Genomic DNA, 57671 nt, shown 5'->3' with positions numbered 1-57671 from the left:
GGCCTGAAACGCTTACTTGCGCTTCATCGACAGGAAGAACTCGTCGTTGGTCTTGGTCTGCTTGAGCTTGTCGACCAGGAACTCAATGGCGGCGATTTCGTCCATCGGGTGCAGCAACTTGCGCAGGATCCACATGCGCTGCAGCTCGTCGTCGGCAGTCAGCAGCTCTTCGCGGCGGGTACCGGAGCGGTTGATGTTGATGGCCGGGAACACGCGCTTCTCGGCGATGCGGCGGTCCAGAGGCAGCTCCATGTTGCCGGTGCCCTTGAACTCTTCGTAGATCACTTCGTCCATCTTCGAGCCGGTTTCGACCAGCGCCGTAGCGATGATGGTCAGCGAACCGCCTTCCTCGATGTTACGCGCGGCGCCGAAGAAGCGCTTCGGCTTCTCCAGGGCGTGGGCGTCGACACCACCGGTCAGTACCTTGCCGGAGCTCGGGATCACGGTGTTGTAGGCACGCGCCAGACGGGTGATGGAGTCCAGCAGGATGACCACATCCTTCTTGTGCTCGACCAGGCGCTTGGCCTTCTCGATTACCATTTCGGCAACCTGCACGTGGCGGGTTGGCGGCTCGTCGAAGGTGGAGGCAACCACTTCGCCGCGCACGGTGCGCTGCATTTCGGTCACTTCTTCCGGGCGCTCGTCGATCAGCAGGACGATCAAGTGGCACTCGGGGTTGTTACGGGTGATGTTGGCCGCGATGTTCTGCAGCATGATCGTCTTGCCCGCTTTCGGCGGAGCAACGATCAGGCCACGCTGACCTTTGCCGATCGGGGCGCACAGGTCGATGACGCGCCCGGTCAGGTCTTCGGTGGAGCCGTTACCGGCTTCCATCTTCAGGCGCTTGTTCGGGAACAGCGGCGTCAGGTTTTCGAACAGGATCTTGTTCTTCGCGTTTTCCGGGCGGTCGAAGTTGATGGTGTCGACCTTCAGCAGGGCGAAGTAACGCTCCCCTTCCTTCGGCGGGCGGATCTTGCCGACGATGGTGTCGCCGGTACGCAGGTTGAAGCGGCGGATCTGGCTGGGCGAGACGTAGATATCGTCAGGGCCGGCCAGGTAGGACGCATCAGCCGAACGCAGGAAACCGAAACCATCCTGGAGAATCTCCAGCACGCCGTCACCCGAGATCTCTTCGCCGCTTTTCGCGTGCTTCTTCAGCAGGGCGAAAATCACGTCCTGTTTGCGCGAACGGGCCATGTTTTCGATGCCCATCTGTTCGGCCATTTCCAAAAGATCGGTAATCGGCTTTTGCTTGAGTTCAGTCAGGTTCATAAGGGGAATGACGTAATCATGTAAGAAGGGAGAATTAAGCTTCTGGCTTAATGAGGCCGCGCCGCTAGATGGCGACAAGATCGCGTACTGATTCGAATTAGGGATGCTTCGGCGACGGCGTGTAGAGGGCACTGGAGAAGCAGTGCGAGGCCGAATGTAACACTTGCTTTTTTCTGCGTCTAGTGGTTTTGCCCTGCCATTTTCAGCTGCAACACACCTGTCTGTAGGAGCGGCCTTGTGCTGCGAAGAGGCCATCAGCCGCAGCGACAACGTCAGCCTTACCGGCCCTTTCGCAGCACAAGGCTGCTCCTACATGGGCAAGACTGCCTTTGCAGAGGCAAAAAAAACCCCGCATCTGCGGGGCTTTTTTTACATCACAGGTGGGCGTCGAGGAACGCGGCCAGCTGCGATTTGGACAGGGCGCCGACCTTGGTGGCTTCGACGTTGCCGTTCTTGAACAGCATAAGCGTCGGGATACCACGCACGCCGTGCTTGGCCGGGGTTTCCTGGTTCTCGTCGATGTTCAGCTTGGCGACGGTCAGCTTGCCCTCGTAGGTGGTAGCGATGTCGTCCAGAACCGGAGCGATCATCTTGCATGGGCCGCACCATTCAGCCCAGTAGTCGACCAGCACCGGGCCTTGAGCCTGCAGTACGTCGGCTTCGAAGCTGGCGTCGGTGACGTGTTTGATTTTGTCGCTCATGGAAATCTCCAAGGTCGTAAGCAATAAAAAACGTTGCCCATCATAGCCGCACCCGTCTCCTACAGGAAGCCGCGGACGATTGAGTGTAACTATAGTTGTGCAAGACGCCACGAATCGAAACTGTCATACAAACGTCATAGCATCGAATGGCACATTGCCTTGCATCAAGGCCAGCTCAACGGCTGTGTACCACGCGTTGGCGACAGCCTGCTATCGTGGCACGATTGCCGGGTTAACGACCGAGAACAACCAGATCATGCCGCATACCATCGCGAAGAACCTGTCCCTGATCGCCGCCATCGACCTTGGCTCCAACAGCTTCCACATGGTCGTGGCCAAGGCCCACCATACCGAAATCCGCATTCTCGAGCGGCTCGGCGAGAAGGTTCAGCTGGCCGCCGGCATCGACGAAGAACGCATGCTCAGTGAAGAGGCAATGGAACGAGGCCTGGATTGCCTCAAGCGCTTTTCCCAACTGATCAACGGCATGCCGGCAGGCTCCGTGCGCATCGTCGGTACCAACGCCTTGCGCGAAGCGCGCAACCGCAACGAATTCATCCAGCGCGCCGAAGCCATCCTTGGCCACCCGGTCGAGGTGATCTCCGGCCGTGAAGAAGCGCGCCTGATCTACCTGGGCGTGTCGCACACCCTGGCCGATACCCCCGGCAAGCGCCTGGTGGCCGATATCGGTGGCGGCAGTACCGAGTTCATCATCGGCCAGCGCTTCGAGCCGCTGCTGCGCGAAAGCCTTCAGATGGGCTGTGTAAGCTTCACCCAGCGCTACTTCCGCGACGGCAAAATAACCCCGGCCCGCTACGCCCAGGCCTACACCGCCGCGCGCCTGGAGCTGATGAGCATCGAGAATGCCCTGCACCGCCTGACCTGGGACGAGGCCATCGGCTCGTCCGGTACCATTCGTGCCATCGGCGCCGCCATCAAGGCAGGCGGCCTGGGCAATGGCGAGGTCAACGCCGAAGGGCTGGCCTGGGTCAAGCGCAAGCTGTTCAAGCTGGGAGAGGTCGACAAGATCGACTTCGAAGGCGTCAAGCCGGACCGCCGCACCATCTTCCCGGCGGGCCTGGCGATTCTCGAAGCGATCTTCGATGCCCTGGAACTGCAGCGCATGGACCACTGCGACGGCGCCCTGCGCGAAGGCGTACTGTTCGACCTGCTGGGCCGCCACCACCACGAAGATGTGCGCGAACGCACCCTGAACTCGCTGATGGAGCGCTACCACGTGGATCAGGGCCAGGCTGCACGCGTCGAGCGCAAGGCATTGCACGCCTTCGACCAGGTGGCCGACGCGTGGGACCTCAAAGACGGGAACTGGCGCGATCTACTGGGCTGGGCGGCGAAAGTGCACGAAATCGGCCTGGATATCGCCCACTACCATTACCACAAGCACGGCGCCTACCTGATCGAGCACTCCGACCTGTCGGGCTTCTCCCGCGAGGACCAGCAGATGATGGCCTTGCTGGTACGCGGCCATCGCCGCAACATCCCAAAGGACAAGATCGCCGAACTGGGCGAGGAAGGAGTCAAGCTGCTGCGCCTGTGCGTGCTGCTGCGCTTCGCCATCCTGTTCCACCACATCCGTGGCAATCAGCAGATGCCGAAGGTCGAGCTCAAGGCTGCCGACAGCAGCCTCGATGTCGCCTTCCCGGAGGGCTGGCTGGAACAGAACCAGCTGACCCAGGCCGACTTCGCCAACGAGGCGGAGTGGCTGGCCCGGGTCGGCTTCGTCCTCAGCGTACGTTGAGGACCGGGTTGCTCAGGCGCTCCAGCAGGGTCGCCTGGGCACTGCGCGGGTTCTGGTTGCCGGTCGGCGTGCTGCGCACATAGCGCCCGTCCGGCTGCAGGGTCCAGGCGTGGGTGTTATCGGTCAGGTAGCCTTCCAGCTCCTTCTTCACCCGCAGCAACAGCTTCTTGCCTTCCACCGGGAAGCAGGTTTCGACGCGCTTGTCGAGGTTGCGCTCCATCCAGTCGGCACTGGACAGGTAGATCTGCTCTTCGCCGCCATTGAGGAAGTAGAACACCCGCGTGTGCTCGAGGAAGCGGCCGATGATCGAGCGCACCTGAATGTTGTGCGAAACCCCCGGAATGCCTGGGCGCAGGCAGCACATGCCACGCACCACCAGGTCGATCTTCACGCCCGACTGGCTGGCCTTGTACAGCGCCTTGATGACCTTCGCATCGGTCAGCGAGTTGAACTTGGCGATGATATGCGCCGGCTTGCCTTCGAGGGCAAACTGGGTTTCCCGCGCGATCATGTCGAGCATGCCCTTCTTCAGGGTGAACGGCGCATGCAGCAGCTTCTTCATGCGCAGGGTCTTGCCCATGCCGATCAACTGGCTGAACAGCTTGCCGACGTCCTCGGTGAGGGCGTCGTCGGAGGTCAGCAGGCTGTAGTCGGTGTACAGGCGGGCGTTGCCGGCGTGGTAGTTACCAGTGCCCAGGTGCGCATAACGCACGATCTCGCCCTGCTCGCGGCGCAGGATCAGCATCATCTTGGCGTGGGTCTTGAAGCCGACCACGCCGTAGATCACCACCGCACCGGCCGCTTGCAGGCGGCTGGCCATCTGCAGGTTGGACTCTTCGTCGAAGCGCGCCCGCAACTCGATCACCGCAGTGACCTCCTTGCCGTTACGCGCCGCGTCCACCAGCGCATCGACGATTTCCGAGTTGGCCCCGGAACGGTACAGGGTCTGGCGCACGGCAAGCACGTGCGGGTCCTTGGCGGCCTGGCGCAGCAGGTCGATCACCGGGGTGAAGGACTCGAACGGGTGCATCAGCAGGATATCCTGCTTGCCGATCACGCTGAATATGTTGTCGGCGTTCTGCAGCAGCTTGGGGATCGCCGGGGTGAACGGCGTGTACTGCAGCTCGGGGTGGCTGTCCAGGCCGGTGATGCTGAACAGGCGGGTAAGGTTGACCGGGCCGTTGACCTGGTAAAGCTCGCTTTCGCTGAGGCTGAACTGTTTGAGCAAGTAGTCCGACAGGTGTTTCGGGCAGGTGTCGGCCACCTCCAGGCGAACGGCGTCACCGTAGCGGCGCGAGAACAGCTCGCCGCGCAGGGCGCGGGCCAAGTCATCGACCTCTTCGGAGTCCAGCGCCAAGTCGGCGTTACGGGTCAGGCGGAACTGGTAGCAGCCCTTCACCTTCATGCCCTGGAACAGGTCGTCGGCGTGCGCGTGGATCATCGACGACAGGAACACATAGTTGGCGCCCGGCCCACCCACCTCTTCCGGCACCCGGATGACCCGCGGCAGCAGGCGCGGGGCCGGGATGATCGCCAGGCCCGAATCGCGGCCGAAGGCGTCGACACCCTCGAGCTCGACGATGAAGTTGAGACTCTTGTTCACCAGCAGCGGGAACGGGTGGGTCGGGTCGAGGCCGATCGGGGTGATGATCGGGGCGATTTCGTCGCGGAAGTAGCGGCGCACCCAGGTCTTGAGCTTGGGCGTCCAGTAACGCCGGCGGATGAAGCGGATATGGTGCTTTTCCAGCTCGGGCAGCAGCACGTCGTTGAGGATCGCGTACTGGCGCTCCACTTCGCTGTGCACCAGGTCGCTGATACGCGCCAGCGCCTGGTGCGGCTGCAGGCCGTCGGCACCGGCCTGTTCACGGGCAAAGTTAATCTGCTTCTTCAGGCCGGCGACGCGGATCTCGAAGAATTCGTCGAGGTTGCTAGAGAAGATCAACAGGAACTTGAGGCGTTCGAGCAGCGGGTAGTTCTCGTCCAGCGCCTGCTCCAGCACACGGATATTGAACTGCAGCTGCGAGAGTTCGCGATGAATGTACAGGCTGCTGTCGTCCAGGCCTGGGATGACGATCGCCGGGGCCGGCGCAGGGGCCGGGGCCGCAGTCTCTGCCACCGGTTCGGCAGGCAGGGGCGCTGGCGGCAGGTCTGGCGGGGTCTGCACCATCTCTTCGGGGAGTTCCTGAGCATCCTTGATCGCGACAGGGGTTAGCACTTCATTATTCATCTGGCGTTCCTGAGGACGTTAACGCCCTATCATCTATTGAGCGGCAAGATAAGCGCCCATTATGACGCCTGTGTTACACGCCAGGGCAAGCCGTGGCGCGTGGCTTCTGGCATTCTCCAAGCAGGAATTGTTCATGTCGAGACACATCTGGACACTTTCACGAACGCGCGCGAAGGGGTAGGCTTCGCGTTCATTTCGCCAGCACCTCAGAAAATGCTTCAACAATTCCTGCAGGATTTCGGCTACTTCGCCCTTTTTCTAGGCACCTTCTTCGAAGGCGAGACCATCCTGGTGCTTGCAGGATTCCTTGCGTTCCGCGGTTACATGGACATCAACCTGGTGTGTCTGGTGGCATTTTTCGGCAGCTATGCCGGCGACCAGCTGTGGTACTTCATGGGCCGCCGCCACGGGCGCAGGATCCTGGCGCGCAAGCCACGCTGGCAGGCGATGGGTGACCGGGCGCTGGACCACATCCGTCGCCACCCCGACATCTGGGTACTGAGTTTCCGCTTCGTCTATGGCTTGCGCACGGTCATGCCGGTGGCCATTGGCCTGTCCGGCTACCCGCCACGCCGCTACCTGCTGCTGAATGGTCTTGGCGCTGCCATCTGGGCAGTGGCCCTGGGCGCGGCCGCGTATCACTTCGGCGCCATCCTCGAAGGCCTGCTGGGCAACGTGAAGCGCTACGAGCTATGGGTGCTCGGTGGCCTGTTGGCGCTGGGCGGCCTGTTGTGGCTGCGCCGGCGCTTCCGCACGTTGCGCGCGGAGCGCAAGGCGGCGGGCAAAGCCCAGGCCCCAGAGGCTGAGCAGGCTGTAAGCCACGAGGAACAACCAGGTCGGCGGCACGACCACCGCTAGGCCCAGTGCGCCCGCCAGGTACAGCGCCGGCGCATTCGCCAGCAACCGTACCAACTCCAGGCGCATGGCCCATGGTCGGTTCTCCAGCAGCGCGCCAAGTACGAACAAGCCAAACGCCATCAGCGCCCAGCCAAGTACCAGGGCGGCGGTTGGCACGCGCTCGGCCACCTCCATCAGATAGCTGCCTAGCGCCACGTAACCCACGAATTGCGCCGCCACATAGGCCTGCTGCGCACGGCCCAAGGCAACCTCGAACTTGCGAAACAACGCCAGGTCCTGCTTGGCCTGCGGGTAGCGTGCGGCCACATCGGCCGGGCGCCAGCCGGTGGGCATGAACCAGATGCGCAGCTTGTCCCACAGGCTGTCGGCGCGCCGGGCGTCGTGCCAGAGCTGGGCATAGAACTGCAGGTTGGCCCACAGCGGGTTCCAGCTGGCCAGCGGCGTGGTCACCCCGAACACCACCGGCTCGGCTGGGTCCTCCTCTTTGAAGGTGCCGAACAGACGATCCCAGAGAATGAACACGCCGCCGTAATTTCGATCCAAGTAAGCAGGATTTTGCGCATGGTGGACGCGATGGTTGGATGGCGTGATCAACACCCACTCAAGCCAGCCCAGCTTGGGAATGTGCCGGGTATGCACCCAGAACTGGTACAGCAGGTTGAGCGATGCCACCGTGATGAACACCAGCGGCGGCACACCGAGCAACGCCAGCGGCAGGTAGAACAGCCACGAGAAGATGAACCCACTGCTGGTCTGGCGCAGCGCCGTGGTGAGGTTGTACTCCTCGCTCTGATGATGTACCGAATGCGCAGCCCACAGCACGTTGCGCTCGTGGCCAAGACGATGCAGCCAGTAGTAGCAGAAGTCGTACAGGACAAAGGCCAGCAACCACACCCACCAGGCCTGCGGCGGCAGGCGCAGCAACGCCATGTGTTCGAACGCCAGGGCATAGGTCACCAGCCCCACCCCTTTGGTCAGCAACCCGGTACTGGTCGACAGCGCACCGGTGCTGAGGCTGTTGATCGAGTCGGCGAGGGTGAAGTTGCGCTGGCCACGCACACGGTCGGCCAGCAGTTCGACGGCGATCAGCACGAAGAAGAACGGCACGGCCAGCAGGATCAGGTCCATGGGTACGACCTCAGACGTTATCCGCCAAGATTAGGCCGCGCTTGCAGGAATCCCTATGGCTACATCTGCCAAACTAGAGGACATTTAGCGCCTCGACACTGGAGTAAAAAGCATGACAAAAAAAGTAGCGGTGATTCTTTCCGGCTGTGGCGTTTATGACGGCGCCGAAATCCACGAAAGCGTGATCACCCTGCTGCGCCTCGACCAGCGTGGTGCGCAGGTGCAGTGCTTCGCGCCGAACATTGCGCAGATGCATGTGATCAACCACCTGACCGGCGAGGAAATGCCCGAATCGCGCAATGTGCTGGTGGAGTCGGCGCGCATTGCCCGCGGCGAGGTCAAGGACATCCGCGAGGCCAAGGCCGAAGACTTCGATGCGCTGATCGTGCCGGGCGGTTTCGGGGCGGCGAAGAACCTGTCCAACTTTGCCGTGGAAGGCGCCAACTGCACCGTTAACCCGGATGTGCTGGCCCTGGCCGAAGCCTTTGCCGACGCCTGCAAGCCGGTCGGCCTGATCTGCATCTCGCCGGCGCTGGCGGCGAAGATCTACGGGCCAGGCGTGGTCTGCACCATCGGTACCGACGCTGGCACTGCGGCGGCCGTGCAGAAGATGGGTGGCACTCATGAAGAATGCGATGTGCACGATATTGTCGAGGACACCCAGCGCAAGCTGGTGACCACCCCGGCGTACATGGAGGCCAAGTCGATCAGTGAAGCGGCTGGCGGGATCTACAAGCTGGTGGATCGGGTGCTGGAGCTGACGCACGAGTAACTGGTGCAAGATTCAGAATCTGACGCGGTCCCTGTGGGAGCGGCCTTGTGTCGCGAAAGGGCCGCAGCGCGGCCCCGGCAATTTATGCGGCGAAGCTGAAATCCTGGGGCCGCTTCGCGGCCCTTTCGCGACACAAGGCCGCTCCCACACGTCGTGTCCATCCTGCCAGCCGGGTCGCTTCAGGGTTTGGACAACCGGGCGATGATCCGGTCCAGCGCATTGGCAAACGCCTGCTTCTCGCGCTCGCCATAAGGCGCCTGCCCTCCCCCCACCTGGCCCTGCTCGCGCAACTCGGTAAACAAGTTGCGCGCCGCCAGCCGGTCACCCATGTTGCGTTCGTCGAACTCGCGCCCGCGGGGGTCCAGCGCCGCCACGCCCTTTTTCACCAGGCGGTCGGCCAGCGGCACGTCACTGCAGATCACCAACTCACCAGGCACGGCGTGCTCCACCAGGTAATCATCGGCCGCGTCCATGCCGCTGGGCACCACGATCAGGCGCACGATCGCGAACGCCGGCTTGGCCACAGCCTGGCCCGCCACCATCACTACCTCGAACTTGCGCTTGAGGGCGAACTTGACGATCAGATCCTTGGCCGCCTTGGGGCAGGCGTCGGCATCGATCCACACACGCATCGGAAAACCTCGCAATCAGCTGGAGGCCCCCATCATGCCTCAAGCGCTACGAAAGCTGCAGCCCGCCGCCCTCGCGCGCTGGGAAAATGGCGCCAATATTTCAATTGCCGCTTATCCGACCCAGCCACTCAGGCTACACTCGCCACAGCCCCGCTGGCCTGCCCGAGTGCGCAATGAACCACCCCCACGAAATCCGCCCCGACCTGGACGAAGGCATCGACCGCAAGGTCCTGGCGACATTGCGTGCGCGCTTCCTGCGGCTCAACCAGGGCCGGCTGCAGCGGGCCCTGGAGGGCCTGTCGACGCGCCAGCAACAGGTGCTGACACTGCTGCCGCTGCTGTTTCATGTGAACCACCCGCTGCTGCCAGGCTATGTCTCCGGCAGCACCCCTGCCGGCGTATCGGGCTACGAGCCAGGCGCCGATCTTGTAGTCGAGGCACAGCGTCTTGCCCGCTCGTTCACCTACAAGGCCCGTCATGGCAATCCGCCGCGGCCGATCCACGGCCTGTTCCTGATGGGCAGCCTGGGCTCACTGGCCCAAGCCGAGCAAAGCGACATGGACCTGTGGGTTTGCCACGCCCCGGGCATGGCCGATGAGCTGCTGGACGAACTGCGCCGCAAATGCCAGCTGCTTGAGGCATGGGCGGAAAGCCTGGGTGCCGAGGCGCACTTCTTCCTGATCGACACGCAAGGTTTCGCCCAAGGCCAGCGCGAAGGCCAGCTCGGCTCCGACGATTGCGGCACCACCCAGCACTATCTGCTGCTGGACGAGTTCTACCGCACCACTATCTGGCTGGCCGGGCGCACGCCACTGTGGTGGCTGGTGCCGGTCTACCAGGAACACGATTACCACACCTATACCCAGACCCTGCTGTCCAAGCGTTTCATCCGCAGCCAGGACGCCCTCGATCTCGGCAACCTGGCGCACATCCCGCCCGGCGAGTTCGTCGGCGCCGGCTTGTGGCAGCTGTTCAAAGGCATCGACTCGCCCTACAAGTCGCTGCTCAAGCTGCTGCTGACCGAGGCCTATGCCAGCGAGCACCCCACCGTTCGCTGCCTGAGCCTGGACTACAAGCAGGCAGTGTTCGCCAACCAGCTAGACCTCGACGAGCTGGACCCCTACGTGATGGTGTACCGGCGCATCGAGCGCTACCTGCTGCAGCGTGGCGAACACGCGCGCCTGGAGCTGGTGCGGCGCAGCCTGTACCTGAAGGTGAACAAGAAACTCAGCGACCCGACCCGGGCCAATGGCTGGCAACGCCGGCTGTTGCAGCGCCTGGCCGACGAATGGGGTTGGGACGAGCGCCAGCTGGCCCTGCTGGACAGTCGCAATCAATGGAAGGTGCAGCAGGTTGCCATCGAGCGCCGTGAACTGGTGGCCGAACTGAACCATAGCTACCGATTTCTCAGCCAGTTCGCTCGCACCCAGAACGCCAGCAGCCGCGCCGACCAACGCGATCTCAATGTGCTGGGCCGGCGCCTTTACGCCGCCTTCGAGCGCCGCGCCGGCAAGGTCGAAGTCATCAACCCCGGTATCGCCCCGGACCTGGCCGAAGGCACCCTGACCCTGGTACAAGCGCCTAATCGCAAGGAGCCCGGCAGCCATCACTGGGAGCTGTACACCGGCAACCTGAGCCCCCATGAGGTGGACCACTTCAGCCCGCTCAAACGCTGCCGCGAGGTGCTCGAGTTGCTGACCTGGGCTTATCGCAACGGAGTGATCGACAGCAGCACGCGCCTGGCGCTGCACCCGGGTGTCAGCGACCTCAGCGAATTCGAGCTATTCAACCTGATCGGCTGCCTGCAGCAGAGCATTCCCCTGCCCTTGCCGACCGTCAGCGAGGTGCGCTTGTTGCAGCCGAGCGTTGCCGACGAGGTGCTGTTGCTGGTCAACGTCGCCATCGACCCGCTGCGCCACCACCGCGACCTGAACATCCTGATGACCACCGAGCGCACCGACTCTTTGAGCTACGCAGGCGTGCGCGAAAACCTGGTCCTGACCCTGGACCAGGTCATCCTCAACAGCTGGAACGAAGTACTGGTCCAGCACTATGACGGCGAGCACGCACTGGTGCGCTGCCTGCGCGACTTTCTCAACAGCCCCGTGCCGCGCGGACACCGGCCGAAGGTGCGGGTGCGTTGCTTCTGCCAGAGCCGCGCCCAGGCCATAGGCCAACGCGTGGAGGAAATATTCGACACCGTACAACTGCTGCTGGACCAGGGCCTGAACCACCGCTACCTGCTTCAGGTGGCCCAGCACACCCATGTGCTGGAGCTGATGGCCGGGCATGTCGGCCTCACTACCTTGGCCGAGCACGAGGCACTGCTGGACCACCTGGGCGAAGAGCGTAGCGCCTACAGCCCGCTGTACCTGGATGCCAACGCCCTGCAGGACCACGACCTGCACCTGGTGCTGGAGCAGGGCCGGCCGGCCTGCATCCAGGTGTTCTACCGCCTGCAGGGTGGCTGGGCCGAGTTGTACGTGCTGGATGAATACAATGCCCTGTGGCAGCAACGCCTGCCGCTGCACGACGAAGCTCACTTGCTGTTGCCGCTGCAGCGTTTTCTGCGCTCGGTGGTGATGCGCCGTGATGCCCGGCTACCGCTGGACACCCAGCGCGCGGCTTCACTGGACATCCACTACGCGCAACTGTTGCCTTCCGGGCCAGGCAAGGCGCGCAGCATCGAGCCGCGCCAGGCGCCGGTCGAGGGTAGCGACCAGCCTTACTATGAGGTGCAGGCGATCATCCAGGCCGGGGTGGCAGGCGCGGCGCACGTGACGCTGTATTGCGACCAGCAGGAGTTTTCCGAACTGGAGCATGGTGAGCAGTTGTATGCGGTGGTGGCCCGGCAGATCATCGGGCAGCGACGTGGTGCAGGGCAGTACCGCTGCTACATCACGGACCTGGATTTGTCCGAGTTGCTGGATGACCAGCTGGGGTCGACGCAGCTGTACCTGCGCTACAAGCGGGAGCTGGAGCAGGCTTTGAACGAGGGGTTGGAGCAGGTTTTGGCGCAAGAAGCTTGAATTGCCGGGGGCGCGTTGCGCCCCTTTCGCGACACAAGGCCGCTCCTACAGGGGAATGCGTCATCCTGTCGGAGCGGCCTTGTGTCGCGATGGGCCGCAAAGCGGCCCCCCTGGCCCTTACAGGTCGAAATCGCCCGCCGCTTCCGGCTGGTATTCCACTTCCAGCAGCTTCAGCTTGAGGGTCTTGCCCCCAGGGGCCGGCCAGTCGATCTGCGCGCCCACCGACAACCCCAGCAAGGCGCAACCGATCGGCGCCAGGATCGAGACCTTACCTTCCGGCCCGGCATCCTTCGGGTATACCAGGGTCAGGTGGTAGTCCTTGCCGCTGGCTTCCTCACGGCAGTGCACGCGCGAGTTCATGGTCACCACGCCAGCCGGGACTTCCTCGTGACCGACCACCTGCTCGGCGCGGTCCAGCTCGCCCTGCAGGGCGAGCACACCCGGCGTACTCTCGTCGAGGCTGTCGATCAGACGCTCCAGACGTTGTACGTCCAATCGGGTGAGGATGAGGGAAGGCTTGGTGCTCATGATCCAGTCAGACTCCTTTGAACAGGCGGTTTTCATCGTGCAGATAAAGCAAAACCCCGCCCAAGGGCGGGGTTTGTGAAGGCTTTGGCGTCACCGACGCAGAACCCGACGTTACCACAGCCGGGTAAATACTCAAGCCCCTGCGATCAGTGTGCCTTAGCCTGGTCGCGCAGGGCCTGGGCCTCGCGGCAAATCTGCCGGCGCCGTTCGTCATCGGCCGAACGCCATTCACGGATATGCTCGACATGCCGGTGGCAACCTGTGCACACCCGCTGTTCGTCCAGCCGGCAAACGCTGATGCACGGCGACGGCACGGCGGGGCTGACGTTGCTGTAGAGCGGTTTGGGCGGCCGGGCCTGGGTACTGCTCATGTCAGATCTCGTCGAAGTCCAGCTTCTCGCCGGCCCGCTCCCAGACGATGCGCTCGAGCATTTCGCCCAGCAGCTCCTCGCTCTTCTCGCACACCCACTTGCCGCTTTCTTCGTCGTAGTCGAAGTGGAAACCGCCGGAACGGTCGGCCAGCCACAGCTGGCGCAGCGGCTCCTGGCGGCTGAAAATCAGCGTGCTGCCATTGTCGAACTTGATGGTCAGGACACCAGCGGAGTTCTCCATGTCCAGGTCCAGGCCGCTCTCGTCGAACAGGTCTTCCAGGGCCTGTTGGGTCGCGTCGACCAGATCATGGAAACGCGCTTCACTCAAACTCATTGCAGGAACCTCGAAATTGGCTGCGTTACAGGCAAGCCCGGCAAGATACGGGCGCTTGCCGCCGAATGCAAAGGTTTAGCCGCTACCTTCACTGGCATGAACTCAAAGCCAGCGCAGTACCTGTGGGAGCGGGCATGCCCGCGAATCAGGCGCCGCGGTGTGTGGCACCGGCTTTGCCGGTGTTCGCGGGCACGCCCGCTCCCACAGGTACTGCGAAAGGGCCCTTGCAGGCGGTAAGAATAGCCCGCCCGGCGGGCCGGCCCTTGCATAGGCAAGCCGTCGGTCGCTCGGTATACTCGGGCGCAATACTGCATATTTCTAAGGATTTCACCCATGAAGCGCCTGATTTCCTCCCTCGCGGCGCTGGTCGCTGTTGCCTGCCTCGTTTCGGCCTGCGGCCAGAAAGGCCCGCTGTATCTGCCAGAAGACGGCGATAACGGCAAAGCGCACAAGTCGCACCAGCACCAGTTAAAAGCCAAGCCGGCCCCGGTACAAGAGCAGCAGCCGGAGCTCGAGCCCGAGCAGTCGCCAGCGCAGTAAGGAAACCAGATGAACGCTTTCAACTACCGCGACGGCGAGCTGTTCGCGGAAGGCGTGGGCCTGTCGGCCATCGCCGAACGCTACGGCACCCCTACCTACGTGTATTCGCGCGCCCACATCGAGGCCCAGTACCGTAGCTACGCCGATGCACTGCAAGGCACCGAGCACCTGGTATGTTTCGCGGTCAAGGCCAACTCCAACCTTGGCGTGCTGAACGTGCTGGCACGCCTGGGCGCAGGCTTTGACATCGTCTCTGGCGGTGAGCTGGAGCGCGTGCTGGCCGCTGGCGGCCGTGCCGACCGCGTGGTGTTCTCCGGTGTCGGCAAGACCCGCGAGGACATGCGCCGTGCCCTGGAAGTCGGCGTGCACTGCTTCAACGTCGAATCCACCGACGAACTGGAGCGCCTGCAGGTAGTGGCCGCCGAGATGGGCAAGGTTGCCCCGGTCTCGCTGCGGGTCAACCCGGACGTCGACGCCGGTACCCACCCGTACATCTCCACCGGCCTGAAAGAGAACAAGTTCGGCATCGCCATCGCCGACGCCGAGGCCATCTACGTGCGGGCCGCGCAGTTGCCGAACCTGGAAGTGGTCGGCGTCGACTGCCACATCGGTTCGCAGCTGACCACCGTCGAGCCTTTCCTCGATGCCCTTGACCGCCTGCTGGTGCTGGTCGACCGCCTGGCCGAGTGCGGCATCCATCTGCGCCACCTGGACCTGGGTGGCGGCGTCGGCGTGCGTTACCGCGATGAGGAGCCGCCGCTGGTGGCCGACTACATCAAGGCGATCCGCGAGCGCGTCGGCGACCGCGACCTAGCCCTGGTGTTCGAGCCGGGCCGCTACATCGTGGCCAACGCCGGCGTCCTGCTGACCCGCGTGGAATACCTCAAGCACACCGAACACAAGGACTTCGCCATCATCGATGCGGCGATGAACGACCTGATCCGCCCGGCCCTGTACCAGGCCTGGATGGGTGTCAGCGCGGTCAAGCCACGCGCAGGCGAAGGCCGTGCCTACGACCTGGTCGGTCCTATCTGCGAGACTGGCGACTTCCTCGGCAAGGACCGCGTGCTGAACCTGGCCGAAGGTGACCTGCTGGCCGTACAGTCCGCGGGCGCCTATGGTTTTGTCATGAGCTCCAACTACAACACCCGTGGCCGTTGCGCTGAAATCCTGGTCGACGGCGACCAGGCCTTCGAAGTACGCCGCCGCGAGACCATCGCCGAATTGTACGCTGGCGAAAGCCTGCTGCCGGAGTAAGCCCATGCTGCTGCGTTTTACCAAGATGCATGGGCTGGGCAACGACTTCATGGTCCTCGACCTGGTCAGCCAGCACGCGCACATCCAGCCCAAGCACGCCAAGCAATGGGGTGACCGCCACACCGGCATCGGCTTCGACCAGTTGCTGATCGTCGAAGCGCCGAACAACCCGGAAGTGGACTTCCGCTACCGCATTTTCAATGCCGACGGCTCCGAGGTCGAGCAGTGCGGCAACGGTGCGCGCTGCTTCGCCCGCTTCGTGCTGGACAAGCGCCTGACCGCGAAAAAGCGCATCCGCGTGGAAACCAAGAGCGGCATCATCGAGCTGGACGTGCAGAACGACGGCCAGATCAGTGTCGACATGGGCCCACCGCGCTTCATCCCTGCCGAAATCCCCTTCGTCGCCGACGAGCAGGCGCTGAACTACCCACTGGAGGTCGACGGCCAGGTGCATTCGATTGCCGCCGTGTCCATGGGTAACCCGCATGCCGTGCTGCGTGTCGACGACGTGCGTACCGCCCCTGTGCATGAGCTGGGCCCGAAGATCGAAAACCACCCACGCTTCCCGCAGCGGGTAAATGCCGGCTTCCTCCAGGTCATCGACCGCCACCGCGCCAACCTGCGGGTGTGGGAACGTGGTGCGGGCGAAACCCAGGCCTGCGGCACCGGCGCCTGCGCCGCCGCCGTGGCGGCGATCAGCCAGGGCTGGATGGACTCCCCGGTATCCCTCGACCTGCCCGGTGGCCGCCTGCACATCGAGTGGGCCGGCCCCGGCAAGCCCGTGCTGATGACTGGCCCAGCCGTACGCGTCTACGAAGGACAGGTTCGTCTCTAAGCGAGTAACCGCCATGACCGATCAGCCCCAGGTTGTACCCCAGCAGTCCGCCGAGCTCGATGCCGAAGCGGTGGTCGCCTACCTGCGCGCCCACCCCACCTTCTTCGCCGAGCACGACGAGTTGCTGATCGAACAACGCATCCCTCACCAGCGTGGCGACAGCGTGTCGCTGGTGGAGCGCCAGCTCAAGTTGCTGCGCGACCGCAACATCGAGATGCGCCACCGCCTGTCGCAACTGATGGACGTGGCCCGCGACAACGATCGGCTTTTCGACAAGACCCGCCGGCTGATCCTCGACCTGCTCGACGCCGGCAGCCTGGAGGAAGTGGTGATGGCAGTCGAAGACAGCCTGCGCCAGGAATTCCAGGTGCCCTTCGTCAGCCTGATCCTGTTCGGCGAAAACGTCGCGCCGGTCGGGCGCTGGGTGAGCAACGCCGAGGCGCAGCAGGCCATCGGTGCCCTGCTGGGTGGCGGCAAGACGGTCAGCGGCAACCTGCGCGAGCACGAGCTGGCCTTCCTGTTCGGTGAAGAACAGCGCCGGGAAGTGGGCTCCAGCGCCGTGGCTGCCCTGGAATACCAGGGCCTGCACGGGGTGCTGGCGATCGGCAGCCGCGACCCGCAACACTACAAGAGCAGCGTCGGCACCTTGTTCCTTGGCTACATTGCCGAGGTGCTTGGCCGCGTTGTGCCACGCGTTACCCAGACCCTGCGCCCGGTACGCTGATGGAACGCCAGCTGGAGGCTTATTGCGCACACCTGCGCAACGAGCGCCAGGTGTCCGAGCACACCCTGCTGGGCTACCGTCGCGACCTCGACAAGGTGGTCGCCTACTGCAAAGAACATGGCATTACCGGTTGGGAGGCGCTGCAGATCCAGCAGCTACGCCAACTGATCGCCCGCCAGCACCACCACGGCCAGTCCTCGCGCAGCCTGGCCCGGCTGCTGTCGGCGGTGCGTGGCCTGTACCGCTACCTGAACCGCGAAGGCCTGTGCCAGCACGACCCGGCCAGCGGCCTGAGCCCGCCCAAGGGCGAACGCCGGCTGCCCAAGGTGCTGGACACCGACCGCGCCCTGCAACTGCTGGATGGCGGTGTCGACGATGACTTCATCGCCCGTCGTGACCAGGCCATCCTCGAACTGTTCTATTCGTCGGGCCTGCGCCTGTCCGAGCTGACCAACCTCGACCTCGATCACCTGGACCTCGCCGCCGGCCTGGTGCAGGTGCTGGGCAAGGGCGGCAAGGCCCGCGTGCTGCCGGTCGGCCGCAAGGCCCGCGAGGCATTGCAGGCCTGGTACCGCCTGCGCGGCATCGGCAACCCGCGCGACCGCGCGGTTTTCATCACCCGCCAAGGCAACCGCATCAGCCCACGGGCCGTTCAGCAACGGGTGAAGGCGGCCGGTGAGCGCGAGCTGGGCCAGCACCTGCACCCGCACATGCTTCGCCATTCCTTCGCCAGCCACGTGCTGGAATCGTCCCAGGACCTGCGCGCGGTGCAGGAGATGCTCGGCCACGCCGACATCGGCACCACGCAGATCTACACCCACCTGGACTTCCAGCACCTGGCCGCGGTGTACGACAGCGCCCACCCTCGGGCCAAACGCAGCAAAGGCACAGACTCATGAGCATCAAGCTGATCACCTTCGACCTCGACGACACCCTGTGGGATACCGCGCCGGTGATTGCCAGCGCGGAAGTCGTGCTGCGCGACTGGCTCGAAGCCAACGCCCCGATCCTTGGCGGCGTACCGGTGGAGCACCTGTTCGCCATTCGCGAGCGCCTGGTACAAGCCGAACCCGGCCTGAAGCACCGTATCAGCGCCCTGCGTCGACGGGTGCTGTTTCATGCCCTGGAAGAAGTCGGCTACAGCGAAAAACATGCGCAGGAGCTGGCCAACGAAGGTTTCGAAGTATTCCTGCATGCCCGCCACCAGGTGGAGATTTTCCCGGAGGTGCAGCCGGTGCTGGAGATCCTGCGCCATCACTACACCTTGGGCGTGGTCACCAACGGCAATGCCGACGTAAGCCGGCTGGGGCTGGCGGACTATTTCCGCTTTGCCCTGTGTGCCGAAGACCTCGGCATCGGCAAGCCGGACCCGGCGCCGTTCCTCGAAGCCCTGCGCCGCGGTGACGTGGAGGCCAGCGCAGCGGTGCACATCGGTGACCACCCGGGCGATGACATTGCCGGCGCCCAGCGCGCCGGGCTGCGGGCGGTGTGGTTCAACCCCCAGGGCAAGGCGTGGGTAGGCGAACAGGCGCCTGATGCCGAGATCCAGCGCCTGTCGCAGTTACCCGACATCCTCGCGCGCTGGCGCTGACAGGCGCCGCTTCGCGGCCCATTCGCGGGCACGCCCGCTCCCACAGGTTTACTGCCCTCTCAGCTTCTGCGCGATCCCAGTGGGAGCGGGCGAGCCCGCGAAGAGGCCGGTACAGGCAACACAAAACAGACAGGCACAAAAAAGCCCGCAGCGACGGCGGGCTTTTTTTCGATCAGCCACTCAGATAGGGCGGCTGCCGTACTTGTTGTCCGGCTTCTTGGGCGGATCGGCGACCACGTTGGCCTCGACTTCCTGAACCTTGCCGCCGCGAGCAAGGAACTCTTCCATGGCCTTGGCCAGGGCGTCACGCTCCTTCTGCTTGGCTTCCATGCTCGGCATCTCGTCTACCGAGACCGCGGCCTTGGATTTGCCCTTGGCAGCGGGTGCCGGGCTGCTGTCGTCATCGCCAGCGTCTTCGGCACCATCATCAGCTGCCGCTTCGAGGCCTTCATCGCCCTCGTCTTCGTCGCCTACTTCGAGGTCATCATTTTCCAGATCGTCGTCGCTCATGTTCTACCTCATGACTTGCGAAAAGCAGGTTAGTTATAGACCAGTGCAGCCGTAGACCGGCAGCCACCAGTGAAAATTCAACTGGCCGTGGGTTAGGCCACTGCCCTAGGGTCGGCGCTCCTGATGGGAGGCGGCACCCAGCAGACCCTGCTCCTGGCAGGACCTGACAAATCCTTTAGCCCCTGCTGGCCACACGCTATTGGCAAGCCTAGCAAAGGCTGGCGAAGCGTGTGGACTACTCGTCAAACACCCTTCGGCGCGCATTCTAGCGCGCCAGCAGAAAAAGCAAAGCACCATGAATGCTCTGCGTTTTGTAAGATTTCCGCCTACGTCGCGAACGTGTCGGATAAACCGTTTGCCGTGCGGGAAATGCTAAAAATCTGGCAAAAAAAATGCCCGGCAAGCCGGGCAAGTTTTTACCGCGTCGCAGTTACAGGTTGTAGCCGCGCTCGTTGTGCTGAGCCAGGTCGAGGCCGACCGACTCTTCTTCTTCGCTTGCCCGCAGGCCCATCACCACATCAAGCACCTTGAGAATCACGTAGGTGACGATGGCGGTGTAGACCACGGTGAAGATCACGCCCTTGGCCTGGATCCAGACTTGCATGCCGATGTCGGTGACGGTACCGAAGCCGCCCAGCGCCGGAGCTGCGAACACACCGGTGAGGATGGCGCCGACGATACCGCCGATGCCGTGCACGCCGAAGGCGTCCAGCGAGTCGTCATAGCCCAGCTTGCGCTTGAGGCTGGTGGCGCAGAAGTAGCAGACCACACCCGAGACCAGGCCGATCACCAGGGCACCCATGGGGCCTACGGTACCGGCAGCCGGGGTGATGGCGACCAGGCCGGCGACCACACCCGAAGCAATGCCCAGGGCACTCGGTTTTCCGTGACCGATCCACTCGGCGAACATCCAGCCCAGGGCCGCGGCGGCGGTGGCGATCTGGGTCACCAGCATGGCCATGCCGGCGGTGCCGTTGGCAGCCGCGGCAGAGCCTGCGTTGAAGCCGAACCAGCCGACCCACAGCATGGCCGCGCCCATCAGGGTATAGCCCAGGTTGTGCGGAGCCATCGGGGTGGTCGGGTAGCCCTTGCGCTTGCCCAGCACCAGGCAGCAGACCAGGCCAGCGATACCGGCGTTGATGTGCACCACGGTGCCGCCAGCGAAGTCAAGCACGCCCCAGTCCCACATCAGTGCACCGTCACCGCTCCAGACCATGTGCGCGATCGGCGCGTAGACCAGGGTGAACCAGATGCCCATGAACACCAGCATCGCGGAGAACTTCATGCGCTCGGCGAACGCACCAACGATCAGCGCCGGGGTGATGATGGCGAAGGTCATCTGGAAGGTGATGAATACCGCTTCAGGGAACAGCGCGGCAGCCGAGGTCAGGTTCGAGGGCGTGACGCCGCTGAGGAACGCCTTGGAGAAGCCACCGACGAAGGAATTGAAGTTGAGCACGCCCTTTTCCATACCGGTGGTATCGAAGGCCATGCTGTAGCCATAGACGACCCAGAGAATGCTCATAAGGCCAGTAATTGCAAAGCACTGCATCATTACCGACAGCACGTTCTTGGAACGCACCATGCCGCCATAGAACAGGGCCAGGCCCGGAATGGTCATGAACAGCACCAGCGCCGTTGCGGTCAGCATCCAGGCGGTGTCGCCGGAATTCAGCGCTGGGGCAGCTTCCTCTGCCAGGGCAAGCCCGGGCATTACGAGGGACAATAGGGCTCCTAGCCCTGCGATCTTACGCAGAGTCATGTTGTTTTCTCCTGGGGCGTTGGGTTTGGTGAGGCTTTGTTGCTGCTTAGATCGCGTCGGTATCGGTTTCGCCGGTACGGATACGGATCGCCTGCTCCAGATTCACCACGAAAATCTTGCCGTCACCGATCTTGCCGGTGTTGGCTGCCTTGGTGATGGCTTCGATTACCCGATCAAGGTCCTTGTCATCGATGGCGACATCGATCTTCACCTTGGGCAGGAAATCGACCACATATTCAGCACCGCGATACAGCTCGGTGTGGCCCTTCTGCCGACCGAAACCTTTGACTTCGGTGACGGTGATGCCCTGCACGCCGATTTCCGACAGCGACTCGCGCACGTCGTCCAGCTTGAACGGCTTGATGATGGCTGTGACTAGCTTCATGAAACTCTCTCCCGATTTGGTGGACTTGCCCCAGGAAAACAAACCCGTCTCAAGTCTAAGCGCAGCGGTTGGCTTTGTAACGCGTCGTCGGCATCCGGCTCCGCGTGCGCACTGCCTGGTCACAAGGAACTGCATCAGTGCATGGCTCGCACTGGTCTTTGCAGAAACCTTGCCAGTTCCGTCAAAGCTCGGGAAAACAGGGAGTTATGTGAATCAGTCGGGATTGGCCAGTCGCCAGCATGGGAAACATGCACAATTTCGGTGCGCTTCGACCTGCCGCATCGCTCGAAAAATGTGCAGTTTCAGATGAGCGCTGCTTTCTGTAGGAGCGGCCTTGTGTCGCGATAGGGGAGCGAAGCGCCCCCACGATTTGTGCCTGGATACTGATATCGCTGGGGCCGCTGTGCGGCCCTTTCGCGACACAAGGCCGCTCCTACACGAGCCAGCGACGAGGCCGGATGCTCATGCATGCGTGCTACACTGCCGGCCATTTCCCAGTATCAGTGGACAGCCCCATGCTCGCGCCCAAAGCCCTTCTCGATGCCCTGAGCGACCAGGCATCGCGCCTGTTCAGCAGCGATACCGCCCAGCCCCGCGCCGAACTGGAAAGTCAGTTCAAGGTGCTGATGCAAGGTGCCTTCAGCAAGCTGGACCTGGTCAGCCGCGAAGAATTCGACAGCCAGATGGTCGTACTGGCGCGCACCCGCGCACGCCTGGAGGCCTTGGAAAAACAAGTGGCCGAGCTGGAAGCCCGGCTGAACCCGACCCCACAGGATGAGTGAATGCAACCCTCCAGCGCATACCCGGTACTGTTGTTTTCCTACGGCACCTTGCAGGACAAGGCCGTGCAGCTCACCAACTTCGGCCGCGAACTGAGCGGCCAGGCCGACCGCATGCTGGGCTACCGCCAGGACTGGGTCGAGATCACCGACCCGGCCGTGCTGGCAGCCAGCGGCAAGTCCCATCACCCTATCGTCGCTCCCAGCAGCCAGGCAGACGACAGCGTGGCCGGCATGGTCTTCCAGATCAGCGAAGAAGAGCTGGCAGCGGCGGATCGCTATGAAGTCGCTGACTACAAGCGCGTGGCCGTAACGCTCGCATCGGGCCTGACCGCCTGGGTTTATGTACGCGCCTGAGCCCTTCCGGCGCACAGCAGGCACGAACCCGACGGGTTGACAATGCAGGGGAAACCCCTGCCTGAAAAACCAGGACGCACACTTCTTTCGCCGGCCCGGGCCGTGCTCGCTATTCTTGCAAAGCCGCAGGAAGCGGCCCTCTTCAGCGACAACGGAGCGTCCATGTCCCTAGCCCTCGTCCACAGCCGCGCCCAGGTGGGCGTGCAGGCACCGGCGGTCAGCGTCGAAACCCACCTGGCCAACGGCTTGCCCCATCTCACGCTGGTCGGTCTGCCGGAAACCACGGTCAAAGAGAGCAAGGACCGGGTACGCAGCGCCATCGTCAACTCCGGTTTGAACTACCCGCAGCGGCGCATCACCCAGAACCTCGCCCCCGCCGACCTGCCCAAGGATGGCGGGCGCTATGACCTGGCAATTGCCCTGGGTATCCTCGCCGCCGATGGCCAGGTACCAACGGCCACCCTTGCCGAGGTCGAATGCCTGGGCGAACTGGCGCTGTCTGGCAAGTTGCGCCCGGTGCAGGGCGTGTTGCCCGCAGCACTGGCGGCACGCGAAGCAGGCCGGGCGCTGGTGGTGCCGCGGGAGAATGCCGAGGAAGCCAGCCTGGCAGGCGGGCTGGTGGTGTATGCGGTGGGGCACCTGCTGGAACTGGTCGCCCACCTGAACGGCCAGGTGCCATTGCCACCGTATGCCGCCAACGGCCTGATCCTGCAGCAACGTCCGTACCCGGACCTGAGCGAAGTGCAGGGCCAACTGGCGGCCAAGCGTGCGCTGCTGCTAGCGGCGGCCGGGGCGCACAACCTTTTGTTCACCGGGCCTCCCGGTACCGGCAAGACCTTGCTTGCCAGCCGCTTGCCGGGGCTGCTGCCACCACTGGACGAGCACGAAGCACTGGAAGTGGCGGCGATACAGTCGGTCAGCGGCCATACGCCACTGAGCAGCTGGCCGCAGCGGCCCTTCCGCCATCCGCATCACTCCGCCTCCGGCCCGGCACTGGTCGGCGGCAGCTGGGACAAAACGAAATCAGTGAGAATCGAACGATTATTCTGAGACGCCTGAGCCCCTAAAAACCACTCCTGAAAGGTCCAGTTCCAAGACTTGGTGCCGATAGGGAACTAAGACTAACTAAATAGGAGGAAGGTCTATGGCTTACGAATCGAGGGATGTCCGGGCGCACAACGAGGCTCAAAAAGCAGGTATCCGCACTACAGGGATGGATATCGTTGACCCTTCACATGTGCTTTCGACCCTGCTCTGCCCACGCACTCCGGACACCGATGAGCCAGCCAAACTTCTTGCGCAAGCAATTGAGGCTTCGGACAGATTCACTGCCAATACCACCGTTTGCTTAGAGGTTGAAGGGCCGCTACCCATCCCCTCCTACGTCAAGGACGCTCTGGAAAACCTTAATGGATATCCAGTCAAGCTAATTGTCGTATGCGATGGAGCAACAACACATGCGCCCGGTCCGCTTCTCGATCCCGATTTTTGTCAAAAAGTGAAAGACACAAGCCCAGGCGGTACCTTGTGGCACCCGATTGCCAAACAACCGGTTTGGGGCTGATAACGGTCTCGATCTGAATGCAAATCGGGCTCAGCAGGCGGTGTTTCTTTATCCTCGAGGATTACTAGATACACCGCCGTGTGACGCCCGAATCAGCGGTGCCATAGCTTCAATCATGAGCGCCAGAGTCTGTGCCCCTTCCTCCGTGCCGTCCCAAGCATGGCCAAGCGCCTGCCGAATCGCAGGATGCTGAGTTAGATTTGCTATGTCATGAATTATGCCAATATTGGCATAAGACAACGCTTTCTCGACGGCAGGCGTCAGGGTCTTAATGTGGCCGCTAAGAAACTTGGAAATCGTATATTGAGGCACACCACAGCGCCTGGAATACTCATTATCAGAGATCCCTAGCTCTGTGATATAACGCCGTAGCTGACTGCGTGCAGTGATCACTTCGACGGATGGTGATATTGCGATTCTTGGCATAGGTCAGTACGATATCAAGCACAAGCCACGGCAACAAGCTCTCAGTCACTTGGAGGTGTAAGAGAGATGCGAACGACTGAATCAGTGAAGCGCTACCGCGCGGTTCTCGATACTCGAGCCCGATTAGGTCAAATCCTGACCCCTCAGCCTATGGCTGATGCGGTGGTACGCCTGCTGGGTGCTCGTGGTGGTGATTGGCTGGAACTTGGCTCGGGATCTGGACGCCTGGCCCAGGCTGTTCATAGCGCGGTTCAGCCGGCAAGCTATTTGGGTGTCGAGCTCGAACAAGTAATGATCGACGCCTGTCCACAACTAAGCGGTGTCCGCTACGTCAAACGCGATGTGCTCTCTGTCGCAGCGCTTGGTAAAACACTGGGTGATGCTCGGTTTGACCATGTGATTGGCAACCCCCCATACGGTGTTCAGGATCTGCCGGCCAAGGCTCGCAAGCGCCTTCTGAGTTTTTGCCCCGACCTTGATATTCAGCAAGCATGGGCACCGGTCGACCTTTACTTTGTCATGGAGTCGTTAGCGAGGCTCAAGTCTGTGGGCTCTGCCGCCTTCATCGTGGGCGCCGACATTCCTTGTGCCGTTCAAAGCCGCCCCTTCCGCAAGCAGTTGCTCGAAACCGCCAGCGAGATTGAATGCTACGAGTTACCTCGATTCGCTTTCGGCTGGCAGGTGGAGGTTCAGGCCTATGTCCTATTGATCCGCTTCGGCCGCAAGCGTGCTCGCCACGTTTCGCTGGGCCAGCTCGATGACAACTTCCAACTGATCGCTCAACGCAAAATCAGCACCGAGCAGGCGATTGAGAGCATGGATTCAGGTCACCACGAATTTGGTGAAATGGACTCAGCGCTTAGACGCGCCCGCGGGTGCGTCACAATGAGGGATCTGAACGTATCCATCGTTCGCGGTAGTCGAACCCGCAACCAATTCGCACAGCTCGGTGTACAGCACTTTCACACCTCAGACTTCCCCAAGTCCGGCATGGAGATCGCCTTTGAAAGCACGTCGCTTCCTGGCTATCAACATGCAACTGCCGGCGACATCCTTCTTCCGCGGGTCGGTACACGCTGCATTGAGCGCAAGGCTGTAGTGGTGAGTGGCGAGAGTCCGTACTCTGACTCAGTGTTTCGAGTAAGAGCGCCGGCAGAACACCAGGAACGCGTTGTGCGATGGATCACCAGTCCCGAGTGCTCGATCTGGCGTCGAGGCGCAGCCCGAGGAGCCTGCGCGAAACATCTGACAGTCGCTACGCTTCTGGAAATGCCCGTTCCACTGTGAGCTGAGCAAGTCACGCAAGCTGCTGAGCGCGCTCACCAGGGCGCTCTATCTGTAAGAATGAACTGGGAGCGAGAGCACATGCATACCCTGTTGCTAGGGAATGGTGTTAACAGGGCCGCCCTTCAGAAGGACTGGACGCAGATCCTGCGCGAGCTCGCCGCACAGTTTAAGGCTGACGAGCTAATCCACCATCTGAACAATAAGCCCCTGTCGATGATCATCGAAGAGCTCTGCGCTCGATCAGAGGGCGTATTTCGGCATAACGAACACGCCGTAAAAGTGGCATTTGCCAAGCTGCTCGAACAGATCACTCCCATCGAAGCTCACCGGAAAATTTGCGAGCCATTCGAGGTGATCCTCACCACGAATTATGATTTCACCATCGAAGAAGCCTTCGTTGGGCCGCTCTATAGTCCGGCATTCATTTTCCCCGAGTCCCGATACAGCCTGTTCCGCCGCTATCAAGCAGGCGCCAAACAGGTGTGGCACATTCACGGTGACTCAGACAGACCCGGTTCTATGGTCTTGGGGTACGACCAGTACGCGGGCAGCCTGCAAAAAATCCGCAACTACGTCACCGAAGGAGTGGATATCAAGAAGCTTGGCTACCGCCTGGCCTCCCCGGTAAAAAACGGCAACCTCGACTTCACCTCTAATCGAGAGATCTACTCCTGGGTCGACCATTTCCTCAGAGATCACCTGCACATCGTAGGGCTGGGAATGGACTTTACCGAAATCGATCTTTGGTGGTTGCTGCTCCATAAACGTCGACGACTTCATCAAACGGGCAAGGTCTTCTACTACCAGGCAGGTATCACACCTAGCGAAGACACGCCCGTCACCTCGCTGATGAAGTCACTCAACGTGGAAGTTGTGCCTATTGTCGAAGACAGTTACGTCAACTGCTATCTGCGCATCGCCGATGAGATCACCCATCGGATCAAGACATACCCCGAGCTGATGCCCATCCCTGCACGCACCATGGATGAATACAGCTACCCAACGACCCGCGCCCCTCGGCAGAGAGAGAAGCAAGGAAACTTTGGGTTCCCAGTAACGCCCGACGATTTGAAGCGCCTCAAGAGCCGTCGCTCCTAGTCCATTTCCACCTCGTACCAGTGCATGCATTGCACACCCTGAGTTCGACCCGGTTTGCGCCTGGGATGGTCAAACAAGACTCTAGCCTTGCGCTGGGCCGCGCAGTACAGAGCAGCCCCGATGGCCATCGGTTTGGTCCCAAAGGGGCAGATCGCCAAGCGATTGCATTCACTTTTCGAGGTCAATGCTGCATTGGCCGTTATGAGCAAATCGTAGGCGGCCTTGGGGTTATTCGCACCACAGTATTTAACGGTCGCGGCAGACGTTTCCAATAGCCGGCTGTTAGCCATGAAGGCCTCAAGATCCCAGGTTGCCTGGAAGGGCGGGATGCCGAAAATGATGGTCACCTTCCGAACGAACTGGCCATCATCATCATTGAGCTTCTGAGTGAGCCTGCCGCCTTCGAACCCCAAAAAAGCTACTAGGTGCACAGCGTCGTTCGCGGTGAGCATACCCATGAATGGCGGAATTGGCTCCCGTGAAAAGCCGGTACTTAGGTCAAACGCTGCACCGTTGACTGCTCCCGCCTCAGGGGACCGGCGCACATACTCCCGCGGCTCGACGTATAAGAAACCAACCCGTGGTCGCTTATTCGTGAACGTGTAGGCATACAGCAGCAGAGCAATCTCCGAGAAGTCCAAAGACGTAGCATCTACAACGACTGATGCAGCCTTGAAGTCTCGGCTGAAATCTTCCAGCCCAGAGTCATTGGCACGGTACTGCTTCTCGCCAGCGTGCAGCACCCGGGACTCAGGATCGTAACGCAATTGAACATTCCGGCGCGCCAAGAGCTTGGAACGCGCCATGGAGTACTCCGTACGATCATCCAATTTCTCGACGCCCGTGAACGCAATGTCCATCTTGGCCAAGCCGTCGAGCCCAGCCTCGTCGATAAGGTCTTGTCTGATAAAGCGCACGTTAACCTCAGAACAGGGAGCCAGTGATTTTGGCGGTGGCCTCGTCGTCCTGTGAATCGACGAGCTGCTTTACCAGAGACTCGAACTGCGAGTCCGATTGAGTGAGCATGATGTCGAGCTGTGCGGCTGTTAGCGTGATTTTACGCCGCTTCCTGTAGCTGATCTTGAAGTGCGGTGCATAGATGGCATTCAGTACCAGCTCAAATTGAGCCGCATCGACCTCGGCTTTGTTCTTGGTATCCTTGGTTTCCCAAAGCACTGACCAGATTTTCGCTTCACGCAGAATCGTCTTGGCCGGCTCAGCGAGTCGCGTTGCATCAGCCTCGTTGATGGAGAAGTGATTGATTTCCGGCTCACTCTGGCTGCGACGCCTGTTGAACGCCTCAAAAAGCCCACCCAGACGTCGGGCAAAATCAAGCAGCCGATAACCATGTGGGCCTAGCTGCATGATGTCTTCGAACATGGCATCCGAGACCTGCTTAGCAGCGATCGCCTGATTATCATGGTCAACGCACAAAGGCTCACCGATATCGTCAGCTGACTTTCGCTGATAGGCCAAAAGTAGCGTGCTGTGACAGAGCTCCTGGAAGAAGCGCAGGTTCGGTGCTGCGATCTTGCAAAAGCGCGAGAAGCCCGAATAGAGGATGTTCGGTCTTCGGGGGAGCCCAGCATAGAGATGGAATAGACAACCATAGAGGTTGTTGTCCACCCAGCCTCCCGGCTTGTAAAACACATCCGTCCTAGACCGACCGCTTTCCAGCAGTTGCTTGAACAGGTTCAACGCATCCTTGCCAGACTGGGTTTTGCGATTGAGGATCGCACCGAGCACGATGCTGGCTTCAGGGACTTTATCATTGATCAGGTCTTCTGCCCGTGTGTTGCCATCTAAACCTTGAAACTCGAGACCCTTCTTGATCATCTCTGCGATGCGCCGGCGAAGAGGTAGGTCCGTCAGCGCCAAGCGCGCGATTTCGGGCGCATTGAGTTCCGGCAGGATCTGCTTCACACAGTTGATCACATCCTGCCGGTAACCCTCCGTCAGCCGGTATGGCAAATGCCTGGGGTCATGAAGCAACTCAGGCTTGAAAGATGGACAAGAGACCACCCCGTTCGCTTGGTAGATTCGGAACAGGAAGAGCTCCGCAGCCAAGACTTCGAAGTCATTGTCTTTGACCAGATTGGACTCAAGATCAATGGTACGGATGTCATGAATCTCGACGATTCGCTCCTCACTACTGGTCTTGAGATCAGTTACTGCATCACGTTTGTGAGCGATATGGACTGCAATCCGTTGGCTAGGATGCTTGATCGCATCACAGACAATTTCTTGTTGCCGAGGCAGCAGGTTCTCGAACTCATCAACGAACACGCGGAACGCTAATGAGCCTAAGCGAGGGGAATGCTTGGCCAAGTCATTTGCAAGCGCCGTGAGAATAGTGGAGAAATGGACGAACCGCGGTACTTCACATTGATCGGGATTACGTACCCAAAGATCGAAATCAGCCATGCGCTGCTCGATCAACAGATGCAATGCCTCAATAGTGGGCTCGGGCAGCTCCAATTGCCGGACAAGCGTCGGCCCCAGGCGGGCTTTCGAAAGGTTCAGCGACCCGCCCGCGAGGTTTTCGGCAGCGTCAATGTTCTTGATCGCCTGGCATATCTCGGCAACAAGACTCAGCGTCAGATAGTGAGAGAAGGCAAAACCATCCTTCGGTTTCTGCAACCACTCTGCGGTCATCAGGGAGCAGAAGCCGGTATCTGGCCGAAAATAGAGGCCGAGGTTCGAGAACTCCTCATCACCGATGTCCTCACGGTGGGCACTGAAGGTTGAACCGTGGCAGAAGAACCTAAGGAACATCGTCTTTCCACAGCCACGACCACCAAGAATCCTTACCGACTTGCTGTCTTTGAAAATGCTGATGTGCTGAAAGAATGGTGGGACTATGAATTCCTGGAAAACGTCGGGCGGCAGATTGTCAGCTCGGTTCTTCAGAAACGCGTCTGCTAGTGCTGGCATAGAGGTCATCTCCTGAAAAGTGGGGTCCAGTTCTCCGATTCCGCCCAGAGAAGGGACAACGAGTTGTTAGGTGTGGAATGCTCAAATCCGAGCACAAGATCCAGGCCATGCCTCGTCGTTCCCGGAATCCCCTTGTCCTTGGCTAGCTGATCGTAAAACTCCCTCGCATCTGCCGCGGTATTGATTCCATCGACCGCCCACAACCCAGGCGTATTTGCCGACTCACTGAAAAACTGATGCCTTGCGTCCAACACCTCAATAGGTAGCACGGTCAGCCAAGGAAACTTCTTCAGTTCTTCGACTCCCTTTTGGAAGGCCACGAAGGGGCAGTACACCATGTGTATGCCCTCCATCTCCGCCAATTTGTTGTCACGCACAAAGTCCTTGAATTGTTTGCCGGTACCCAACATGTCGTCGACAAACACCAGGCAGCGAACGTCTTCAGGCAACGTATTCAGCCTGTCTGGTCGGCAGGTGATGGATTTGTTGATACGGGCATGCCGCTTGTAGTGGCGGATGATGACCACACCACTCTTCCCCGTGTCGGAGGCCTTGTTCCCATCCACACCGACAAACCGCAAAGGATAAGACGCGTTCGACTCTCCCAATGCCTCAAGGAAAACCTCAATGCTTGGATGAGGATAGAGCTGCCATTGGCGGAGATAAGCCGGTAACACGCAGTGCAGCAACTGATCGATGGAGCTTTCAATCATTCCCTGGGAGCGGAAGATCAATCGCTCCAGGATGCGCGCTGCGAAATACAGCTCTTCGTCGGACTGGAAGTTATCCAGCCAGCGATCGAGAGTGCTTTCCTCGGTGCCGGTGATCACTCCTCGTTGAAGCATGCTGCGAAAACGACGCGCAACATCGCTGTAGAGTGAATAGTGCCTATCGGGAACATGGAAGGGCATGAAGCATCCTTTGCTGATGTGACTCCGGGCTCATGAAAAGAACCGATATCCAGAGTGACCTTGGCAGCATCAGTGCTGGCCACTCGCCAAGAATGCTCAGTCTGCAAGCTCGACGCAAGCTTCATTCGTCATTGAAGGGATAACACCGTAAGCGTCCGGCGAACTCACCCACTTCAATCCAACCATAAGGGCTATGGTGCCCATCTAAAACACCATTCAAAGCCCGAATCATCCAAGAGCGCATTGGATACATCTCCCTTCTCGGCGAGTCTGAAGCTTCCTTTTAGCCACTGCTCGCTCGTATGATCGAACCGCCAGGTTACCGTCTGATCGCTCAAGTACGAGGGTTTTCACTGTTGCAAAGGATTACGCGCACAAGGATCAATCCACCCAGCACACGAAGAAACGTGTGGGAGAATGAAAACGCCTTACCCTTGGGCACCTGGGTTGTTTGGTGGTATGGCCGGCTAGTCAAAAATGCTGCCGCCGAGACGGTTCCCTTGGTGGAGGTTACCCTGCAAAAGCTTGACGGCGACCTGCTGACAGGCGAATTCGAGACCATCAGGATTGCTGTTAGCCGCTTACTATTTTACCCACGTGGTCTCATTCTCGAGGACAGACGTCCTGTCGAACGCATTGCCTTTGAAAGGCACTGGTTCGACGTCGAGTTCGGCTATAACGGATGGAGTTTTTTCAGAGCGTCTGAACTCGGATTTTGCTCCCCCGATAGCGAATTTCGACTACCTGAAAGCTGCAACGGTGATTGGTCGCTCGCTTTCAAGCAGACCAAGGGAACTGTCATCCTCAACTGCATGGACTATCTGGTCCGCGGGTATGCTCATCGAGCAGAAATACCTCGAATTCTTACCACCTATCGTTGGGAGCCTGCGAAAAACCGGCTTTTAGCAAAGTCTACACCTGCAGACGAAAAGGGCTTTAGCGACAGGCTAGTCGTCTACCCCCACCCGGATATGGTAAAGGCAGATGAGACCTTCCTTGCTTATCTCGCAAACGATAGTCACACCATCAAAGCTGCTCAAAACATTTTTGCGGATGCCGACACCCCTGCCTACAAAAATGGTCAACCCCACACCTTGCAGGTTATGCCATGGTTCAAAGGCAAAACACGCCTGCAGTGCCGCGGCACCTGGATCAACGAGGGTAATGACTTCTTGTGCCTCGAGTTGCTTGCGTTCGATGCTCCTCAAGGTAAATGGATCGACTGTCGTCTTTCTCGACCGACCCAAACGGAAGGTGCACCAGATGACCGACTACGCTCGACCACGACCCAACGCAAACTGACAGAGGACGAGATGGATTTCTGCATGACAGATCTCCATCAACCACGTAGTCCCTACCCGCGGTATGACATCACTGCCGGAGAGCTCAGCGCCGGCCTCGACGCTAAAAAGATTAGAACTTACATAGATGCCCCTTACGACCGCACCATCATGGTACCAAGTGACCAGTCACCGCCTGACAAACTCTCCACAGGTGACACAATGGGCCACGGCGATAGCGGTACTGCAAAGGCCACGGTGACGGCCAGTGCGGTAGAAGCAGAGTTCAGCGGTGCTCTTCAAGAAATGTGGAAGTCTTTTCTTCGACTCCGCGCTGCGGGGCTGCTCAAACATGTGCGTTGGTACGCACCTCATCAGGCCATTGGCTCGCGCCCCCCAGAACTCATCCCATTTTCAGAACGAAGCTACGACGAACAGGAAGACCCCAAAGGGAAGTTGAAAAAGTGGCTGTACCTTCATGACAGCCAATGCCGCGGCATGATGATCTTTGTGCTGTGGACTTCCGAACAGATGTACCTGGTCATAGAGACCGAGCGCCGTCGCTGGACAAGCAAAGATGGTGATCTAAAGGAAGAAAGCTGCAGTGGCTTGATCTGTCAGATCGAGAACACTGAGGATATCCGAAAGGTGCACCGATTCCTTGATAACGGGCTGCCAAGCCACAAGGGCGTCTTCGCAAATCTGGTCAAGAAATCTATATGGCCCTTGGATGGACCTTACGCCATCTACCCCCATCGAGCTCAGAAAGACAGCAACGCTTGGCTGGATGCAGCTGCAGTAAATGCCCTTAGGCGAATGGGTATCGTCACTACACCCACACCTAGAAAAGACCTTATTGAGCACTCACTGAAGTGATGACCGCCAGGAGTGGGAGAGCCTAAGCTGGGGCACTTCATTGACGATCAAGCATTACCTCTTGCGCAAGAGCGCCCATCAGGCTGATCGTCCTTGTAACCCTATTTTTTTCACTGTAACCCACCATGGTTTACAGTGAAAAAAATAGGGTTACAGGGGGCGCTATTGGTACGTTTCCTTGCTAATTCGACCCGGTCGTATTTGATCTCGGCTACTTTTCGTATTGGCAGTTTGCGCTGGCCTGAGCCGATCATTGAGCGTATCACTGCTAGCGGGGATTATGAGTAGGCTTTCAGCATGAAGGGCGAGCATCGGGCACCCAAAAATCAACACCTCGGTAAGTCACGATGAAGCCAGGTTGTTCACGTTCCGCCTGCTCTCTGTAGACAAGCATCCTGGGTAGGCGTTTGGCACCATGAAGGTACTCCATCGCGGCCCTGATCCATTGCTGTTCGTTGGCATCCCCATTAAGCAGAGCTGCATACACGCGTCTGAAACGGCGCTCCCGTGCAAGGTGCGTAGCATTAGCGAACCATTCGGGGTCAATACGAGCTTCGAGGGAGAGAGCGTACTGCCGGTTGAGAAAAATGACGAAACCATATAGCGAGCAGTACAGCCCTGGACGCTTTGAAAGCAGCTGTTTTAAGTCAGTCTGGGTGGGAAGCTGCTGCCCTGACCGGTCGCATTGATAGAGCAGCCTCAAGGCACTTCCCAAGGACAATCTAACAGTTCGCAATGTCACGGTTCTCGAACTCATCTCATCGTAAAACCGCAATAACACTGCTTTGGCTATACCATCATCAAAGAACCGCAGCGACTGCTGGATACGCCGTTGCTCACTAGACTGCGCACGCAAATCAGCGTCAACCACCAGCATCGACTCATCTTCCATCCACCGCACAATCGACAAAGATCGCCTTAAGGTCTGTGCACCAAAATGGCTGACCAACTCAGCGTACGCCGGCGCGGCGTTCCATTGCCGATAGATGGCCTCCAGAAAAGGCTGATAGCGATGCATGTTGAGAGCGGCGAAATGAGCCCCCCGACGATCACACAGCCAACGTGTGAATCGCCCCATAGCCCTCTTCGCATCCGCATTGCCCATAGTGTCGAGCAACCCGGCCCGGCGCGCTTCGAATGACGCAAGCCAGAAGCAAGAGGGGCACCTTTTCCCGTTTCCTGCTGCCATGGTTTTCCCACAGCCCTGACAAGGCACCTCTCCATATTCGAAGCATTTCTTGCAAAGCGCTGGCCCTACCTTTGAGACAATAACCCGAGGGCGACGGCAGGCAGAGCAGCAACTGGTTGTCAGTTGTGACACACAGGCCGGACAGCATCTGAGCTTTTGATTACCGGCTTTAGTTAGGACCAGCCTGGTTGAGGGAGCAGTGCAACGCTCACACGGTACAGGCTGTCGGAAGTAATGCGCACAGGAAACACAGGCAGGTCCGTCTGCAGTTAATTTCCCAACCTTGCGTCCAGAACGATGGCAGCGCACACACGGTTTCCTGACCTCGCAGGAACTGCATTCTGCAGCAGCATCAAACAATGGCAGTCGGGCGAAATTGCCGCAGCCGGAACACATTTTCCGCTTGAAGACACGTGCGTAGCAGGTTTCGCAGAATCGCTTACCGCGGTGCACCTTCTTCGCCTTTTGCATTGAGCGCTGGCATTCATGACAGGTGCTCCCTGGGGATACTTCACTGGTCAAAACGACTCGACTCCATGAAATTGCAACGGCTCATGTGAGAACTCCGGCTCGATGAGCTCTTCTCTTGAAGCGCAACCAGGCTTTGAGTACTGACCGAGGGCTATGGGGTTTCGATCGCCGGCTTCGTGGGGCTCGGATTTCGGTTTGGGGTTTGACTGAGCTGACCGGTATCAAATGGCGCAGATAGGACTGCTCAGACTTCGAAACGGCCTCTCGTAGCCACGGACAAAGTCGGGCGAGCTCTATAGTTGCCATGAACCGCTGCCGGCCTGCTGTCACAATCTTTCCCACCGCCGCCAAGTAGGCCGCTCTTATTTCTGTGGGCAGGCACTCCAACGTCAAACCGGCATCTGATCGCGACACCATACCTACATCTACACCGTACTCTGCAAGAAACCTTTCGGCATTCGCATGCGGGTGGCTGACTAAGACCCGCAGGAGCCGAAGAATCTCCCGAAGAAATACAAAACCTTCTGGCACGCTCATCAGCGGCCATCCCCACTGCATCGGTCGCCCATGGAAAAAAGCGTCAGCGCAGCGCTCCCATGTCAAAACGTCAATGCCAGCAGCTTGAGTATCAGTCTCAGTTAAGTTCTGCCCGCACTGATGGCATTGCCCTAGATTACGCATTCGATAAGTCAGGCGATGGGGAGCCAACACGGCCAGGCAGTGTGGACAGTGATCGCACAGCATTACCCCATGATCAGGACAGCAGGTGCACCAAGCCATACGCCATTGTTGCCGATAAAACGGTACGCCTTCGGCGAAACAGAGGGGACAGTACTGCAGACCACCTGCACGCCTAAGGTATCTGCCGCCTAAAGATAGTACCCAAGGCATGATGCCTTTGGCTGGGCACGTCAGCCCTAGGTGCCTGCACAACGGTACCAATGACGACGCCATCAGCGAGCCAGTTGAAATGCCGCTTTTCATGTGCAAGGCGTCCAGCTGGAGCGAACAGATGTTCTGATCGATATCGCTGGTCCAGGCTCGTCTTTTTGGCCAAAGCCAATGGGCAAATTCCACAGCATCACACGCATGATGAAGCGAGCAGCGGATGAGCCAAGAGGAAAACAGTTCATCACGCTGCAGAGCAGGCACGCATGGCCACAACGGCTCTACGGGGCATACTTTCTCATGCCAAAAGCATCGGGAGCCCATTTGTATTTCTCCAGAAGCTCGAGGTCGATCTTCTCCTTGCCGGTTTCGATTGCCTTCCGGGCACTGTGAAACAGAATTTCTTCGACGTAGCCAGTGATTCCTTGGCTGCGCTTGAGGATCAAGGCGGCAATCTCCTTGTTCGTCAGGCTCGATGGCTGCTTGAGGGGGAGCCAGGACTCAAAGCCTTTCAGCAGTTGGCGAAACGCCAGGCTTGGCCCCCATACCGGTAATTCGTAGGTGACGAATCGAGCGGCGTATTGCCGCTCAAGCGTCAACAATCTGTGAGCACTCGGCATACCCACTCCCACGATTGCAAGCTTCAACGTATTGGTCAGGCGTTTGATCTCATTCATGAAATCGGCCACCTGGCGGGAGGTACCGTTTGCAATGGTCTGGATCTCATCGATGATCAACATCTTGGTGTGACAGGAAGTGAGCAACTCTTCCACCTGGAAGCGCAGCTTGGTCTCGGTCGCATCTGGATTGAAAGGCGAGCTAGAGCATCTGAGAATCTCGCAATAGAACATCCGCAGACTCGGCTTGCTGACCTCAATGGAGACGATGGGCCGTACCCTGCAACCATCCTCGTTGACATACGAAGTCCCATGAAGGGACTCAAAACGGTTAATCAACGATGACTTACCCATCCGGGATTCCCCCAGGATGAGGAAGTCCGGAATATCTCGATGACCACATAGCTTGGCGTACAGTCGATCGAACAGATCCTGCGAGAGTTCGTAATCGATCCAGCGCGACTTGATTGAAGCCAGGCGCTCAGCGTCTGACAACTCAAGTGCAGAGCGGAACTGTGGGAGGAGATGGGAACAATTGCTCATGCCACGCCTCCGTATAGGGCCACATCGTCGTCACCCCAGGCATCGTCCACCGCCGGAGTAGATTTTGGTGCAGAGGGTTGCCCCATGAGCACCGTTGCTGGAGTCTTACCACTCGATTTGTTCTTCTTCCTTTGTGCTTGCCGCCGCGCGTCCTTGGTTCGCACAGCCTCTGCTTGCTCGATCTGCCGCTGAGCTTCAATGCTGCGTGCGATGGCCTCATCATCCACCGAGCCTAAATTGTTCTTCTTCCTCTCCCGCTTGGTCGCGACGTACTCCGCGACGGATACGCCCTCGAAGCGATGATTGGCCAGCGGAATTTTGAAGTAGCGCTCCAAGCCCGGATCGAAGAACCAGATGAAGTTGATGTCGCGCGTATCGCGCCGGAAGAGGAATTTAGACTTTTTACCGGTGGCCGGATCTACATGGCTGATCCAAGGGCGCAAGGCCTCGGCATAGTAGATCGCGCTCCATTCAACGCCGTAGGGATGAATCGTTCGGTAATCCGCCGGCAGAAAGTCGATCTGCAAGGTCAGCGGGTCTTCAGGCATGGGCGGCATCCCACAGATCGCTTTCGGCCCCCAGAAGGCCTCGTTCCACATTTTGATCGGCGGTTTGAATTCAAGACCGCTGTGCGGTTTGTTGTTGTAGATCAGAATCGTGTGAATTAACCAGGCTTCCAGCGCGTCGAAGCTCATGGTCGCCTCTTTGTCGGAGTTAACATCGCCTCGATCCTCCGGATTGCGCTGAGTAGCCCCTGCAAGCTTGCTGAACACCTTGGCGTTACCTTCCATGAGCGATTCGATATGCCCGCCCCAATGCGGTTTCTTACGAGGCCGGAACTGTCGATCAATGCCGTGCGCAGTGCAGGACTGAATCAATGCCTTCGCTTTAAAATCTGGACCGTTATCGCTGTGAATTTCGTGGGGTTTCCCCCATACGGGCCACTCACCCACGACCGAGTGGTGGTTCAGCCACTCGTGTTTTGGCAGCATGGCCTGAATCAGACACATGGCGACCGAAACTGCCGATGGCGCCTCAAGCGAGATGTAGTAACCGACGACCATGCGCGAGTACATATCGATGGCCATCGTCACCCACGGCCGGCCAATGGAATTTCGATGGATGTCATCGACAATGATGACGTCAGCTGGACTGTGATCAATCTGGATGCGATGCAGGGGGTAATCCGCAGAATACTTCCCAGGCCGCGCGTCGTAGGTATTGGAGGCGAGCTCCGAGTAGCCTCTGGCTCTGAGAATTTTCTTCCGCGGTATTTTGCGAATCCGCCGTGTGATAGTAGGAATGGACGGGGTCCTGAAGCCCTTCTCCTTACATCGTTTTTCCACCTCCTCAGAAACATCTTTGATAGTGGCCCTGCGCGTGGAGAGGTAAAGGGTCTGAATCACTTCACCTATGATGTCTTCGACAGCTTCAGCTACCCGGCTATTTCCTTTCTTCCACCCTGGTGTATGGGGCAACAAGCTCAAGAACTGACTGCCTTCACTGTAGGCGTACAGCCACCGATAGATCGTTGCCCTACTAACGCCGCATTCTTCGGCACGCTTGAGCACTGCGCTCTGCACGTGCATGTCTTTGGCCAGCAATGGAGCGATAACTGCGTATCGCCGCTCTGCGACTGCCCAGTCCTTATCAGCGATCCGCTGAAGGTCGATGCCACACGAACGCAGTCGTCCACCATCAGGCTCCGGCTTCTGCAGGCCAGCAATGGGGAGCATTTTGGACAAACCCGACTCGACGTCCTGTCCAAGGACATGGTGAAAGTCGACCAGGACCAAGATTCTGTAAACACATTTCAGATGCTTAACGAACTCGCCCACCTGAATGCTCAATGTCCCTCGATTGAGCACCAACCCCTCGTCAGTAACGCTCATCGTGGCACCTCAGGATCGAAAACTGATCGATCTCTTCATCAAGGTCCGTCCAGACCTTTCCAACCGCGAGGAGGTGCAGCAGGTAAGATCGGCCCACCGCCTCATGACCGTGAAAATGCAATGCCAGCAAGATGTGGAAGGGCGCATGTCGCATCCGGTCCAAACTATTGAGGACTGCAGTAATTCGTGTCGGGTCCAGGTCCATGTTGCGGTAGCGCTGAAGGAACTCGACATTCTTCAGCCTCACTCCGCGAATTCGCGACTCGTCGAAGATGTGAAAGGTCCACCCTTGAGATTGGGCGTACCGCCATGCAGCTTTCCATTTGGGCAGCCACTCACGCCAGTTTTCTGTCCAGGCTTCACGCGGCTTCACTTCCACCAGGAGGGGTTTCAGCTCGAGCAAGTCGTCAAACTGGACGAAGAAATCAGGCGTATGGATGTATCGATTTCCGTTGTGGCCAACGAAAGGAATCTGGACAGGCTGCGCAATGATCGCCACGACTTCTGGGGCTAGCGACCAGATCCTGATGAAGTCGCGCTCAAGGCCGGACTCGTACGAAACACCTTGGCCTCGAAAAGGAAACACACCCGAGAGGCTACGATTCATAGATCGGCTTTTGCGGGCTTGGGAGATGATCTGACCCTTGTAAACGGTAGAAGACATAGGGGCACCTTTTGGCTTAGATGCCAACGATGCTACTCAGCCTTCACATCAACAGAATCGGCTATCTGACCCTTTAGGAGGGACACAGGATCGCTGTGAGCTTCATGCCCTTGTGCACCGCGCTGTGGCTAAGTCGCATGGGCTCGATATGAGGTTACGGAGAGGGGGGGATTAAAGAGTAGACCGATCTGCAAACCCTGCACCTACCGTTGGTCCAAACACGTAGCTATCAGTGGGATCTTCGAGAATGGCAGCCCAGGGCCCTCAGCTGGTACTCGTTCACAGCCCGGAACTGTGACTCTGCAATTTGACGCAGTCGTTCGATTTCTTCAAAGGGACAGCCACGAGCCTGCGCCTCATGGTACTGCTTCATCGCTTCCACAGCGTCGTGATACATGGGGTGATCGGGGTAAAGAACAGATTCTTTTTTTTTCATCTCGTGACTGTGCCTCAGTGAATAGTCGACAGTGGCTCACTGGTTTTAACAAGCTGAATCGCCCCCTAGTTTTGTAGACGCCTCCACACTCCAGGAAGACCTGCTAAGCCCCGTACCCACCTTTTTGGGGTCGATAGCAGATGATGCCCAGGCCAGTCCATGCCTTAGCCCAAGCGTCTTACTCCGCTTCAGCAGGGGGCGTTGCACTTAGATTTAGCGCCCCCCCTATCGCTTTGGGCCTTTAGCGACACGTAGGGTCGCTTAATGGATTTGTAACCCTATTTTTTTAGTTGTAACCCTCAGTAGGTTACAGCTAAAAAATTAGGGTTACAGGGTAGTACCCCATCGGTCCTGACGCTATGCCATACCAACATTACTGTCGATGCTAATCATTTCTGATTCGCTTTGTAGACACCTTCTAGTCGAAGCAATCAGGCCGAATACAGCGTATCGAACCTTAGCTGAGGGTCGTTAGCGGCCAGTCAGAGATGGCTGCTATCGACGCAAAGCGGCTCTTCGCAAAGGGCCGCAATCGGTAAGCTGCGAGTCACGAACGCTGCCTTCGACCCAACGCAATCCTTCATCACATTTGAATACAGCTGACGCTGATCAGTGAATTCCTTACCGGCTGTGTCAGCGCACCGTTGCACCGTTGCACCGTTGCACCGTTGCACCGAGGCCGGCTGGATACCGCAAGAACCTGTACGCTGCTAACGGAACTCGAGGGCGGTTTACGGCCAACCGTTAAAAGCGAAGAGCCAGAAGTACCAAACCTATCAGCGCTTGATATAGACCATATTTTGCCGCGCAGTTGGAACGTCCCACTGGCCACTGAAAGATGGCAGCGTGGCAGCCGACAGCCATGAGTCGGATATTGAAGTGATAGTGCGCCCTTGCGACACATTGACGCTCTGGCAGTTCCTGATTCGTGAGCACATGAGAGCATCCCAATGTTAGCCAAATTGATGCTGCTGAACCTCAGCGTCAATAGGACGGCGCAACACTGCGATTTTGCGGCGAAACGCGACAAGCTAATGCCAATGCCAGCCTCGGTCTCAATGTCCCACTGATTGCTACCTCTGCGTGGGACGAAACCGCGATTTCAGCCAGAGCCCATGCCCTCACCAAAGTAGCACTGACGATCTGTCCCAAAAACGAATGATGACCTCCCACTCAACACAGCAGATAGGTCTATTCACGCTCCAGACTACGTGCATCTGCGGTGACCGCCTCCACAACCCCCGCCAGCTCCCGCACCAGGTCAGGCTCGAAGCGCTCTAGGTAAGCTGCGATAGTCTGATTGCGCAGCATGCGAGATACATAGCCCTTGGCTACCACGAGTACTAGCATTGTTTCGCCGAGGGTGTCCTCGACCAACCGGTAATCATGGTAGAGCTTTTCCATCTCCCGCTCCATGCGTGCAATGTCTTCAGCAGTCACACCCTCACTGACTTTCTTTGCCTCGACCAGCTGTTCAGGACGCGTCGCGGCCAAGACCATTTCGGCGTAGCGGCCAGTGAAACAGTTGGCCGAAATCATCATCTCGACTAATTCTATCTGGCGCATTGGCTTCATCTTGCGCAGCACGCGAAAGACTGCCTGACTGACCATTCGCGTTTTCAGCATCTCAGCGACTTCCGGCGCAATCCCCCGCAGCAAATGCTGGCGCTCACGGATGCGTCCAACGTTGACGCTCAAGACTTCGGCAATCCGCTCGGCGGTCGTTCCTTTGCGAATGGCCTCCAGAATCATCTTGTGCTCTTGAATTGGGGTAAGTCGGTTGATCTGCCGGTTGTAGGTAAAGCCTTCGTCATCTGTCGCCAACAGGCACAACGCGTCTTTTGCTCCCAGCTGTACGAGCGCAGCCAGTCGCAAATGACCATCCAGCAACAGATAATGGGGCTCCTCTCCCACACCGTGAACCGGCTCGGGATGCACCGCGAGCGGTTCGACCACCCCCAGCTCGCGGATGGAAGCTAAAATCGCCGCATACTTGACGGAGGTCAGCATATCGTGGGTGACTTGGCGAGAGGGCAGGATCAGCGGTAGGCGGACGATAATCAAATCAGGCTCAAAGGCACGCTTGACGATAGTCATGCGTCCCCCTGAATACGCTCGGCCAATACCTGCGGCATATCATCAATGCCTTCGCTGTGTAACATTGACCGAAAAAATTCATCGGCTAGTAACCGACGTAATGCAGTCACGACGAATAGCAATCGCTGCTCGCTGATGTCTGCCTTCTTCACCATTAGGCGCTGACGGCGAACCTCAGTCTGATAGGCGGTCAGCAACTGGCGAGGAGTGGTCATGCGCTCGCCTCCCTGATGCTTACCGTAATCTTTCCCAAGAACTCGTCGACGGTCGATCAGACGGCGCACCTTGATGAGTTCATCTCCTTTCAGCAGCCCACTTTCATAGGCCTCGACCATGGCGGCCTGGACCTGGGCATCGTCAGACCGTGCCACATGGATCGCGACTTTAATCGGTAGCCAGCCCTTTTCGACGGCAGCGATCAAGCGCTCCTCTCCCTGCCTCAACAAGATCAGAATGCCGCCGACATAGGCACGGTCCAAGCAGGTTTTCTGTGCAATCTGCCTAATGGAGTAGCCACGCTCGTGCAGTACGTTTATCGCCATCAGCAAGTCGCGGTTCGAGTGCTTGCGTCGCGCCAGATTCTCTACCAAGCTGATGAGATAGCGGTCCGCCTCAGCCGCCGTCACCACGACCGCCGGAATGGCCGACTCCCCCAGGACCTTGAAGGCCTCGAAGCGTCCCTGCCCACAGATCAGGTCGAAACTCGAACCGTTGCGGGTAACCGTGATCGGTCGTTTCAACCCCAGACTCGCAATGTTTTCTACTAGGCGTGCAAACACTTGTTGATTGCGACTACGCGGGTTGAGCACGCGAATATCCGCGAGTGGGATATGCGCAATAGGCGCCGCCTGAGCCACATGAAGTGCAAGATGATCTCCCGATGCAGCCATTACGCTGCGCTCCACAAGGGTAAACGTCGACTCAGGGCCGCCAGGATGTCCAAACTGTCGAACCGATAGAGTTCCAATTCACGCGGATTAGTATCTCCCAGACGCAGGTGAGGGGCCGCCAAATCGATCATGGGAAAGAGGTAGTAATCAAGCACCTCCTGCTCACCAGGGAGCATGCGAACAGCGACCGTCAGGTCAGGTAACAAACCGAAGTCGAAGCGTAGCTGCCAACGTCTGCGCGGCGACTCTGAGCATTGACAGCGGCAAAGCACCACCGAGATCGAGAACTCATCATTAACCCAAACCAGTTGGGTCTGGGGATCGACCGAGATGTGTCCACCGACAAGACGAATGCGCTCCTGCGTGTCGACCAAGATGTGCGGATACAGCTCTCGCAGGCGACGATTGGCCTCCAGAAAGCTGTAGTCCCGTGCGGGTGAATAGCCAATCAGACTGTAGCTGCGTAGCAGACTACCAAAGCGCTGGCGATAACAACTGCTGGAGGGGCAATCCTCTTGCTCATCAATGATCAACCCAGACAGACAACCTCGCTCCGCAAATAGTTGCTTCAGCGTCGCCAGCATTTGCTCGTCAGTCCAGTGCCGTGACCGCGCTCGGATAATGGCCTGCGCCGCAAGAAACAAAGCGTGGTCGACCACAGAGGAGAAGGCTCCGTCGGCCCGCACCAACTGATCAACCGGATTGGATGTTCGTGGCTGTTTCAGCTTGCCAGACGTGCGATTCCAGACGTTATTACCGATGTACTTTTCGTTGATCAGGACCTGATGCACTACCCCCCGTGACCACGGTCGCTGGAAGTCTGTAAGCAGTCCACGCCGATTCAGTTGAGTTGCAATTTCAGCTTCGGTTCGACCTTCCCTGACAAAGGCCTGGTAAATGTCTTGAACGACCTGTTGTTCGGACTCCGGACCAGGCGTGAGAATCACCCGATCCGTCTGAAGGCTTTTGTACTCTCCCCGATCCAAGATTGCTTTAGGCTGCCCTGCCTGATCGATAAGTTGACGACGCAATCCATATCCAGCCGGGCCACCTTGTCGGTATCCCAGCTGGATCAAGCGCGACTGCCCCGCAAATACCTTGACGGACAGCTCACGGCTGTACTCACCAGCCATCATGCGTTTAACACTCTTGATGATGCTGGATACCGGTGAGCCATCGTTAACGAACTGTTCGGCGCAATATTCGACTCTGACACCCGCCTGCCGACATCGAACTTCGTAGCTGGCGCTCACATCAGGGTCCTGAAAGCGCCCCCAGCGACTTACGTCATAGACCAGAATTACAGAGAACTCGGACTGACCCGCGTCGACATCTCGAAGTAGCTGCTGGAGAGCTTCCCGACCATCCAGGCTCAAGCCACTTTTACCCGCATCGGTGTACACCCGGACGATCTCCAGCTCATGTGCTGCCGCATAAACGCGAATGGCATCCAGCTGATTTTCAGTGGAGTACTGCTGGTGCTCCGTCGACATGCGGACATAGGCAGCAGCTCTATTGCCGCCCTCGGTCGTGGATAGAGGTGATTGTCTCATTTCTTGATCGATGCCCCCTCAGCTACTCGGGGTCTACACCTATGCCAAGCCGTAGACCGCACCACACCTACCGGCCAACATCAGATGCGCTACTCACGAATATAAAGAGGAGATACGGAAAGATGATCGCGAAAATGGGCAATCCATTTCCAATCAATGCAGAAATCTACGCCAGCGCCGTAGCCGCTGCCCTATGCACCGAATTAGGTACGTCACATCGAGCAATCAAGACGCTGCGCCATTGGACCGATGCCAGTGAACGCACCGCTAAGCACTGGCTGGCGGGCAGCCATGGTCCCAGCGGCGTTCATTTAGTTGAATTAATGCGGCATTCAGACCATGCGCTTCAGGCAGTGCTTGAATTGGCACAGCGGAACTCGTCCGTCGCAGTGGTCTGGCTTCCCGCTTTGCGCGAGCGCTTGCTTGACGTCGCGGAAATGATCGAGGCTTGCCTGGGTCCTGGCAGCGCTCACTGACCTCCCTTTGCGCGGTCTCCCGGCTCTCTATCGCTGTAGCCTGAATCCTCCATATTCAGAAGGTTCCAAGCCATTTAAAGTATGTAGATTCTGCTTTTGAAGAGTACGGGATGTCCAAGGCTAAAAGGCTGGTGGCGGGATTATTGTTCAGCTGAATGTCCGCAGTTAGCCGATTGCTGCCGCTCTCCACAGGCAGCTTTGTGTCGCAAGGTCATCTTCGACCGATTGCTAGGGTAAATATTGCCTTTCCGAAGGGAGCTATTGATCTAAAGCTGCCCTCCGCTCGAAGCGTGACACCATGACCAGTGAGGAACGACTCATCATATTCATCCAATTTTGGTCTTCTTCCCACCTAATGCGAGGCATTGTCTCAGCCATTAAGTTAAGAATTAATGGAATAATCATGGTTTCAGCGGCGAAAAGTCTCAGTGATTTCTTTTTGTCCCAGCAGCAGCCGGCCGCAACCGGGCGAAATCACCCTCGCCCACCATGGCGTGCTGTTTCTGGATGAACTACCTGAGTTCGAGCGTCGCGTGCTGGAAGTGTTGCGCGAACCGCTGGAGTCGGGCGAGATCGTGATTGCCCGGGCCCGCGACAAGGTGCGCTTCCCCGCACGTTTCCAGCTGGTGGCGGCAATGAACCCCTGCCCTTGCGGCTACCTGGGCGACCCCACCGGCCGCTGCCGCTGTAGCACCGAGCAAATCGCGCGGTATCGCAACAAGCTGTCCGGGCCATTGCTGGACCGTATCGACCTGCACCTGACCGTGGCCCGGGAGAGCACCACGCTGAACAACCAGCCCTGCGGCGAGACCAGTGCCGATGTGGCGGCCAAGGTAGCCGAGGCACGTGAACTGCAACAGCGGCGGCAAGGGTGTGCGAATGCATTTCTCGACCTTGAGGGGTTGCGCTGCCATTGTGGGTTGGCGGCGGCGGACCAGGCCTGGTTGGAGGGGGCCTGTGAGCGGCTGACCCTGTCGTTACGTGCGGCTCACCGGTTACTGAAGGTGGCGCGGACGCTGGCGGATCTGGAAGGTAGCCAGGCAATTGGCCGGGCGCATCTGGCCGAGGCCCTCCAGTACCGGCCGGGGAGCAGTTAGATTGCCAGGGCTGCTTTGCAGCCCATCGCAGGCAAGCCAGCTCCCACCCCGACCGCATCGGCCTCAAACCATGCGCAGTCCCTGTAGGAGCCTGGCTTGCCAGCGATGAGGCCAGTACAGCCAGTGCAAGACAGTTGCTCCCACACCGAATACATCGGCCCAAAGCCTGTGCAGTCCCTGTAGGAGCGGGCAAGCCCGCGAAGGGGCCGGGGCAGGAATACCTCACTGGCTGCCCAGCAAAGCATCTTCAACCACCTTCAGCAGCACCTCTTCAGAAAATGGCTTGCCCAGGCAGACCAGCGCCCCAAGCGCCATCGCAGCCCGCACCGCCCCTTCATCCCAGTGCGCCGACATGCAGATCACCGGCAACCGCCACCCCAGCCTGGCCAGCTCGCGCTGCACCGCCAGCCCGCTCATTCCGGGCATCCTCAGGTCGAGCAGCACACACCCCGCTTGCCGCGCCAGTGCCGAGGCCAGGAACAGGTCCCCGGCAGCAAAAGACAAGGTCTCGAAACCTGCCGAACGTAGCAGGTTGGCCAGGCTTTTGCGCACCGAAGCATCGTCGTCAACGATGCACACCGTGCTGCTCATGCGCCGCCCAGGCCCTCAGTCTGCGCCCCGATAACGTTGTGCATGGCCACCAGTTCAAGCAGCGAGCGGGACTGCATCTTGTTCATGATGTTTTTCTTGTGCACCTTGGTCGTCACCTCGCTGGTGCCGATCTGCCTGGCGATCTGCTTGTGCGACAGGCCACCGACCACCAGCGAGAACACCTGGCGCTCGCGCTGGGTCAGGCGCTGGTACTTTTCCTCGACCTGCCGCGCATGGTGCCACTTGCGCCCTTCGGCCACGGCACGCGTGCGCACCGCCTGCAGCAGTGTCAGCATCTGGTCTTCGTCGAACGGTTTGGTCAGGAACTCCACGGCCCCGGCACGCATGGCCTGGACGGTCATCGGGATGGTGCCGAAGCCGGTCATGAACACGATCGGCCAGGGCAGCGCCAGTCGGCGCAGCGCATCTTGGACCTCCAGGCCGCTGGTATCGGGCAGGTGCATGTCCAGCAACAGGCAGGCATAGGGGGTTTCCAGGCGGGCCTCGAACAACGCCTCGGCACTGGCGAACAAATGATGCGGAATGTCCTGCGAGCGCAGCAGGCGGCCCAACGCCGTGCGCACCGACGGGTCGTCATCCACCACCAGCACCGGCACGTTCAAGTGCTCATCGAACAACTCGACAGTTTCGGCCGCGGCGCACAGCGGCGATTTGCCCGCCGCCTTGCCAGGCAACTCGAGGCTGATCTCGGCGGCCAGGCGGTAGCCCCGGCGTGGCACGGTCTGGATCAGGCCACGGTCGCCAAAGGCCTTGCGCAGCAAGGACACCTGCACCTGCAGGTTGTTGTCCTCGACTACCGTGCCGGCCCACACCTGGCTGAACAGCTCGTCCTTGTCGACCACCCGCCCCTTGGCCTTGATCAGCGTCGCCAGCACTTCGAATGCCCGCCCCCCCAACAGGACAGGCTTACCGTCAACAAAGGCTTCGCGCCGCTCCAGCGACACCTGGGCATTACCTATTCGGATCATGGCTTCCTCGCGCGGGCACGGGCGTTTCCCAGCCCAGGGCAGCCTAGGCCAGGGTACGCCTTCAGACAATTATCCCGAGGGATAGGTTGGCCTGAGGACTATACAAAAGCCCGCCAGCCCCCAGGGGACGATAACGGACAACAGCGTACCCTTTCCTGCCAAGCAGCCTGCAGCCCGCATCCCTGCTGGGTCCGCTGCGTATACTCGTGCGTCAGGATGTCGCTAGCAGGGGTGCCTTATGCTCGATGAACGCCTTGCCCACAGGCCCATCGATTACGACCAGTCCGTCGACGAGGGTTGGCTGAACCGGTGCGACATCAACGCGCTGGGCCAGGAAGGTGAACTCAGTTACTTCCGCCTTCGCGATCCAGCCACCGACCAGGCATGGATCGCCGTGCGCGCCCCGCGCGAGGTCCCCGCCGCCTGCCAGCGCCTGGAACGCGACTACCGCCTGCAACTCGACCCGCAATGGGCGGTGATCCCCTCGGCGTTCGTGCGCTCGGCCGAAGGCCCCCTGCTGGTGTACCCGGCCGGCCGCTCCATCGCCGACCTTATCGCAGAAGGCCCTGCCGCCCTGGCGCCGTTTCTCGAGATTGCAGTGAATGCAGCCACTGCCTTGGCCCAGGCACACGAACGCAATGTGCTGCACGGCGCGCTGCAGCCCGAACATGTGTGCCTGCGCGCGGACCAGCGAGTGCGACTGGGCTGCTTTCGCGCCGACCCGGCGGAACTGATCAGCGAACAGGGCACCCCGCTCGGCAACTGGGCTTACCTGGCGCCTGAACAGGTCTGCCCGCACGGCAGCAGCAGCGACCGACGCACCGACATCTATGCCCTGGGCGCGATCCTTTACCAGCTACTGCTGGGCGAATTGCCTCTGGCCGGGCGCGACACCCAACACTGGCGCCAGCTGCATGCCGGCGTGCAGCCACGAGCGGCCTGCGAAGTGGACAGCAATGTGCCGCAACCTCTCAGCCGGATCCTGGCCAAGGCCTTGGCCAAAGAGCCGGACGCCCGCTACCAGAGTGCTCGCGCCCTGGCGGTGGACTTGGCCTATTGCCAGCGACAGTGGGCCGCCAGCAAGTCCATGGAGGCCTTCGAACCAGGCTGTGCCGACCCGATGACGCCCGACCGCGCACGCCTATATGGCCGCAGTGCCGAACAGAAGGCCATCGCCCTGCTGCTCAAGGCACAGCGCCGTGACAGCAAGCCACAAGCCCTGTTCATCAATGGGGCTACGGGCATGGGCAAGTCGAGCCTGGTCGAGGCAGCGCTCAGGGCCAACGCCCAGGGTTACTGGGCCATCGGCAAGTGCAACGGCGTTGCCCAGGCCGTGCCCTACGCGCCCTGGGTCGAAATTCTCGGCGCGCTGACCACCCAGTTGCTGGCCAAGAACAGCCGGGACCTCGACGCCTTGCGCTGCGAGATTCTGCGCCGTATCAAAGGCCACGGCCGGCTGCTCGGCAAGCTGGCACCAGACCTGCAACTGATCCTCGGCCCCTTGCCCGAGTTGCCGGCCAAGCCCACGCGTCTGGCGCTGCAGAAGGAGCTGCGGGCGATCGTCGAATTCCTGCAGGTATTCAGCCGCCCCGACCAGCCGCTGGTGCTGTTCTTCGATGACATGCATTGGGTCGACGACTCCAGCCAGCAACTGCTGGCGCAACTTCTGGCTCACTCGCCCGGCAACCTGTTGCTGATCTTCGCCCGGCGCAGTGATGCGCCAGCCAGCAGTACACCCCTTGCCCTGCCCGCAGCGGTGCGCAGCACCACGCTGAACCTGCGGCCCCTGGCGGTGAGCGCGGTGACCGAGTTGATCGGCGAGCGCTACCACGTCGGCCCCGAGGACGCATTGCAGGTGGCCGAACTGGTACACGACAAGACTGCGGGCAATCCGTTCTTCATCAATCAGATCCTCCGGGCCATGGTCGAGGACCAGCTGTTCACCTTCGATACCCAGGCCATGCGCTGGTCATGGTGCCTGCAGGCCGTGGCCCGCCACCGCTATTCCGACAATGTCGCCGACCTGATGATCCACCGCCTGGTGCGCCTGCCCGAGCCGCAGCGCGACCTGCTGCGGGTGGTCAGTGCGGCTGGCAGCCGCTGTGATGAACGCCTGCTTCACCAGGTACTCTCTCAAGCGCCCGGCGAGCCGTTGAAAGCCTTGATTGGCGCGGGTTTCCTGCAACCGGGCCAGAACGGCCTGGGCTTCGCCCATGAACGGGTGATGGAAGCTGCGTACGCTCTCACGCCAGCGCGCGCACGTGCCCAACTGCATGCACGTATTGCCCAGGCCATGCGCCAGGCCTGGCCGGGGCGCCTGCACGAGGTACTGTTCGAGCTTGCCAACCAGCTGCAACGCGCCAGCCCATGCGGGTTTGCAGCGGATGACTGCGAAGCTTTTCTGCAGCTTTTACGCGAGGCAGCAGCACGCGCACGCGATGGCGGCGCGTTCGAACAATCGGCTGGCTACCTGCACACGGCCGAGCAGTTGCTGCAACGCGGCGCAACGCTGGAAAGCCGCGCCACGCATGGCTTTGCCATCGCCTGCATGGCCACCGAGTGCGACATGCAACTGTCGCGAATGGTCGCGGCCGAGGCCCGCATCACTGAATGCCGCCTGCGCGCGCGCTCGGCGTTGGACCAGGCGCGGGTATGCCGCCTGCAGGCGCTGCTGTACACCTTGCGCGGCGACTATCAGGCGGCCATCGACAGCGCCATTTCCGGCCTGGACTTGCTGGGTATGAGCCCGGTGCGAGGTGTCGACTGGCAACAGGTCGAAGCCAGTCATGCCCATGTACAGACCTTGGTCGAACAGAAAGGCCGACACTGCCTGGAATCGCTGCAGCGCACCGATTCGGAGGAAGTGACAGTTGCCATCAGCCTGCTGGCCACCCTGTCGTCATCGTTTTTCGTGAAGGACGACATCTGCTTCCTGCACCTGGCCAAGCTCATGGAGCTGTCACTGCTGCACGGCGTCGCCCCGGGCAGCACCTACGGCATGGCCTGGTACGGGGTGATGATTGCCGAGCGCTTCGGCGCCTACCATGATGGCCACGCTTGCTGCCTGGCTGCGCTCAAGCTGATAGAGCGGCACGGTTTCGACGCTGACTTGACCAGCGCGCTGCTGGCCCTGGACCAGGTCAGCGCCTGGACCTCGCCCATGGAGTTCGCCCGCCGTACCGCACTGGATGCGGTCGACTCGGGGCGCCTGAGCGGCGACCTGGCGATGAGCTGCTATGCCTGCAACCACCTGGTTTCCGATTCGCTGTTCATGGGCCGCTACCTGCCGGACGTGGTGGAGGAACTGGCGCAAGGCCTGGCCACCGTGCGTCGCTACGGTTACCGCGACATCGAGCAGATCCTGCAGGCCCAGCAAGCGTTCGTCGCCAAATTGAGCGGCACGCCCTGCCCGGCCTCGGCCACAGCCTCGAAATCGCCTACCACGCGGTTCTTCCAGTACCTGATGGCCGGCATGTGCGACTTCTACCTGGGCAATATCCCGCAGGCCATGCGTAACCTGGCACTGGCCGGCGACAACACCTGGGCGGTACCGGCGCACATCAACCTGGCCGACTATCACCTGTTCCACGGCCTGGCCCTGGGCAGCCCCGAGGCCATTGGCAGCCTTGCCGACAAGCTGCGCGAGCTGCAGGCCCTGCGGGAGCGCTTCGGCCGCTGGGCCGGCTTCAACCCGGCCACCTTCCGCAACAAGCTGTTGCTGATCGAAGGCGTGATCGCCAAGCTCGAAGGCGACGGCCTGGCCGCCATCCGCTGCTTCGACCAGGCACAGATCGCCGCCACCGCAGCCGGTTTCATCCACGAGCAGGCGCTGGCCCACGAGCAGTTGGCCGAAGTATGTATCCCCAGCGGCCTGATCTCTGGCGCCAACCTGCACCTGCGCATCGCCCGCGACTGTTTCCATATCTGGGGCGCGACCGGCAAGGTGCACCAGCTGGAGGCGTTGCACCCGTTCCTGCGCACCCAGCCAATCCAGGAAAGCCAACGCGCAACCAACCAGGCCAAGCTCGACCTGGAAGCCGGCATCGAGGCAGCACGGGCGCTGTCCGAGGAAGTACTGCTCGAAGGCCTTATCGAAACCCTGATGGGCCACCTGACCCAGCATTCCGGGGCCGACCACGGTGCGCTGCTGATCGTCAGCGGTGCCGAATTCCAGATGGCTGCCCTCGCCTACATCGACGACGCCGGGCTGCACGTGAGCATGGACGACTGCCAGAAGTTCTTGACCCAGGCACCGCTGTCGATCATCAACGCCACCATGCGCACCAAGAAGCCCCTGGTGCTCAACGATGCCCAGAGCGATTGCCCCGAGGCCTTCCGCCAGCAGTTGCAGGCGCGCAAGGCCCGTTCGGTACTGTGCCTGCCGCTGGTGATCCAGGGCGTGCTGATCGGCCTGGTGTACCTGGAAAACCGCCTGGTACCGAACCTGTTCGGCAGCCAGCGCCTGGCCATGCTGGAAATCCTCGCCTCGCAGGCAGCGGTGTCGCTGCAAACCGCCAAGTTCTACACACGCCTGGCCGAAGACAACCAGACCCGCGCCCAGATGGAGGCCGAGTTGCGCCGCTCCCGCGCGGAGTTGGCGCGCACGGCGCACCTGCAGGTGATGAACGAGCTGTCCGCGTCCATCGCCCACGAGATCAGCCAGCCGCTGCTGGGCATAGCCTCCAACGCCGCTGCCAGCCTGCGCTGGTTGAAACGCGCCAAGCCCGACCTGGAAGAGGCGATTGCCGGCCTGGAAGATATACGCAACGACAGCGAACGGGCCGCCAACATCGTGCGTGCGCTACGCTCGCTGGCCAAACAGTCGCCGATGCAACTCAAGGTGGTGAAGCTGGACGAGTTGATCCGCGAAGTGGTGCGCCTTACATCGGCCGATGCCGCCAAGGGCCCGGTGGACGTGCAGATGCGCTTGCAGGCGGGAGTGAGCGTGATGGCCGACCCGGTGCAGTTGCAGCAGTTGGTGTTCAACCTGATTACCAATGGCCTGGAGGCGCTGGCGGGGTATCGCAGCGATGGGGTGCTGCGGATTGCGTCGGCGGTGGTCGGGGATGGGGTGGAAATCTGCGTGGACGACAACGGGCCGGGGATTGCAGCGGATGAGCGCGAGCGAGTGTTCAATGCGTTTCATACCACCAAGATCGGCGGCATGGGGATGGGCTTGGCGATCTGCAACTCGGTGGTGCAGGCCCATGGTGGGCAGTTGCAGGCGCTGGTGTCAGAGCTGGGGGGGTGCCGGATTCGCCTCACTCTGCCTGTGAATCATTCTTAGCCTGTTCCGGCCTCTTCGCGGGCACGCCCGCTCCCACAGGAACCGTACAGCTCTCAAGCTGTGCGCTATCCCTGTGGGAGCGGGCGTGCCCGCGAAGGGGCCGGTACAGGTTTACATCAACGGGCGCTCAGGGCCGCATAGCTGTTCATCAGGTTGCGGTAGTTGGGAATGCGCTGCGACAGCAGGTTACCCAGCCCTTCGATGTCATTGCGCCAGTCGCGGTGCAGCTCACAGGCCACCGAGAACCAGTTCATCATCTGTGCACCCGCCTGGGTCATGCGCACCCAGGCCGCCTGCTGCACGGTTTCGTTGAAGGTGCCCGAAGCATCGGTCACCACGAACACTTCAAAACCTTCCGCCAGCGCCGACAGGGTCGGGAACGCCACGCACACATCGGTCACCACGCCTGCGATGATCAGCTGCTTGCGGCCAGTGGCCTTGATCGCCTTGACGAAATCTTCGTTGTCCCAGGCGTTGATCTGGCCAGGGCGGGCAATGTACGGCGCATCCGGGAACATCTCTTTCAGCTCGGGCACCAGCGGGCCGTTCGGGCCTTGCTCGAAGCTGGTGGTGAGGATGGTCGGCAGGCCGAAGAACTTGGCCAGGTCGCCCAGGGCCAGCACGTTGTTCTTGAACTCGTTGGGCGAGAAGTCCTGCACCAGCGAAATCAGGCCGGTCTGGTGGTCGACCAGCAGCACCACGGCGTCGTCTTTGTTCAGGCGCTTGTAATCGGGTTGGCTCATCGGGGTGACTCCTTGGGTTGGGAAAACAGGCCGGCACTGTCCACAAGGGGCTATACCGGCGGATAGGTTCGGCTTAAGGATGGGCCTGCGCCTGGCGCCAGGCCTTGGGTGGCTGGCCGACCAGGCGGCTGAAGGCGCGGGTGAAATGGGCCTGGTCGCAGAAGCCGCATTCCAGGCTCACGTGGGTGATCGGCGCCTCGGTGGCGAGCAGACGCTTGGCCTTTTCCATGCGTGCCAGCAGGCGCCACGCCTGGGGCGAGAGGCCGGTGTTGACCTTGAACGCACGCGAGAAGTGGCTGCGGGTGAGGTTGCATAACCCGGCGATTTCGATGATCGACAACGGGCTGTGCAACATCAGTTCCTTGGCCCGGCGCAAGCGCGCCGGCGTCAGTGCGCCGGGGGTTTGCAGCGGCGCTTGGGGCGTCCCGGGGTGCATGGCGGCTCTCCTGTTCAATGCAGAAAGTCTCGCCTCCGGCACATGACAAAGTCCTGAGCCAAACCTGAATTGTTGTTAATTGCGCGCTGCTGGCCCTGACGGTTTTGCCGATACCTTAAGATGCGTTTCGTATTCAGCTTCGGGCCGCTGGTGGCGGCCGGCATTCAAGGCAAAAGAGCGATGCAGGAAAAACCCGCCCACCGCACCGTGGCCATGGTGTTGTTCAATGATGTGTTGTTGCTGGACGTGACCGGGCCCATGGACGCGTTTGCCATTGCTAACCGCTTCCTTCCTGCCGAGCGGAAGTACCGGCTGCTGACCCTGGCCGAAGGGCAGGCAGCGGTGCGCGGCTCCTGCGGGTTGAAAGTGGTAGCCGACCTGCGTCTGGAGGACTTGCCGGAAGCCGTCGACCTGTTGCTGGTGCCAGGCGGCCCGGGGGCCTATGACATCGCCCTGCCAGGCATCGAGCGCTGGCTGCCCCAGGCCGTGCGCCAGGCCAAACGCTTTGGTGCCATTTGCACCGGGGTATTCCTGCTGGGCCGGGCCGGGCTGCTGGACGGCTATCGCTGCACCACCCACTGGAACTACGTGGAGCGCCTGGCACAGGCGTTCCCCGAGGCGAAGGTCGAGACCGAACAGATCTACGTGATCGACCGCTGCCTGATTACCTCGGGCGGCATCACCGCTGGCATCGACCTGGCACTGGCGGTGGTGGCCGAAGACCACGGCAAGGCGCTGGCCCTGGAAGTGGCCAAGGTGCTGCTGGTCGCCCGCCATCGCCAGGGCGGGCAGATACCCTACGGGCCACTGCTGGCGGCTGTACCGCGGGATGATTCGCCGATTGCCCGGGTGCAGGCGTATATCGTCGACCATATCGAGCAAGCCTTCACCGTGCAGAAGATGGCCGACCTGGTGGCCATGAGCGGGCGCAACTTCGCCCGCACCTTTCAACGCGAGGTGGGCATCACGCCGCTGCAATACTTGCAGAACGCACGCATCGACCGCGCGCGCAAGCTGCTGGAAAGCAGCGACCTGCCATTGAAAATGGTGGCGACGCAGTGCGGTTTTGGCAGTGACCGGCATTTGCGCAAGGTTTTCTGCGAGCGGATTGGCATGACGCCGGCGCAGTATCGGGCGCAGTTTGGTGGCGGTGAATAGTCAGATCTGCGCTGCCTTCTTCGCGGGCACGCCCGCTCCCACAGAGATAACACCGGCCTCAGGGGCAGTGTTGTACCTGTGGGAGCGGGCGTGCCCGCGAAGAGGCCATCACAGGTTGTCACCTGTAGCGGGACAATGTTTCTCCCCGATAGCAGATTGTCTGACTCCATCTCAACCCCCAGAATTGTCCGCCAAACTGATCTAACGCTGCCCCGGCAGCTCATGGAGTACGAGCCAATGCCACACGAAGGCAGCCTTCTGCAAACCGCGGTGATCTTTCTGCTTGCCGCTGTTCTCGCCGTCCCGCTGGCCAAGCGACTGAAACTGGGGGCCGTGCTCGGCTACCTGCTTGCCGGCGTGATCATCGGCCCGCAGGCGCTGGGCCTGATCCGCGATACCGAAAGCGTGGCGCACATTTCCGAGCTGGGCGTGGTCCTGCTGCTGTTCATCATCGGCCTCGAGCTTTCGCCCAAGCGCCTGTGGCTGATGCGCAAGTCCGTATTCGGCGTCGGCACCGCCCAGGTGCTGCTGACCGGTGCGCTGATCGGCGCCATCGCCCTGTTCGGCTTCAGCCAGACGCTACCGGCGGCCATCGTGCTCGGTCTGGGCCTGGCGCTGTCGTCCACCGCCCTTGGCCTGCAGAGCCTGGCCGAAAGCAAGCAGCTCAACGCCCCGCACGGCCGCCTGGCGTTCGCCATCCTGCTGTTCCAGGACATCGCCGCCATCCCACTGATCGCATTGGTTCCACTGCTGGCCGCCAGTGGCCCGGACACCAGCCACGGCGACAGCCTGGAGCATGGCCTGAAGGTATTCGCCAGCATCGCCGTGGTCATCGTCGGTGGCCGCTACCTGCTGCGCCCGGTGTTCCGCACCGTGGCCCGCACCGGCCTGCCGGAAGTATCCACCGCCACCGCGCTGCTGGTTGTGATCGGCACGGCCTGGCTGATGGAAGAAGCCGGCATTTCCATGGCCCTGGGTGCCTTCCTCGCCGGCCTGCTGCTGGCCGACTCGGAATACCGCCACGAGCTGGAATCGCAGATCGAACCGTTCAAAGGCCTGCTGCTGGGGCTGTTCTTCATCAGCGTCGGCATGGGCGCCAACCTGCGCCTGCTGATTGAAATGCCTTTGGTGGTGCTGGGCCTGACCCTGCTGCTGGTGGCGGTGAAGCTGGTACTGCTGATCGGCGTCGGGCGCCTGGCCGGTGGCCTGAACAGCGCCAGCGCCCTGCGCCTGGGCATGGTGCTGGCTGCCGGTGGCGAATTTGCCTTCGTGGTGTTCAAGCTGGGCAAGGACCAAGGCTTGTTCGACACCCAGACCTACGACCTGCTGCTGATGACCATCACCCTGTCGATGGCCATTACCCCGCTGCTGATGATTGGCTGCGCCCACGCCCTCAAGCGCCCGCAACCTGTGCGTGAGGTGCCGGAGCATTACAAGCAGATCCAGGCTGACACGCCACGGGTGGTGATCGTCGGCATGGGCCGCATGGGCCAGATCGTCGCGCGCATCCTGCGGGCACAGAAGATTCCGTTCATTGCCCTGGAAACCTCGGTGGACACCATCGAGATGACCCGTATGTTCGAACAGGTACCCGTGTTCTACGGCGACCCGCTGCGCCCCGAGGTGCTGCATGCCGCCAAGGTGGGCGAGGCGGAATACTTCATCATCACCATCGATGACCCGGAAGCTGCCATTCACACGGCGGAACGGGTGAAACGCCTGTACCCGCACCTGAAAGTGCTGGCCCGCGCGCGTAACCGCCAGCATGTGCACAAGTTGGCGGATGTCGGCGCCGAGCCGATTCGCGAGACGTTCTACTCCAGCCTGGAGATGACCCGCCGGGCATTGGTGGGATTGGGGTTGAGCGACGCGCAGGCGGCGGACCGGATTGCGCGGTTTACCCAGCATGACGAAGAGGTGCTGGTGGCCCAGGGGCAGGTGCGTGATGACCGGGCCAAGGTGATGCAGACGGCCAAGGAGGCCCGGGCGGAGTTGGAGCGGTTGTTTGATTCGGATGCGGATTGAGGGTTGGCGCATCGATTCAGGAAGAGGGCTCAGGCCCTCTTTTGTATTTTTGGCTTGAGATTGTCTGGGTCCGCTGCGCGGCCCTTCGCGGGCACGCCCGCTCCCACAGGAATAGCGCAAGCCTGGCAAGCGGTGCAGTACCTGTGGGAGCGGGCGTGCCCGCGAAGGGCCGCGCAGCGGACCCAGTGCACAAAAATATCAGCAGCATCCTACTTCGTTGCGAGCCATTTCCTACTCAGCCATACCATCTGACGAATTATCCTACGCACCGTGTCGAAGCCCGTCTGATTGTCCGGGGAAAGCCTGCTCTCTAGGCTTGCCGGGTCGCTGTCGGTTCAGCGATCGGGTGTGGAAACCCGGATGTGATGAAGGGCTGCCGTTATGGCAGTTGTGCGCGTGAGGCCTTTTGGCCTACCGGCTTGCCTTCTCACCGGTTTTCCACCCCGCGCACAACTGCCGCCTTCTGCGTGGAAACGGGTGGTTGCAGTTCAACCCGAGAGAAGGAATTGCCATGAAAAGAATCGTCCCCAATCCACCCCTCCCCAGCACCACACAACGCGCTTTCAGCCGCTGCGATGCCGGCCATCCACCTTTGTTCACAGTAAACCCAGGCGTCTCTGCCCACGACGCCCTGGTGCATGTCGCCCAGTACCTGCGCGGCGCCTACGACTGTGGCTACAAAGCCCTGGAACACCTGGATGAAACCGGCAAGAGCCTGTTCTGGAGCAACCTGAATGCGCTCGAAATGGCAGAAGGATTGGTTGAGGCATTGCTGGATGGGATTGAGTCGCAGCCCATGAATTGATGTTGTCTGTTCTGGCCCCTTCGCGGGCTTGCCCGCTCCCCCAGGGGCCCCACCGCGCTTTGAACCACAGGGACTCCTATGGGAAGGGAGAACCCCT

The 57671-nt window shown here is 60.3% G+C and carries 48 protein-coding genes and 2 pseudogenes; 23 read left to right on the top strand and 27 right to left on the bottom strand.

The annotated features are described in order from the left end of the window. Window positions 1-12: 12 nt before the first annotated feature. A complete protein-coding gene (rho, locus tag ACLCGK_RS06045; RefSeq protein ID WP_003253661.1) occupies window positions 13-1272 on the bottom strand; it encodes a transcription termination factor Rho in 1260 nt (419 codons plus the stop codon). Window positions 1273-1646: 374 nt separating this feature from the next. After that, a complete protein-coding gene (gene trxA / locus ACLCGK_RS06040) occupies window positions 1647-1973 on the bottom strand; it encodes a thioredoxin TrxA (RefSeq protein ID WP_063424113.1) in 327 nt (108 codons plus the stop codon). Window positions 1974-2229: 256 nt separating this feature from the next. On the opposite strand from trxA, the gene ppx reads away from it, so the two are divergent. Continuing rightward, the gene (ppx, locus tag ACLCGK_RS06035; RefSeq protein ID WP_004375529.1) at window positions 2230-3732 is read left to right on the top strand and encodes an exopolyphosphatase; all 1503 of its coding nucleotides are present in this window, start codon (window positions 2230-2232) and stop codon (window positions 3730-3732) included. On the opposite strand, the gene ppk1 is transcribed toward ppx, so the two are convergent. After that, on the bottom strand, window positions 3719-5959 hold the full coding sequence (gene ppk1 / locus ACLCGK_RS06030; RefSeq protein WP_410951497.1) for a polyphosphate kinase 1: 2241 nt from the start codon (window positions 5957-5959) through the stop codon (window positions 3719-3721). The genes ppx and ppk1 overlap by 14 nt on opposite strands. A gap of 213 nt (window positions 5960-6172) precedes the next feature. Between ppk1 and ACLCGK_RS06025 the strand changes: the two genes are divergently transcribed. Beyond that, on the top strand, window positions 6173-6817 hold the full coding sequence (locus tag ACLCGK_RS06025) for a DedA family protein (protein ID WP_085721342.1): 645 nt from the start codon (window positions 6173-6175) through the stop codon (window positions 6815-6817). A gap of 501 nt (window positions 6818-7318) precedes the next feature. Here the strand turns inward: ACLCGK_RS06025 and ACLCGK_RS06020 are convergent. Continuing rightward, window positions 7319-7747 (bottom strand): annotated as a pseudogene (locus tag ACLCGK_RS06020) (sterol desaturase family protein); the annotation flags it as partial. Between the two features lie 310 nt (window positions 7748-8057). Here ACLCGK_RS06020 and elbB point away from each other — a divergent pair. After that, window positions 8058-8717: an isoprenoid biosynthesis glyoxalase ElbB gene (elbB, locus tag ACLCGK_RS06015; protein ID WP_004375530.1), complete on the top strand. Its 660-nt coding sequence runs from the start codon at window positions 8058-8060 to the stop codon at window positions 8715-8717. Between the two features lie 179 nt (window positions 8718-8896). Here the strand turns inward: elbB and ACLCGK_RS06010 are convergent, their stop codons facing one another. After that, a complete protein-coding gene (locus ACLCGK_RS06010; protein ID WP_013974739.1) occupies window positions 8897-9349 on the bottom strand; it encodes a YaiI/YqxD family protein in 453 nt (150 codons plus the stop codon). Between the two features lie 173 nt (window positions 9350-9522). Between ACLCGK_RS06010 and ACLCGK_RS06005 the strand changes: the two genes are divergently transcribed. Further along, window positions 9523-12378 carry a class I adenylate cyclase gene (locus ACLCGK_RS06005; protein ID WP_410951496.1) on the top strand — a complete coding sequence of 952 codons (2856 nt, stop codon included), beginning with the start codon at window positions 9523-9525 and terminating at the stop codon, window positions 12376-12378. A 117-nt stretch (window positions 12379-12495) separates the two neighbouring features. On the opposite strand, the gene rnk is transcribed toward ACLCGK_RS06005, so the two are convergent. The 3 genes from rnk to cyaY all read right to left on the bottom strand — a co-directional run bounded on the left by rnk (window position 12496) and on the right by cyaY (window position 13611). Then, entirely contained in the window at window positions 12496-12906 is a 411-nt protein-coding gene (rnk, locus tag ACLCGK_RS06000) for a nucleoside diphosphate kinase regulator (protein WP_015272249.1), read from the bottom strand. Window positions 12907-13052: 146 nt separating this feature from the next. Beyond that, entirely contained in the window at window positions 13053-13277 is a 225-nt protein-coding gene (locus tag ACLCGK_RS05995; RefSeq protein WP_013974742.1) for a DUF1289 domain-containing protein, read from the bottom strand. 1 nt (window position 13278) lies between these two features. Continuing rightward, window positions 13279-13611: an iron donor protein CyaY gene (gene cyaY, locus ACLCGK_RS05990; protein WP_004375540.1), complete on the bottom strand. Its 333-nt coding sequence runs from the start codon at window positions 13609-13611 to the stop codon at window positions 13279-13281. A gap of 333 nt (window positions 13612-13944) precedes the next feature. Here cyaY and lptM point away from each other — a divergent pair, with 333 nt between their 5' ends. From lptM to ACLCGK_RS05960, 6 genes are read left to right on the top strand one after another with little or no spacing between them, the layout of a single operon-like run. Beyond that, entirely contained in the window at window positions 13945-14151 is a 207-nt protein-coding gene (lptM, locus tag ACLCGK_RS05985; protein ID WP_410951495.1) for an LPS translocon maturation chaperone LptM, read from the top strand. A 9-nt stretch (window positions 14152-14160) separates the two neighbouring features. After that, window positions 14161-15408, top strand: coding sequence for a diaminopimelate decarboxylase (gene lysA / locus ACLCGK_RS05980; protein WP_015272250.1), 1248 nt, complete (start codon window positions 14161-14163; stop codon window positions 15406-15408). A gap of 4 nt (window positions 15409-15412) precedes the next feature. Continuing rightward, on the top strand, window positions 15413-16243 hold the full coding sequence (dapF, locus tag ACLCGK_RS05975; protein ID WP_013974744.1) for a diaminopimelate epimerase: 831 nt from the start codon (window positions 15413-15415) through the stop codon (window positions 16241-16243). Between the two features lie 13 nt (window positions 16244-16256). Next, a complete protein-coding gene (locus ACLCGK_RS05970; RefSeq protein ID WP_015272252.1) occupies window positions 16257-16967 on the top strand; it encodes a DUF484 family protein in 711 nt (236 codons plus the stop codon). Next, window positions 16967-17866, top strand: coding sequence for a tyrosine recombinase XerC (gene xerC / locus ACLCGK_RS05965; RefSeq protein WP_015272253.1), 900 nt, complete (start codon window positions 16967-16969; stop codon window positions 17864-17866). Before ACLCGK_RS05970 ends, xerC begins: the two co-directional genes overlap by 1 nt. Then, window positions 17863-18558 (top strand): HAD family hydrolase, encoded by a 696-nt coding sequence (locus ACLCGK_RS05960; RefSeq protein ID WP_013974747.1) that lies wholly within the window; start codon window positions 17863-17865, stop codon window positions 18556-18558. The genes xerC and ACLCGK_RS05960 overlap by 4 nt, the downstream gene beginning before the upstream one ends. Before the next feature lie 180 nt (window positions 18559-18738). Here the strand turns inward: ACLCGK_RS05960 and sutA are convergent, their stop codons facing one another. The 3 genes from sutA to glnK form a co-directional block, all read right to left on the bottom strand. Beyond that, on the bottom strand, window positions 18739-19068 hold the full coding sequence (gene sutA / locus ACLCGK_RS05955; protein ID WP_013974748.1) for a transcriptional regulator SutA: 330 nt from the start codon (window positions 19066-19068) through the stop codon (window positions 18739-18741). Between the two features lie 430 nt (window positions 19069-19498). Continuing rightward, window positions 19499-20830, bottom strand: coding sequence for an ammonium transporter (locus tag ACLCGK_RS05950; RefSeq protein ID WP_410951494.1), 1332 nt, complete (start codon window positions 20828-20830; stop codon window positions 19499-19501). Window positions 20831-20876: 46 nt separating this feature from the next. Further along, window positions 20877-21215 carry a P-II family nitrogen regulator gene (glnK, locus tag ACLCGK_RS05945; protein ID WP_002555808.1) on the bottom strand — a complete coding sequence of 113 codons (339 nt, stop codon included), beginning with the start codon at window positions 21213-21215 and terminating at the stop codon, window positions 20877-20879. 515 nt (window positions 21216-21730) lie between these two features. On the opposite strand from glnK, the gene ACLCGK_RS05940 reads away from it, so the two are divergent. The 6 genes and pseudogenes from ACLCGK_RS05940 (at window position 21731) to ACLCGK_RS05915 (ending at window position 26726) form a co-directional block, all read left to right on the top strand. After that, complete coding sequence (locus ACLCGK_RS05940; RefSeq protein WP_015272255.1) at window positions 21731-21997, top strand: accessory factor UbiK family protein; 267 nt, start codon at window positions 21731-21733, stop codon at window positions 21995-21997. Beyond that, a complete protein-coding gene (locus ACLCGK_RS05935; protein WP_015272256.1) occupies window positions 21998-22351 on the top strand; it encodes a gamma-glutamylcyclotransferase family protein in 354 nt (117 codons plus the stop codon). It abuts the gene before it with no gap. A 162-nt stretch (window positions 22352-22513) separates the two neighbouring features. Next, window positions 22514-23356 (top strand): annotated as a pseudogene (locus ACLCGK_RS05930) (YifB family Mg chelatase-like AAA ATPase); the annotation flags it as partial. Window positions 23357-23495: 139 nt separating this feature from the next. After that, window positions 23496-23915 (top strand): hypothetical protein, encoded by a 420-nt coding sequence (locus ACLCGK_RS05925; RefSeq protein ID WP_410951493.1) that lies wholly within the window; start codon window positions 23496-23498, stop codon window positions 23913-23915. Window positions 23916-24407: 492 nt separating this feature from the next. Then, window positions 24408-25628, top strand: coding sequence for an N-6 DNA methylase (locus ACLCGK_RS05920; protein WP_410951492.1), 1221 nt, complete (start codon window positions 24408-24410; stop codon window positions 25626-25628). A gap of 78 nt (window positions 25629-25706) precedes the next feature. Further along, window positions 25707-26726: an SIR2 family protein gene (locus ACLCGK_RS05915; protein ID WP_410951491.1), complete on the top strand. Its 1020-nt coding sequence runs from the start codon at window positions 25707-25709 to the stop codon at window positions 26724-26726. Here ACLCGK_RS05915 and ACLCGK_RS05910 read toward each other — a convergent pair. From ACLCGK_RS05910 to ACLCGK_RS05900, 3 genes are read right to left on the bottom strand one after another with little or no spacing between them, the layout of a single operon-like run. Then, a complete protein-coding gene (locus ACLCGK_RS05910) occupies window positions 26723-27643 on the bottom strand; it encodes a hypothetical protein (RefSeq protein WP_410951490.1) in 921 nt (306 codons plus the stop codon). The two genes, ACLCGK_RS05915 and ACLCGK_RS05910, sit on opposite strands and share 4 nt — an antisense overlap. Window positions 27644-27650: 7 nt before the next feature. Continuing rightward, window positions 27651-29660 (bottom strand): hypothetical protein, encoded by a 2010-nt coding sequence (locus ACLCGK_RS05905; protein WP_410951489.1) that lies wholly within the window; start codon window positions 29658-29660, stop codon window positions 27651-27653. 5 nt (window positions 29661-29665) lie between these two features. Further along, a complete protein-coding gene (locus tag ACLCGK_RS05900; protein ID WP_410951488.1) occupies window positions 29666-30571 on the bottom strand; it encodes a hypothetical protein in 906 nt (301 codons plus the stop codon). Between the two features lie 407 nt (window positions 30572-30978). Between ACLCGK_RS05900 and ACLCGK_RS05895 the strand changes: the two genes are divergently transcribed. Next, entirely contained in the window at window positions 30979-32727 is a 1749-nt protein-coding gene (locus ACLCGK_RS05895) for a hypothetical protein (RefSeq protein ID WP_410951487.1), read from the top strand. A 292-nt stretch (window positions 32728-33019) separates the two neighbouring features. Here the strand turns inward: ACLCGK_RS05895 and ACLCGK_RS05890 are convergent, their stop codons facing one another. From ACLCGK_RS05890 to ACLCGK_RS05850, 9 genes are all read right to left on the bottom strand, one after another. Further along, entirely contained in the window at window positions 33020-33745 is a 726-nt protein-coding gene (locus ACLCGK_RS05890) for a hypothetical protein (RefSeq protein WP_410951486.1), read from the bottom strand. 723 nt (window positions 33746-34468) lie between these two features. Then, a complete protein-coding gene (locus ACLCGK_RS05885) occupies window positions 34469-35599 on the bottom strand; it encodes a TniQ family protein (RefSeq protein WP_410951485.1) in 1131 nt (376 codons plus the stop codon). Further along, window positions 35557-36435: a TniB family NTP-binding protein gene (locus ACLCGK_RS05880; RefSeq protein ID WP_410951484.1), complete on the bottom strand. Its 879-nt coding sequence runs from the start codon at window positions 36433-36435 to the stop codon at window positions 35557-35559. Before ACLCGK_RS05880 ends, ACLCGK_RS05885 begins: the two co-directional genes overlap by 43 nt. Beyond that, a complete protein-coding gene (locus tag ACLCGK_RS05875) occupies window positions 36432-38327 on the bottom strand; it encodes a DNA-binding domain-containing protein (RefSeq protein ID WP_410951483.1) in 1896 nt (631 codons plus the stop codon). Before ACLCGK_RS05875 ends, ACLCGK_RS05880 begins: the two co-directional genes overlap by 4 nt. Then, the gene (locus ACLCGK_RS05870; protein ID WP_410951482.1) at window positions 38314-38934 is read right to left on the bottom strand and encodes a TnsA endonuclease N-terminal domain-containing protein; all 621 of its coding nucleotides are present in this window, start codon (window positions 38932-38934) and stop codon (window positions 38314-38316) included. Before ACLCGK_RS05870 ends, ACLCGK_RS05875 begins: the two co-directional genes overlap by 14 nt. Window positions 38935-39220: 286 nt before the next feature. Continuing rightward, window positions 39221-39427, bottom strand: a complete 207-nt coding sequence (locus ACLCGK_RS05865) for a hypothetical protein (RefSeq protein ID WP_410951481.1) — start codon at window positions 39425-39427, stop codon at window positions 39221-39223. A 1191-nt stretch (window positions 39428-40618) separates the two neighbouring features. After that, complete coding sequence (locus tag ACLCGK_RS05860; protein WP_099430993.1) at window positions 40619-41524, bottom strand: ParB/RepB/Spo0J family partition protein; 906 nt, start codon at window positions 41522-41524, stop codon at window positions 40619-40621. Continuing rightward, a complete protein-coding gene (locus tag ACLCGK_RS05855; RefSeq protein ID WP_410951480.1) occupies window positions 41521-42414 on the bottom strand; it encodes a ParB/RepB/Spo0J family partition protein in 894 nt (297 codons plus the stop codon). Before ACLCGK_RS05855 ends, ACLCGK_RS05860 begins: the two co-directional genes overlap by 4 nt. After that, window positions 42414-43967, bottom strand: coding sequence for a recombinase family protein (locus ACLCGK_RS05850; protein WP_410951479.1), 1554 nt, complete (start codon window positions 43965-43967; stop codon window positions 42414-42416). Before ACLCGK_RS05850 ends, ACLCGK_RS05855 begins: the two co-directional genes overlap by 1 nt. A gap of 122 nt (window positions 43968-44089) precedes the next feature. Between ACLCGK_RS05850 and ACLCGK_RS05845 the strand changes: the two genes are divergently transcribed. Then, complete coding sequence (locus ACLCGK_RS05845; RefSeq protein WP_099430990.1) at window positions 44090-44443, top strand: hypothetical protein; 354 nt, start codon at window positions 44090-44092, stop codon at window positions 44441-44443. Between the two features lie 428 nt (window positions 44444-44871). Further along, complete coding sequence (locus ACLCGK_RS05840) at window positions 44872-45540, top strand: ATP-binding protein (protein WP_410951478.1); 669 nt, start codon at window positions 44872-44874, stop codon at window positions 45538-45540. 222 nt (window positions 45541-45762) lie between these two features. Here the strand turns inward: ACLCGK_RS05840 and ACLCGK_RS05835 are convergent, their stop codons facing one another. Together ACLCGK_RS05835 and ACLCGK_RS05830 are read right to left on the bottom strand one after the other, a co-directional pair. Further along, window positions 45763-46131: a response regulator transcription factor gene (locus tag ACLCGK_RS05835; protein WP_023662911.1), complete on the bottom strand. Its 369-nt coding sequence runs from the start codon at window positions 46129-46131 to the stop codon at window positions 45763-45765. Further along, window positions 46128-47120, bottom strand: coding sequence for a response regulator (locus ACLCGK_RS05830; protein WP_410951477.1), 993 nt, complete (start codon window positions 47118-47120; stop codon window positions 46128-46130). Before ACLCGK_RS05830 ends, ACLCGK_RS05835 begins: the two co-directional genes overlap by 4 nt. 238 nt (window positions 47121-47358) lie before the next feature. Here ACLCGK_RS05830 and ACLCGK_RS05825 point away from each other — a divergent pair, with 238 nt between their 5' ends. Next, window positions 47359-52407, top strand: coding sequence for an AAA family ATPase (locus ACLCGK_RS05825; protein ID WP_410951476.1), 5049 nt, complete (start codon window positions 47359-47361; stop codon window positions 52405-52407). A gap of 116 nt (window positions 52408-52523) precedes the next feature. On the opposite strand, the gene ycaC is transcribed toward ACLCGK_RS05825, so the two are convergent. Both ycaC and ACLCGK_RS05815 read right to left on the bottom strand, forming a co-directional pair. Beyond that, the gene (ycaC, locus tag ACLCGK_RS05820) at window positions 52524-53150 is read right to left on the bottom strand and encodes an isochorismate family cysteine hydrolase YcaC (RefSeq protein ID WP_004375560.1); all 627 of its coding nucleotides are present in this window, start codon (window positions 53148-53150) and stop codon (window positions 52524-52526) included. A gap of 73 nt (window positions 53151-53223) precedes the next feature. Next, window positions 53224-53586: a helix-turn-helix domain-containing protein gene (locus ACLCGK_RS05815; protein ID WP_013974756.1), complete on the bottom strand. Its 363-nt coding sequence runs from the start codon at window positions 53584-53586 to the stop codon at window positions 53224-53226. 180 nt (window positions 53587-53766) lie between these two features. Here ACLCGK_RS05815 and ACLCGK_RS05810 point away from each other — a divergent pair, with 180 nt between their 5' ends. The 3 genes from ACLCGK_RS05810 (at window position 53767) to ACLCGK_RS05800 (ending at window position 57574) form a co-directional block, all read left to right on the top strand. Then, complete coding sequence (locus tag ACLCGK_RS05810) at window positions 53767-54744, top strand: GlxA family transcriptional regulator (protein WP_410951502.1); 978 nt, start codon at window positions 53767-53769, stop codon at window positions 54742-54744. Between the two features lie 237 nt (window positions 54745-54981). Beyond that, a complete protein-coding gene (locus ACLCGK_RS05805; RefSeq protein WP_410951475.1) occupies window positions 54982-56769 on the top strand; it encodes a monovalent cation:proton antiporter-2 (CPA2) family protein in 1788 nt (595 codons plus the stop codon). A gap of 511 nt (window positions 56770-57280) precedes the next feature. After that, window positions 57281-57574, top strand: a complete 294-nt coding sequence (locus tag ACLCGK_RS05800; RefSeq protein WP_031324361.1) for a hypothetical protein — start codon at window positions 57281-57283, stop codon at window positions 57572-57574. Window positions 57575-57671 lie beyond the last annotated feature (97 nt).

This window comes from Pseudomonas sp. S1(2024), assembly GCF_046557535.1.
This window is presented reverse-complemented; position numbering and strand designations above follow the sequence as displayed.

Bases quoted from the DNA above. Each gene is read 5' to 3' on its own strand.
- rho (WP_003253661.1), bottom strand. From the start codon at position 1,272: ATGAACCTGACTGAACTCAAGCAAAAGCCGATTACCGATCTTTTGGAA.
- trxA (WP_063424113.1), bottom strand. From the start codon at position 1,973: ATGAGCGACAAAATCAAACACGTCACCGACGCCAGCTTCGAAGCCGAC.
- ppx (WP_004375529.1), top strand. From the start codon at position 2,230: ATGCCGCATACCATCGCGAAGAACCTGTCCCTGATCGCCGCCATCGAC.
- ppk1 (WP_410951497.1), bottom strand. From the start codon at position 5,959: ATGAATAATGAAGTGCTAACCCCTGTCGCGATCAAGGATGCTCAGGAA.
- ACLCGK_RS06025 (WP_085721342.1), top strand. From the start codon at position 6,173: ATGCTTCAACAATTCCTGCAGGATTTCGGCTACTTCGCCCTTTTTCTA.
- elbB (WP_004375530.1), top strand. From the start codon at position 8,058: ATGACAAAAAAAGTAGCGGTGATTCTTTCCGGCTGTGGCGTTTATGAC.
- ACLCGK_RS06010 (WP_013974739.1), bottom strand. From the start codon at position 9,349: ATGCGTGTGTGGATCGATGCCGACGCCTGCCCCAAGGCGGCCAAGGAT.
- ACLCGK_RS06005 (WP_410951496.1), top strand. From the start codon at position 9,523: ATGAACCACCCCCACGAAATCCGCCCCGACCTGGACGAAGGCATCGAC.
- rnk (WP_015272249.1), bottom strand. From the start codon at position 12,906: ATGAGCACCAAGCCTTCCCTCATCCTCACCCGATTGGACGTACAACGT.
- ACLCGK_RS05995 (WP_013974742.1), bottom strand. From the start codon at position 13,277: ATGAGCAGTACCCAGGCCCGGCCGCCCAAACCGCTCTACAGCAACGTC.
- cyaY (WP_004375540.1), bottom strand. From the start codon at position 13,611: ATGAGTTTGAGTGAAGCGCGTTTCCATGATCTGGTCGACGCGACCCAA.
- lptM (WP_410951495.1), top strand. From the start codon at position 13,945: ATGAAGCGCCTGATTTCCTCCCTCGCGGCGCTGGTCGCTGTTGCCTGC.
- lysA (WP_015272250.1), top strand. From the start codon at position 14,161: ATGAACGCTTTCAACTACCGCGACGGCGAGCTGTTCGCGGAAGGCGTG.
- dapF (WP_013974744.1), top strand. From the start codon at position 15,413: ATGCTGCTGCGTTTTACCAAGATGCATGGGCTGGGCAACGACTTCATG.
- ACLCGK_RS05970 (WP_015272252.1), top strand. From the start codon at position 16,257: ATGACCGATCAGCCCCAGGTTGTACCCCAGCAGTCCGCCGAGCTCGAT.
- xerC (WP_015272253.1), top strand. From the start codon at position 16,967: ATGGAACGCCAGCTGGAGGCTTATTGCGCACACCTGCGCAACGAGCGC.
- ACLCGK_RS05960 (WP_013974747.1), top strand. From the start codon at position 17,863: ATGAGCATCAAGCTGATCACCTTCGACCTCGACGACACCCTGTGGGAT.
- sutA (WP_013974748.1), bottom strand. From the start codon at position 19,068: ATGAGCGACGACGATCTGGAAAATGATGACCTCGAAGTAGGCGACGAA.
- ACLCGK_RS05950 (WP_410951494.1), bottom strand. From the start codon at position 20,830: ATGACTCTGCGTAAGATCGCAGGGCTAGGAGCCCTATTGTCCCTCGTA.
- glnK (WP_002555808.1), bottom strand. From the start codon at position 21,215: ATGAAGCTAGTCACAGCCATCATCAAGCCGTTCAAGCTGGACGACGTG.
- ACLCGK_RS05940 (WP_015272255.1), top strand. From the start codon at position 21,731: ATGCTCGCGCCCAAAGCCCTTCTCGATGCCCTGAGCGACCAGGCATCG.
- ACLCGK_RS05935 (WP_015272256.1), top strand. From the start codon at position 21,998: ATGCAACCCTCCAGCGCATACCCGGTACTGTTGTTTTCCTACGGCACC.
- ACLCGK_RS05925 (WP_410951493.1), top strand. From the start codon at position 23,496: ATGGCTTACGAATCGAGGGATGTCCGGGCGCACAACGAGGCTCAAAAA.
- ACLCGK_RS05920 (WP_410951492.1), top strand. From the start codon at position 24,408: ATGCGAACGACTGAATCAGTGAAGCGCTACCGCGCGGTTCTCGATACT.
- ACLCGK_RS05915 (WP_410951491.1), top strand. From the start codon at position 25,707: ATGCATACCCTGTTGCTAGGGAATGGTGTTAACAGGGCCGCCCTTCAG.
- ACLCGK_RS05905 (WP_410951489.1), bottom strand. From the start codon at position 29,660: ATGCCAGCACTAGCAGACGCGTTTCTGAAGAACCGAGCTGACAATCTG.
- ACLCGK_RS05900 (WP_410951488.1), bottom strand. From the start codon at position 30,571: ATGCCCTTCCATGTTCCCGATAGGCACTATTCACTCTACAGCGATGTT.
- ACLCGK_RS05890 (WP_410951486.1), bottom strand. From the start codon at position 33,745: ATGCATCGCTATCAGCCTTTTCTGGAGGCCATCTATCGGCAATGGAAC.
- ACLCGK_RS05885 (WP_410951485.1), bottom strand. From the start codon at position 35,599: ATGGGCTCCCGATGCTTTTGGCATGAGAAAGTATGCCCCGTAGAGCCG.
- ACLCGK_RS05880 (WP_410951484.1), bottom strand. From the start codon at position 36,435: ATGAGCAATTGTTCCCATCTCCTCCCACAGTTCCGCTCTGCACTTGAG.
- ACLCGK_RS05875 (WP_410951483.1), bottom strand. From the start codon at position 38,327: ATGAGCGTTACTGACGAGGGGTTGGTGCTCAATCGAGGGACATTGAGC.
- ACLCGK_RS05870 (WP_410951482.1), bottom strand. From the start codon at position 38,934: ATGAATCGTAGCCTCTCGGGTGTGTTTCCTTTTCGAGGCCAAGGTGTT.
- ACLCGK_RS05865 (WP_410951481.1), bottom strand. From the start codon at position 39,427: ATGAAAAAAAAAGAATCTGTTCTTTACCCCGATCACCCCATGTATCAC.
- ACLCGK_RS05860 (WP_099430993.1), bottom strand. From the start codon at position 41,524: ATGACTATCGTCAAGCGTGCCTTTGAGCCTGATTTGATTATCGTCCGC.
- ACLCGK_RS05855 (WP_410951480.1), bottom strand. From the start codon at position 42,414: ATGGCTGCATCGGGAGATCATCTTGCACTTCATGTGGCTCAGGCGGCG.
- ACLCGK_RS05850 (WP_410951479.1), bottom strand. From the start codon at position 43,967: ATGAGACAATCACCTCTATCCACGACCGAGGGCGGCAATAGAGCTGCT.
- ACLCGK_RS05845 (WP_099430990.1), top strand. From the start codon at position 44,090: ATGATCGCGAAAATGGGCAATCCATTTCCAATCAATGCAGAAATCTAC.
- ACLCGK_RS05835 (WP_023662911.1), bottom strand. From the start codon at position 46,131: ATGAGCAGCACGGTGTGCATCGTTGACGACGATGCTTCGGTGCGCAAA.
- ACLCGK_RS05830 (WP_410951477.1), bottom strand. From the start codon at position 47,120: ATGATCCGAATAGGTAATGCCCAGGTGTCGCTGGAGCGGCGCGAAGCC.
- ACLCGK_RS05825 (WP_410951476.1), top strand. From the start codon at position 47,359: ATGCTCGATGAACGCCTTGCCCACAGGCCCATCGATTACGACCAGTCC.
- ycaC (WP_004375560.1), bottom strand. From the start codon at position 53,150: ATGAGCCAACCCGATTACAAGCGCCTGAACAAAGACGACGCCGTGGTG.
- ACLCGK_RS05815 (WP_013974756.1), bottom strand. From the start codon at position 53,586: ATGCACCCCGGGACGCCCCAAGCGCCGCTGCAAACCCCCGGCGCACTG.
- ACLCGK_RS05810 (WP_410951502.1), top strand. From the start codon at position 53,767: ATGCAGGAAAAACCCGCCCACCGCACCGTGGCCATGGTGTTGTTCAAT.
- ACLCGK_RS05805 (WP_410951475.1), top strand. From the start codon at position 54,982: ATGCCACACGAAGGCAGCCTTCTGCAAACCGCGGTGATCTTTCTGCTT.
- ACLCGK_RS05800 (WP_031324361.1), top strand. From the start codon at position 57,281: ATGAAAAGAATCGTCCCCAATCCACCCCTCCCCAGCACCACACAACGC.